The sequence below is a fragment of the Curtobacterium sp. MCLR17_044 genome (assembly GCF_003234435.1).
Lineage (GTDB): Bacteria > Actinomycetota > Actinomycetes > Actinomycetales > Microbacteriaceae > Curtobacterium > Curtobacterium flaccumfaciens.
Genome location: NZ_QKTC01000005.1, coordinates 57,672 through 115,342 on the forward strand (window position 1 = coordinate 57,672; position 57,671 = coordinate 115,342).

Below are 57,671 nucleotides of genomic sequence, written 5' to 3' on the forward strand. Positions count from 1 at the left end.
GGTCTCGTCGCTCCGTGCGATCCCCGGTCTCGACGTCGTCCGCCCGGCCGACGCCAACGAGGTCGCGTACGCGTGGCTCGAGATGCTCAAGCACACCGACCGCCCGGCCGGCATCGCGCTGAGCCGTCAGAACCTCCCCGTGTTCGAGCGTGGCGAGGGTGACGCGTCCGGCGAGGTCTTCGCTTCGGCGAAGAACGTCGCCAAGGGTGCGTACATCCTGGCCGAGGCGCCCAACGGCACCCCGGACGTCATCCTCATCGCGACCGGTTCCGAGGTCCAGATCGCGGTCGAGGCTCGCGAGCAGCTCAAGGCCGAGGGCATCAACGCCCGCGTCGTGAGCGCCCCGTCGATCGAGTGGTTCCGCGCCCAGTCCGAGAACTACCAGGACCAGGTGCTCCCGAAGGACGTCACCGCTCGCGTGTCGGTCGAGGCCGGCATCGCCATGAGCTGGCGCGACATCGTCGGCGACAAGGGCCGCAGCGTCTCGATCGAGCACTTCGGTGCCTCGGCCGACTACCAGACGCTCTTCAAGGAGTTCGGCTTCACGACGGAGCACGTCGTGGCCGCCGCGAAGGAATCGATCGCAGCTTCCTGACCTGCAAGGGCCGGGTCCGGTTTCCGGATCCGGCCCTTCTTCCGGGAGGCCCGGCTCGGTTCCGCCACGGGCCTCCCGTCCCCGAAACCCCGACTCACGGTCCTCACGGACCCGTCGATGAAAGAAGAAGAGAAACACATGGCTGAGAACACCCCCACCGCCGCCCTCTCCGCGGTCGGCGTGAGCATCTGGCTCGACGACCTCTCCCGCGAGCTCCTCGAGACCGGCAAGCTCACCGAGCTCATCGAGCAGAAGAACGTCGTCGGCGTGACGACGAACCCGACGATCTTCGCGTCGGCCCTCGCCAAGGGCGAGCGCTACGACTCGCAGGTCAAGGAGCTCGCCGCTGCGGGCACCGACGTCACCGACGCGATCTTCGCGATCACCACGCAGGACGTCGCGAACGCTTCCGACGTCTTCAAGCCGATCTACGACGAGACCAAGGGCTTCGACGGCCGCGTCTCGATCGAGGTCGAGCCGGGCCTCGCGCACGACACCGCCAAGACCATCGAGCAGGCCAAGTTCCTGTTCGAGAAGGTCGGCAAGGAGAACGTCCTCATCAAGATCCCGGCGACGCTCGAGGGTCTCGAGGCGATCACCGAGGTCATCGGCGCCGGCATCTCCGTCAACGTCACCCTGATCTTCTCGCTCGAGCGCTACCGCGCCGTCATCGACGCGTACCTCGGTGGGCTCGAGAAGGCCAAGGCCGCCGGCCACGACCTCTCCAAGATCCACTCGGTCGCGTCCTTCTTCGTGTCGCGCGTCGACTCCGAGATCGACAAGCGCCTGGACGCCGTCGGCACCGACGAGGCCAAGGCCCTCAAGTCGAAGGCCGGCATCGCCAACGCGCAGCTCGCCTACCAGGTCTGGACCGAGGCGTTCGCCTCCGAGCGTGCCCTCGGCCTGCTCGAGTCCGGCGCCAACACGCAGCGTCCGCTCTGGGCCTCGACCGGTGTCAAGGACCCGTCGCTCCCCGACACGCTCTACGTGACCGAGCTCGCCGCCCCGAACACCGTCAACACGATGCCGGGCAAGACGCTCGACGCCACGTTCGACCACGGTGAGATCCACGGCGACGCCATCGCCGGCACGTTCGACCAGGCGCAGCAGGTCCTCGACCAGCTCGCCGCACAGGGCGTCGACTACGACGAGGTCGTCGCACTGCTCGAGAAGGAGGGCGTGGACAAGTTCAACGTCTCCTGGGGCGAGCTCGTCGACACCGTCAAGGCAGCGCTCGAGGGCGCCAAGTAGTGACGGTTTCCATCGCAGCCAGCGGCGACGCCGCGCGGGCCATCGAACAGGTGGTCCCGCGGCTCGTCGCTGACCTGGTGGCCTCGGGCATCACCGCCCAGGACGCCGATCTGTGGGGAACCACCGCCGAGGCCGAGGCGTCGAAGCGCCTCGGCTGGGTGGAGGCCGTCTCGGTCTCCCGCCCGCTCGTCGCCGAGGTGACCGCGCTGCGCGAGTCGCTCCGTGCCGAAGGGGTCGACCACGTCGTCCTCGCCGGCATGGGCGGCTCGTCCCTCGCACCCGAGGTCATCACGCGCACCGCCGGCGTGCCCCTCACGGTCCTCGACTCGACCGACCCCGCACAGGTCCGCGCGGCCGTGACGACCGACCTCGAGCGCACCGTGCTCGTGGTCTCGTCGAAGTCCGGCTCGACGCTCGAGACCGATTCGCAGCGCCGTGTCTACGAGCAGGCCTTCCGCGACGCCGGCATCGACCCGGCCCGCCGCATCGTCGTCGTCACCGACCCGGGCTCCGCGCTCGAGGCCGCTGCGATCGACGCCGGCTACCGCGTCTTCACCGCCGACCCCACGGTCGGCGGCCGCTACTCCGCGCTCACCGCCTTCGGCCTCGTGCCGTCCGGGCTCGCGGGAGCGGACATCGCCGAGCTCCTCGACGAGGCCGACGCGATCTCCGCGCTGCTCTCGGTCGACCTGGACGAGAACCCCGGGCTCGTGCTCGGTGCGGTCCTCGCCGGCACGGAGCCGCTGCGTGACAAGATCGCCATCGTGCCCGACGGTACGCACATCGTCGGTTTCGGCGACTGGGTCGAACAGCTGATCGCGGAGTCGACCGGCAAGGACGGCCGCGGCCTGCTGCCCGTCGTGCTGCACACGGACTCCCCCGAGGTCACCGCCGGCCTGCCCGACGTCCAGGTCATCCGCCTGGTCGGTTCGCGCGAGGACGAGCGTCACGTGGCCGAGGGAGAGGTCGAGATCACCGGCACGCTCGGTGGCCAGATCCTCGTCTGGGAGTACGCCGTCGCGGTCGCCGGTCGCCTGCTCGGCATCAACCCGTTCGACCAGCCCGACGTCGAGGCCGCCAAGGTCGCGACCCGCGCGCTGCTCGACGACCGCCCCGTTCCTGCCGAGTCGGCGTTCTCCGAGGACGGCATCGCCGTGCACGCGACGCCCGGACTCGCGGTCGGTGCGACGCTCTCGGAAGCCGTGTCGGGCCTCCTGTCCGCACTCGACCCGACCGGCTACGTGTCGGTGCAGGCGTACGTCGACCGCACCACGAACAGCGGCCTCGAGTCGCTGCGCGACGCGATCGCGGCGCGCACGGAGCGCCCCGTCACCTTCGGGTACGGCCCCCGGTTCCTGCACTCGACCGGCCAGTACCACAAGGGCGGCCCCGCCACGGGAGTGTTCCTGCAGATCGTGGCCGACGAAGCGGACGACCTGGCGATCCCGGGTCGGCCGTTCACGTTCGGGCAGCTCCTCCGGGCCCAGGCCGCCGGCGACGCGAGTGTCCTCGCCGAGCACGACCGGCCGGTCCTCACCCTCACCACGTCGGACGTCCACGCCGCCACCGCGGCGATCGCGTCCGCCGTCTCCCACTGACTCGTAAGGAGTTCACCGACTCATGTCACCGGTGGCAATCACCCCGGAGCGCAACCCGCTCCGGCTGCCGACGGATCGTCGACTGAACCGGATCGCGGGACCGAGCACGCTCATCATCTTCGGCGTGACGGGCGACCTGTCACGCAAGAAGCTGATGCCCGCGGTCTACGACCTGGCCAACCGGGGGCTCCTGCCCCCGGGGTTCGCGCTCGTCGGGTTCGCTCGTCGCGACTGGGAGGACCAAGACTTCTCCCAGCTCGTCCACGACGCCGTCAAGGAGCACTCGCGCACCCCGTTCGACGAGGACGTCTGGCGTCAGCTCGAACAGGGCATCCGCTTCGTCCAGGGCTCGTTCGACGACCCCGAGGCGTTCCGCGAGCTCAAGCGCACCGTCGACGACCTCGACGCCGAGCGCGGGACGCTGGGCAACCACGCGTTCTACCTGTCCATCCCGCCGAAGATGTTCCCGGTCGTCACCGAGCAGCTGAAGCTGTCCGGGCTGACCGAGAAGCGCGAGGGCTCCTGGAGCCGCGTGGTCGTCGAGAAGCCGTTCGGTTCCGACCTCCGCACCGCGCGCGAGCTCAACGCGATCGTCGAGAGCGTCTTCGCGCCCGACGACGTGTTCCGCATCGACCACTACCTCGGCAAGGAGACCGTCCAGAACCTGCTGACGCTCCGGTTCGCGAACCAGATGTACGAACCCATCTGGAACTCGAACTACGTCGACCACGTGCAGATCACGATGGCCGAGGACATCGGCGTCGCCGGGCGTGCCGCGTACTACGACGGCATCGGTGCTGCGCGCGACGTCATCCAGAACCACCTGCTGCAGCTCCTCGCGCTCACCGCGATGGAGGAGCCCGTCTCGTTCAAGGCCGCCGACCTGCGTGCCGAGAAGGAGAAGGTGCTCTCCGCCGTCCGTCTGCCCGAGGACCTGTCGACCGCCACCGCCCGCGGGCAGTACGACGGCGGCTGGCAGGGCGGCGAGAAGGTGCTCGGCTTCCTCGAAGAGGCCGGGATGAACCCCGAGTCCGGCACCGAGACCTACGCGGCGATCAAGCTCGACATCGCCACGCGTCGCTGGCAGGGCGTCCCGTTCTACCTGCGCGCCGGCAAGCGTCTGGGTCGTCGTGTGACCGAGATCGCGATCGTGTTCAAGCGCGTCCCCGAGGACGTCTACGGCAACACGCAGTCCCCGCTCGGCCAGAACGCGCTCGTCATCCGTGTCCAGCCGGACGAGGGCGTCACGCTCCGCTTCGGCTCGAAGGTCCCCGGCGTCGGCACCCAGGTGCGCGACGTGACGATGGACTTCGGCTACGGCCACGCGTTCACCGAAGCATCCCCCGAGGCGTACGAGCGACTCATCCTCGACGTGCTCCTCGGTGACCCGCCGCTGTTCCCGCGGCACCAGGAGGTCGAGCTGTCCTGGAAGATCCTCGACCCCATCGAGGAGTTCTGGGCCACGCAGGGCCAGCCCGAGCAGTACCGTCCCGGCACGTGGGGTCCGGCATCCGCCGACGCCCTGCTCGCCCGCGACGGTCGGACCTGGAGGCGTCCGTGAAGATCGACATGCCCGACACCACGGTGTCGAAGATCCAGAAGAAGCTCGTCCGCATCCGCGAGGAGGGCGGCGCCGTCGCCCTCGGCCGTGTGCTGACCCTCATCATCTCGACGGCCCTCGGCCACGAGGAAGAGGCGATCGAGGCGGCCAACGAGGCGTCCCGCGAGCACCCGATGCGCGTGATCATCGTCTCGAAGAACAGCGGTGACACGAAGTCCCCCGGGCGCCTCGACGCGCAGATCCGCGTCGGCAGCGACGCGGGTGCGAGCGAGGTCATCGTCCTCCGTGCGTACGGCGAGACCGCGACCGACGAAGAGAGCCTGGTCACCGGCCTCCTGCTGCCGGACGCACCCGTCGTGGCCTGGTGGCCGCAGACCGCTCCCGAGCAGCCCGCGGCGTCGGCCCTCGGCCGCATCGCGCAGCGACGGATCACCGACGCGGCCGCGCAGAAGGACCCCAACGGCGCGATCGAGGCGCTCGGTGCGTCCTACGTACCGGGCGACACCGACTTCGCGTGGACCCGTCTGACCCTGTGGCGGAACCAGCTCGCCGCGGCGCTCGACCAGCCGCCGTACGAGCCGATCACCGCCGTCGAGGTCTCCGGAGCGTCCGACAGCCCGTCGACGATCCTCCTCGCCGCCTGGCTGCAGCTGCAGCTCCAGGTGCCGGTGTCCGTCGTCACGTCGCCGCGCGCGACGGGGTCGAGCGGCATCCACGGCGTGAAGCTCGTCCGCGAGTCCGGCACCATCGAGCTCGAGCGTTCCCTGGTGGACGTCGCGACGCTCTCGATGCCCGGGCAGCCGACGCACGACCTGTCGCTGCCACGCCGCAACCTGCGCGACTGCCTGGCCGAGGAACTCCGTAGACTCGACCCGGACGTCCTCTTCGGAGACGTCGTCAAGCACGGGGTGCCCCAGCTGCGCGAGACCATCGCCCGCTGATCAACACCCCACACGGTCGGGCCGCCTGTCTGGTGCAGGCGGCCCGACCGGACCGAAGGCGGTCGGACGACCGATCGGCCGCCACGAACACGGGAGTCACGTGACCAACGAACGGCGGGTGCTCGTGCACCCGGACAAGCAGGCCCTCGGCGCTTCGGTCGCCGCACGCTTCATCACCAAGATCATCGACGTGCTCGACGAGCAGGAGCGCGCCGACATCGCGATCAGCGGTGGCTCGGTGTCCTCCCTCGTCCTCGCCGCGATCGGCCAGTCGCCGGCGCGCGAGAGCGTCGACTGGTCGAAGGTGCACGTCTGGTGGGTCGACGAGCGCTGGGTCCCGTCGGACGACGCCGACCGCAACACGATCGGCACGCAGACCGACTTCTTCGACCACGTCGACATCCCCGCGTCGAACATCCACCCGATGCCGGCCTCGGACGGGGGGCTCGACATCGAGGCCGCAGCGACCCAGTACGAGCGCGAGCTGCAGGACGCCGCGCCCGAAGGTGCCGTCGCTCCGCGCTTCGACATCACGCTGCTCGGTGTCGGCCCTGACGGGCACACCGCCTCGCTCTTCCCGGAGTTCCCGCAACTCACGGTCACCGACCGTGCCGTCGTGTCGGTCGACGACTCCCCCAAGCCGCCGCCGCAGCGTCTGACCGTCACCTTCCCGGTGATCAACGCCTCGCAGCGCGTCTGGGTGATCCTCTCCGGTGCCGAGAAGGCCTCGGTCCTCGGGCTGGCCCTCGCGGGTGCGTCGATCGAGGACGTCCCCGTCGGTGGCGTGCAGGGTCGCAAGCGCACCGTCTTCTTCGTGGACCAGGACGCCGCGCGCGACGTCCCCGAGAACCTGATCGCGTCGACGTACTAGACGCGCGTTCCTGACGGACGGGAGGCCCGGTGCCAGCTGGCACCGGGCCTCCCGTCCGTCTGTGGTCGCGCCCACTGCGCCCACTGCGCGCCGCGCCCGAGCCCCTGCGTCGAGCGGGCACGAACTGTCGGCCGCGGGCGCCGCAGGCGACAGAACGTGCCACCACGACGCACCGGACGCGGCGTGTCGTGACCACTCGGCGAACCGCCACTCCGCGCGGCACCTCGGCGCCGAGCGACGCCGAGTGGTCGTGACACCCCGCCGACACGACGACGAGTGGGCACGAACTGTCGGCCGCGGGCGCCGCAGGCGACAGAACGCGCCACCAGCGCGCACCGCACACGGCGTGTCGTGACCCCTCGGCGAACCGGCATTCCGCGCGGCACCCGGACGCGGCACCCCGGTGCCGAACGGCCGCGACTCCGCGCCGGCACGACGCCGAGGGGGCACGAACTGTCGGCCGCGGGCTCCGCACGCGACGGTTCGTACCACCACCGCGCTACGCACGCGGCGTGTCATGACCACTCGGGCGCCCGGCACTCCGCGCGGCACCTCGGGCGCCGACCGGTCGCGACACCCTGCCGGCCCGACGCCGAGTGGTCACGAACTGTCGGCCGCGGCGCCTGCAACCGACGGTTCGCGCCACCACCGCGCACCGCACGCGGCATGTCGTGACCACTCGGCGAGCGAGCCGCCCGTGCCCCGGACACACGAAGGCCCCCGCACCATCGGTGCAGGGGCCTTCGTCAGCGTGTGTGCGCTAGCTCTTCTTCGCCGCGGTGCCGCGACGCTCTCGGAGCTGCTGGAGCGCGTCCTCGAGAAGCTGCGCTGCCTCTTCTTCGGTGCGGCGTTCCTTCACGTACGCGAGGTGGGTCTTGTAGGGCTCCGTCTTGGAGACCACGGGAGGGTTCTCCTTGTCGCGCCCGGCCGGCAGACCGCTCGACGGCGAGTCCACCGTCTCGGGGATCTCCTCGTCGGGCAGGTTCGCGGCGAAGTACCGCACGACCTCGTTGCCCAGGGCGTCCCAGTACGAGATCGCCACGCGCTCTGCCTGGACCCCGCGGTCCTGTTCGCCCATCGGTCCCGCGCCGACGCGAGACCCTCGGATTGCACTGCCTCCGCTTGCCATGGATCAGACCCCCGCCGTGAACTTGTTGATGAGACCGAGCACGATGATGGAGACGATCCAGACCAGACCGAGGATCACCGTGATGCGGTTGAGGTTGCGCTCGGCCACGCCGGACGCACCGAGGTTGCTCGTGACCCCACCGCCGAACATGTCGGAGAGGCCACCACCGCGGCCCTTGTGCAGCAGGATGAGGAGCGTGAGCAGGAGGCTCGTGATTGCGAGCAGGACCTGCAGCACGACGGAGAGTATCGCCACGACGTACCTTTCGTGTCAGTCAGCCGTACCAGTGTACCGGCCGCGCGGAGCACGGCCGGCACCTGGACGGGAGTGGTGCGGACGACTGCCCGCGACGACGCCTGTGGACTACAGCCCGACGTGCTGACGGAACCGGGCGATGGCCGCGAACTCCTGCACGTCGAGCGAAGCGCCACCGACGAGCGCGCCGTCGATGTCGGGCTCGCGGAGGAACCCCGCGATGTTGCCCGACTTGACCGAGCCGCCGTAGAGCACTCGGGTGTCGGCAGCAGCCTGGTCGCCCCAGGCTGCGGCGATGCCACGACGGATGGCCGCGCACTCGTCCTGCGCCTGCTCAGCCGTGGCGGCCTGGCCGGAGCCGATGGCCCAGACGGGCTCGTAGGCCACGACGATGTCGGCTGGCTTGACCGCGTCGAGCACGACGCGGAGCTGCTCGACCGGCACGACACCGGCGCCGCGCTCCTCGCGCTGCTCGCCGGTCTCGCCGACGCACACCACGGGGACGAGGCCGTGCTTGACGGCCGCTGCGGTCTTCGCCGCGACGACCTCGTCGGTCTCACCGTGCAGCGTGCGCCGCTCGGAGTGGCCGACGATGACGTACTGGGCGTCGAGCGCGGCGAGGAACGCGCCGGAGACGTCACCGGTGTAGGCACCGGAGTCGAACTGCGACAGGTCCTGCGCACCGAAGTGGATCGGCAGCTTGTCGGCCGAGATGAGCGTCTGCACGCTCCGCAGGTCGGTGAACGGCGGGAACACCGCGACCTCGACGTCGTCGAAGTCGTGCCGGGCGTCCTTGAGCGTCCACGCGAGCTTCTGCACGGTGGCGATCGCCTGGAGGTGGTCCAGGTTCATCTTCCAGTTGCCCGCGATCAACGGCGTGCGGCTCATGCGGTCCACCCCAGTGCTTCGAGACCGGGCAGCGACTTGCCCTCGAGGAACTCGAGGCTCGCACCGCCACCGGTCGAGATGTGGCCGAACTGGTCGTCCGAGAATCCGAGCGACCGCACGGCGGCAGCGGAGTCGCCACCACCGACGACGCCGAGGCCGTCGACCTCGGTGAGCGCCTGCGCGACGGTCTTCGTGCCGGCGGCGAAGGCCGGGAACTCGAACACGCCCATCGGGCCGTTCCAGAACACGGTCTTCGAACCCGAGACGGCCGAGGCGAACCGCGCAGCGGTCTCCGGGCCGATGTCGAGGCCGATGCCGTCCGTACCGAACGACGAGGACTCGATGGCGTCGGCCGCCACGGTCTCGTGGTCGGCGTCGGCCGCGAAGGCGGAGGCCACCACGACGTCGGTCGGCAGGTCGATGGTGACACCGAGCTCCTTCGCCCGCGAGAGGTACTCGCGGACGACGTCGAGCTGGTCCGCCTCGAGCAGCGACTTCGCGACCCCGTGGCCCTGGGCCGCGAGGAACGTGAAGAGCATGCCGCCACCGATGCAGAGGGTGTCGACCTTCGGCAGGATGTGGTCGATGACACCGAGCTTGTCGCTGACCTTCGACCCGCCGAGCACGACCGTGTACGGCCGCTCCGGGTCCTTGGTCAGGCGCTCGAGCACGCGCAGCTCGGTCTCGATCAACGAACCGGCCGCACTGGGCAGTGCGGACGCGAGCTCGTAGACCGAGGCCTGCTTGCGGTGCACGACACCGAAGCCGTCGGAGACGAAGGCGTCACCGAGGGCGGCGATGCGGTCCGCGAAGGCACCGCGCTCGGCGGCGTCCTTCGAGGTCTCCTCCGGGTTGAAGCGGAGGTTCTCGAGCAGCAGGACGTCGCCGTCCTCGAGGGCCTCGGCCGCGGCGGTCGCTTCGTCGCCGACGGTCTCGCCGACGAACGTGACCTCTTTGCCGAGCAGCTCGGAGAGCCGCTGGGCCACCGGTGCGAGCGAGAACTCGGCCTTGGGCTCCCCGTCGGGGCGGCCCAGGTGCGAGATCACGATGACGCGAGCGCCGGCGTTGACGAGGGTGTTCAACGTGGTCAGCGACGCGCGGACGCGGCCGTCGTCCGTGATCGTGCCGTCCTTGAGCGGGACGTTCAGGTCACAACGGACGACGACGCGCTTGCCGGCGAGGTCGCCGAGGTCCTCGAGGGTGCGGAGGGCCATGTGTTACAGACGCTCGCCGACGTACTCGGTGAGGTCGACGAGGCGGTTCGAGTAGCCCCACTCGTTGTCGTACCACGAGGTGATCTTCACGAGGCCGCCGATGACCTTGGTCAGGCCGGAGTCGTAGATCGAGGAGTGCGGGTCCGTGGTGATGTCGGTCGACACCAGCGGGTCCTCGCTGTAGAGCAGGATGCCCTTGAGGGGGCCTTCTGCGGCCTCCTTGTAGGCGGCGTTGATCTCGTCGACGGTGACCTCGGACTTGGTCTCGAGGGTGAGGTCGGTGATCGAGCCGGTGGGGACCGGGACGCGCAGCGCGAAGCCGTCGAGCTTGCCGGCGAGCTCCGGCATGACCTGGCCGATGGCCTTGGCGGCACCGGTCGAGGTCGGGACGATGTTCAGCGCGGCGGCACGGGCACGACGGGGGTCCTTGTGCGGGCCGTCCTGCAGGTTCTGGTCGGCGGTGTAGGCGTGCACCGTCGTCATCAGGCCACGCTCGATGCCGAACTTGTCGTGGAACACCTTGGCGAGCGGCGCGAGGCTGTTCGTGGTGCAGGACGCGTTCGAGATGATGTGGTGGTTCGCCGCGTCGTACTGGTCCTCGTTCACGCCGAGCACGATGGTGACGTCGTCACCCGAGGCCGGGGCGGAGATGATGACCTTCTTGGCGCCGGCGTCGATGTGCTTCTGCGCATCGGCGGCCTTGGTGAAGAACCCGGTCGACTCGATGACGATGTCGACACCCAGCTCGCCCCAGGGGAGGTTGGCGGGGTCGCGCTCGGCGAGGACCTTGATGGCCTTGCCGTCGACGACGATGTTGTCGCCGTCGAGCTCGACGGAGACGCCGAGACGGCCCGTGATGGAGTCGAACTTCAGCAGGTTGGCGAGCGACGCGTTGTCGGTGAGGTCGTTCACCGCCACGATCTCGAGGTCGGAGCCCTTCGCGAGGGCGGCCCGGAAGAAGTTACGGCCGATGCGGCCGAAGCCGTTGATACCGATCTTGACGGTCAATGGATCTCCTGGTGAGTGTGGAGCGCCCAGGGGGCGCTGCTTTCGGGAGTCGCGCACCCTGGCGGGCCCGCGTGTGGTGGACGATACGCCCCGTAACGTCGCCGTAACGACCCTAGCAGTCGGACACTGCGTGCCCGAGCGGGATGACGGTCCGTCCGGACGGTCGCCGACCAGGCCGGGAACGGGTCCGAGAACGGGCCGGGAAACGGACGGGAGGCGCGGTGCCAGCTGGCACCGCGCCTCCCGTCCGCAGGGTCGACAGACCGCTCTCAGGCCCCTTCGAGCTCCTCGGGAACGCTCGCTTCGGTGCCCGGGATGCCCAGGTCGGAGGCCCGCTTGTCGGCCATCGCCAGCAGGCGACGGATGCGGCCGGCGATGGCGTCCTTGGTCATGGGCGGGTCCGCGTGCTGGCCGAGCTCGTCGAGCGACGCGTCGCGGTGCTGCAGGCGCAGCGTGCCGGCGTACTGCAGGTGGTCGGGGACCTCGTCGCCGAGGATCTCGAGCGCACGCTCGACCCGGGCGCAGGCGGCCACGGCGGCCTGCGCGGAACGGCGGAGGTTCGCGTCGTCGAAGTTGACCAGGCGGTTCGCGGTCGCGCGGACCTCGCGACGCTGGCGCATCTCCTCCCAGTCGGCGGTGGTGCGCGCTGCACCCATGACGGTCAGTATCTGACCGATGGCCTCGCCGTCGCGGATGACGACGCGGTGCACCCCACGGACCTCGCGGCCCTTCGCGGCGACCCCGAGACGCGAGGCGGCACCGACGAGGGCCATCGCGGCCTCGTTGCCGGGGCAGGTGACCTCGAGCGCTGCGGCCCGACCCGGGTCGGTCAGGGTGCCGGAGGCGAGGAAGGCGCCGCGCCAGATGGCGGCGAGGTCCTCACGGTTGCCCGTGGTGAGGCGGTTCGGCAGGCCGCGGACCGGGCGGCGACGGGCGTCCATCAGGCCGGTCTGGCGGGCGAGGGTCTCCCCCGCCTCGAGCACGCGGACCAGGTAGCGGGTCCCGCGGCGGGCGGACGCGGACGAGCCCACCGACGCCTCGCTGCGCACGCCGTAGAGCTCGGCGAGGTCCTTGCGGACCCGGTGCACGATGATCCGGGTGTCGAGCTCGACCTCGACCGCGATGCGGCCCGAGATGACGTGCAGACCACCAGCGAACCGGAGGATCGTGGCCAGTTCGGCGGCGCGGACCGTGTTGCGGTTCACGGCGACCCTGGCCAGTTCGTCCTTGACCTCGGCAGTCAACGGCACAGCATCATTCCTAACGTTCGTTCAGTGGTTCCCGCAGATCCGGCGGCACGGGCGTGGGAGCGGCCGGAGGGACGGTCACTCCCGGCCGAGATCTCGGTTCTTCACACGCACGGCGACGCCAGGCATCCCGCGGAGGAGGTTCGCCAACTCGGCGACGATGGCGACCGAGCGGTGCTTCCCGCCGGTACAGCCGATGGCGATCGTAGCGTGTCTTTTGTTCTCGCGCTGGTACCCCTCGAACACCGGCTCGAGGACGGAGGCGTAGCGATCGACGAACGGACGGGCTCCGGCCTGGGCCAGCACGTAGTCCGAGACCGGCTGGTCCAGCCCGGTGTGGGGCCGCAGTTCCGGGACCCAGTAGGGGTTCGGGAGGAACCGCACGTCGGCCACCATGTCGGCGTCGGCGGGCAGACCGTACTTGAACCCGAAGCTCATCAGCGTGACCTGTACACCCACGAAGTGCTCGTCGGCGAAGTGCTCGATCACGGTGTTCGCGAGCTGGTGGATGTTGAGGTCGGAGGTGTCGATCACCACGTCGGACGCCTCGCGCAGGCCGGCGAGACGCGCTCGTTCGCGGGCGATGCCGTCGAGCAGGGTGTCCTCGCCCTGGAGCGGGTGGGGTCGGCGGACCTGCTCGAAGCGCCGGACCAGCACGGCGTCGGTGGCTTCGAGGAACAGCACCCGGACCCGCGCGGAGGTGCTCGAGCGGACCTGCTCGACCGCGTGCTCGGGGTCGGTGAAGAACCGCCCGCCGCGGACGTCGACCACCGTGGCGATCTTCGGGATCTTCTCTCCCGCGCGGTCGGCCAGTTCGGTCAGCGGGGCCAGCATCTGCGTGGGCAGGTTGTCGACGACGTACCAGCCCAGGTCTTCGAGGGCCTTGCCGACGGTGGACCGCCCGGCCCCGGACATGCCGGTGACGATGAGGATGTCGTGCTGCGACGCGTGGGTGGTCGCGGTGGCGCTGTCGGTCATCTGGGAGTGGGCTCCGTCGTGGCGGCCCGGGCGCGTCGCCCGGGGAGGTCTCGGCTGCCGGACCAGGCTACCGCCCGGTGGCGGCCGGGAGGCGCGGGGTTCGTCACGACGGTCGCTGCGGACCGTCGCTGGTCACCTCGGGGACCTGCACCGGGCCTCCCGGGTGGGTGGCGGTCTGCTGGGTGGCTGCGTTCTCGGTCACGGTGTCCACGATCGCGTCGGCGTCCGGTTCGGGGGCGCTGGACGCGCTCGTCGCCGGCGCGCTCGTCGGCGTCTGCGCCAGCTTCGACACGACCGCGGCGGCGGTCGCCGGGCCGATGCCGTTCACCTCGCCGATGTCCTCGGCCGTGGCTTCACGCAGCCGGGCGACCGAGCCGAAGTGCTTCAGCAGGGCGTTGACGCGGCTCGGGCCGAGACCGGGGATCTCGGACAACCGCGACCGGACGTCGCGCTTCCGCTTGCTGCGCTGGTGGGTGATCGCGAACCGGTGCGCCTCGTCGCGGATGCGCTGGATGAGGAAGAGCGCCTCGGAGTTGCGGGGCAGGATGACCGGGAAGTCGTCGTCGGGGAGCCAGAGCTCCTCGAGCCGCTTGGCGATGCCGACCAGGGCAATGTCGTGCACGCCGGCTTCGTCCATCGCGCGCTTCGCGGCCTGCACCTGGGGCTGGCCGCCGTCGACGATGAGCAGCTGCGGGCGGTACGCGAACCGTTTCGTCGGCTTCGACCCCTCGACGACCTCGTCGGTCGTGACGTCGGGGACGTCCGGCAGCTCGGCGTCCTCGTCCAGCCGCGCCAGGCGCCGCGAGAGCACCTGGTACATGCTGTCGGTGTCGTCGGTGGTCTCGGCGATCGAGTACCGGCGGTACTGGTCCTTGCGCGGCAGACCGTCCTCGAACACCACCATCGACGCGACGACGTTCGTGCCCTGCAGGTGCGAGATGTCGTAGCACTCCATGCGGAGCGGCGCCTCGGTCATGCCGAGGGCGTCCTGGATGTCGGCCAGTGCCGCGGCCCGGGTGGTGTAGTCGGCTGAACGCTTGGTCTTGTAGAGCATGAGCGCCTGCCCGGCGTTCTGCGCGGCCGTCCGGGCGAGACCGGCGCGATCGCCGCGCTGTGCAGTACTGAGCTTCGTGCCGCGCCCGTTCCGGCGCTTGCTGAGCCACTCCTGGAGCGCGTCGGCGTCCTCCGGCAGCTCGGGGACGACGACCTCGCGCGGGGGCTCGTCGGTGACGTAGACGCCCTGCACGATCTGCTCGACGAGGTCGCCCGTGGCGATGTCGAGCTCCTTGTCGACCACCCAGCCGCGGACACCGCGGATGCGGCCACCACGGACGGAGAACAGCTGCACGGCCGCGGCGAGCTCGTCCTCCGCGATGCCGAACAGGTCGAGGTCGACCGAGTCGCGGAGCACCACGGCGGACTTCTCGAGCACGGCCTCGAGCGCCTCGACCTGGTCGCGGTACTTCGCGGCCTGCTCGTACTGCATCGCGTCGGCCGAGGCCCCCATGCGCTGCCGGAGCTCGGTGATGACCCGGCGGTCGTAGGAGTTCATGAAGCGCACGAACTCCTCGACGAGCGCGCGGTGCTCCTCGATCGTGACCTTCTGCGAGCACGGGCCACCGCACTTGCCGATCTGGCCCGGGAAGCACGGACGGCCCGTCTGCATCGCCTTCTTGTACGACGAGTCCGAACAGGTGCGGATCGGGAACACCTTGATCATCAGGTCGATGGTGTCGTGCACCGCCCAGATCTTCGGGTACGGACCGAAGTACTTCGCGCCCTTGATCTTGCGGTTGCGCGTCACCATCACCCGCGGCGCTTCGTCACCCAGGGTGACCGCCATGTACGGGTACGACTTGTCGTCGCGGAACTTGACGTTGAACGGCGGGTCGAACTCCTTGATCCAGGTGTACTCCAGCTGGAGCGCCTCGATCTCGGAGCCGACCGTCGTCCACTCGACGCTGCGTGCCGTCAGGACCATGCGCCGCGTGCGCTCGTGCAGCGTCGGCAGCGGCGCGAAGTAGTTGCTCAGCCGGGCGCGGAGGTTCTTCGCCTTGCCGACGTAGAGCACCCGACCGGCTTCGTCACGCCATCGGTAGACGCCCGGGTCGGTCGGGATCTCCCCCGCCTTCGGACGCCACGGGACGGTGTCCGCCACCTACCGAGCACCCGCCTTCTGCTTGCTCGCGCCCTGCTGCTTGCCGCCCTGCTGCTTCTGGGTGGCCTGCCGTGCGCCGACGGCCTGCTGCTTGCCGACCCGGGCGTCCTGGGCGTCGAAGATCTCGCGCAGGAAGACACCGGTGTGGCTCTCCGGCACGGTCGCCACGTGCTCCGGGGTGCCCGTCGCCAGGACCGTGCCACCACCGGAACCACCCTCGGGTCCCATGTCGATCAGCCAGTCGGCGGACTTGATGACGTCGAGGTTGTGCTCGATCGTGATGACGGTGTTGCCCTTGTCGACCAGGCTCTGCAGCACGAGGAGCAGCTTGCGGACGTCCTCGAAGTGCAGACCGGTCGTCGGCTCGTCGAGCACGTAGACCGTGCGGCCGTTCGAGCGACGCTGCAGCTCGGTGGCGAGCTTGACGCGCTGCGCCTCGCCGCCGGAGAGCGTGGTCGCGCTCTGGCCGAGGCGCACGTAGCCGAGGCCCACGTCGACCAGGGTCGCCATGTAGCGGTGGATCGCCGAGATCGGCTCGAAGAACTCGGCCGCCTCGCTGATCGGCATGTCGAGGACCTCGGAGATGTTCTTGCCCTTGTAGTGCACCTGGAGCGTCTCGCGGTTGTAGCGCGCACCACCGCAGACCTCGCACGCGACGTAGACGTCGGGCAGGAAGTTCATCTCGATCTTGATCGTGCCGTCGCCCGCGCAGTTCTCGCAGCGGCCGCCCTTGACGTTGAAGCTGAAGCGGCCCGGCTGGTAGCCGCGGGTCTTCGCCTCTTGCGTCTCGGCGAACAGCTGGCGGATGCGGTCGAACACGCCCGTGTAGGTCGCCGGGTTCGAGCGCGGGGTGCGACCGATCGGCGCCTGGTCGACGTGCACGACCTTGTCGAGCTGGTCGAGGCCCTTCACCCGGGTGTGCTTGCCCGCGATGTGTCGGGCACCGTTGAGCTGGTTGGCGAGCACCTTGTACAGGATGTCGTTCACCAGCGTCGACTTGCCGGAGCCGCTGACGCCCGTCACCGCGGTGAACACACCGAGCGGGAAGTCCGCGTCGATCGACTTGAGGTTGTTCGCCCGGGCGCCCTGCACGGTGATGGCCCGCTTCAGGTTGACCTTGCGACGCTCGGCCGGCACCTCGATCGCGCGTCGGCCGGCGAGGTAGTCACCGGTGATCGACTCGCGGTTCTCGATGATGCCCTCGTACGAACCGGAGTGCACGACGTTGCCGCCGTTCACACCGGCACCGGGGCCGATGTCGACGACCCAGTCGGCCGTGCGGATCGTGTCCTCGTCGTGTTCGACGACGATGAGTGTGTTGCCGAGGTCCTTGAGCTTGACCAGGGTGTCGATGAGTCGACGGTTGTCGCGCTGGTGCAGGCCGATGCTCGGCTCGTCGAGCACGTACAGCACGCCCGTCAGCCCGGAGCCGATCTGCGTCGCCAGGCGGATGCGCTGCGCCTCGCCGCCGGAGAGGCCGCCGGCACCACGTGCCAGCGTGAGGTAGTTCAGGCCGACCTCGAGCAGGAACTCGAGGCGTGCGCGGATCTCGCGGAGGACCGCGGCGGCGATGTGCGCTTCACGGTCGGTCAGCGTCAGCTCGTCCATGAACGAGTACGCGTTGTCGAGCGACATGTCGGTGACGTCCGCGATGCTGCGGTCGTTGACCGTCACCGCGAGCACCTCGGGCTTGAGGCGGGTTCCCTCGCACACCGGGCACGGGACCTCGCGCAGGTACCCCTGGAAGCGCTGCCGCTGCGAGTCCGACTCGGCCTCGGCGAACTTGCGCTCGATGTAGGGCATGACGCCTTCGAACCCGCTCGTGTACCGCATCTCGCGGCCGAAGCGGTTGCGCCAGGAGACCGACACCTGGAAGTCCTTGCCGGTCAGGATCGACGCCTGCACCGCGGGGTCGAGCTGGCTCCACGGGGTGTCGAGCGAGAAGCCGAGCTCCTTGCCGAGGCCGCCGAGCAGCTTCTCGAAGTAGGAGTACAGCCCGCTCGTCCCGGTCCAGGGCAGCAGGACGCCGTCCCGCAACGAGGCCTCGGGGTCGCCGAGCACCAGGTCGGGGTCGACCGACATGCGGGTGCCGAGGCCGGAGCACTCGGGGCAGGCACCGAACGGCGCGTTGAACGAGAACGTGCGCGGCTCGATCTCGGTGAGCGCGAGCGGGTGGTTGTTCGGGCACGAGAGGTTCTCGGAGTAGTTCCGGACCGCTCCGGGCCCCTCGTGGTCCACCAGGTCGATGCCGACGGTGCCGTCGGTCAGGCGCAGGGCGGTCTCGAGCGAGTCGGTGAGACGACCGAGGATGTCGTCGCTCGCCACCAGGCGGTCGACGATGACCGAGATGTCGTGCTTGACCTGCTTCTTGAGCTTGGGCGGGTCGCTGAGCTGGATGCGCTCCCCGTCCACGATCGCGCGGGCGTAGCCGGACGCCGCGAGCTCCTGGAAGAGGTCGACGAACTCGCCCTTCTTCTTCGAGATCACGGGTGCGAGGACCTGGAAGCGGGTGCCGGTCTCGAACTGCATGAGCTGGTCGGCGATCTGCTGCACGGTCTGCTTGCTGATCACCTCGCCACACGTCGGGCAGTGCGGGACCCCGATGCGCGCCCAGAGCAGACGCATGTAGTCGTAGACCTCGGTGATCGTGCCGACCGTCGACCGCGGGTTGCGGTTGGTCGACTTCTGGTCGATCGACACCGCCGGCGAGAGCCCCTCGATGAAGTCGACGTCGGGGCGGTCGACCTGGCCGAGGAACTGGCGCGCGTAGGCGGACAGCGATTCGACGTACCGGCGCTGCCCCTCGGCGAAGATCGTGTCGAACGCCAGCGAGGACTTGCCCGAGCCGGACAGGCCGGTGAACACGACGAGCGAGTCGCGCGGGATCTCGAGGTCGACGTCACGGAGGTTGTGCACGCGCGCGCCGCGCACGCTGAGCGTGGAGGTGCTGTGCGGAGCGGTCCCGCCGGGGAGGTGGAGGTCAGCGGGCTCGCCGAAGGCGTTCCGGCCCGACGTCGAGGTACCGGGGTCAGAGGTGATGGTCATCGTCGTCGATTCTACGAAGCGGCACCGACATTCGGCCGGGATGGAGGGTCAGACGAGTGCGTCGAGAGCGAACGCGACGCCGGACGCACGCTCGCTCGCCGCCCAGAGCTGCGCTGCGACGGTGCGGTCCTGCGCCCGAGGTTCGGCCGCGACCACCGTGGCCGGGCCCCGGAGCTGCATCCAGCCCGCCGGGCCCCAGTACTCCCCCGAGCGCACGTCCGCACCGACGGCCGCGTGCACGAGCGGCTGGGCGCCGACGTCCTTGCCCTGGGCGACGATGCGCTGCGCCGGGCGGATCCACTCGGGTTCGGCTCTGGTCGGGCTGACGTCGGGACGGCCCGGCGACAGGCGGTCGAGCGACAGGCCGGGGTGCGCGACGACGCTCGACACGGATGAGCCCGAGTCGGCCAGTCGCTCGGCGAGCTCGAAGCCGAACAGCATCACGGCGAGCTTGCTCCTGGCGTACTGGCGGTGGCTCGAGTACCGACCGACGCCGAGCGGATCGGTCGCGTCGAGCTGGGCGAATCGGTGGGCGATCGACCCGAGGTGCACGACCCGGCCGGCTCGTCGTTCGAGCAGGGGCAGGACCCGGGCGGTCCACGCGAAGTGCCCGAGGTGGTTCGTACCGATCTGCAGTTCGGTGCCCTGTGCCGTGCTCCCCCGCGTCGACGCCCCGACGACCCCGGCGTTGTTCACGACCGCGTCGACGCCGTCGGGTTCCAGCGCGGCGAGTTCGTCGGCAGCGGCACTGACCGAGTCGAGGTCGGCGAGGTCGAGGTGGACGTGGGCGAGCGAGGCCCCGTCGACGTGCCGACGGATGCTGCGCTCGGCGGCGTCCGCCCGGCCGCGGTCGCGCGTCGCCAGCACCACACGGTGCCCCGCCGAGGCGAGCTGCTCGGCGGCGTGGTAGCCGAGCCCGGCGCTCGCACCGGTGACGACGACCGTGCGGGCGCCGTCAGCTGACATGTCCGGCCGACTCCATCTGGCGCAGGGCCTTCTTCAGGTCCTGCACCTCGTCGCGCAGTCGCGCCGCGAGCTCGAACTTCAGCTCCGCCGCAGCCTGCAGCATCTGGTCGTTCAGGTCGGCGATGGTGGCACCGAGCTGCGTCGCACCCTCGCCCGCGATGCCGCCGCGCTTGAGGTTCGGCGTGGGCGACCGACGGCCGTCGGTGCCGGGGCGACCCTGCAGGAGCGCCTTTGTGTCGTCGTTCTCGCGCTGCAGGACCTCGGTGATGTCCGCGATCTTCTTGCGCAGCGGCTGGGGGTCGATGCCGCGCTCCAGGTTGTAGGCGACCTGCTTCTCACGACGGCGATCCGTCTCCTCGATCGCGGTCTTCATCGAGTCGGTCATCTTGTCGGCGTACATGAGCACCTGGCCCGACACGTTGCGGGCAGCACGACCGATCGTCTGGATGAGCGACGTCGACGAGCGGAGGAAGCCTTCCTTGTCGGCGTCGAGGATCGCGACGAGCGACACCTCGGGCAGGTCGAGGCCCTCGCGCAGCAGGTTGATGCCGACGAGCACGTCGTAGACGCCCTGCCGCAGCTCGGTCAGCAGCTCGACGCGCTTCAGGGTGTCGACGTCGGAGTGCAGGTAGCGGACGCGCACACCGGCGTTCCCGAGGAAGTCGGTGAGTTCCTCCGCCATGCGCTTGGTCAGCGTGGTGACGAGGACGCGCTCGTCCTTCTCGACCCGCAGCTTGATCTCCTCGAGCAGGTCGTCGATCTGGCCGTCGCTCGGCTTGACCACGATCTCGGGGTCGATCAGGCCGGTCGGGCGGATGATCTGCTCGACCACGCTGTCGGTGACCCCGAGCTCGTAGCGCCCCGGGGTGGCCGACAGGTAGACCTTCTGCCCGACGCGCTCGAGGAACTCCTCCCACTTCAGCGGGCGGTTGTCCATCGCGCTCGGCAGGCGGAACCCGTGCTCGACGAGGGTGCGCTTGCGCGAGGCGTCACCCTCGTACATCGCGCCGATCTGCGGCACGGTGACGTGCGACTCGTCGATGACGATGAGGAAGTCGTCGGGGAAGTAGTCGATGAGGCAGTGCGGCGCTTCGCCCGGACCACGGCCGTCCATGTGCCGCGAGTAGTTCTCGATGCCCGAGCAGAACCCGATCTGCTCCATCATCTCGATGTCGAACGTGGTGCGCATCCGGAGGCGCTGGGCCTCGAGCAGCTTGCCCTGGCCCTCGAGCTCGGCGAGCCGTTCCGCGAGTTCTTCCTTGATGGAGGCGATCGCGCGGTGCATCACGTCGGTGTCCGCGACGTAGTGCGAGGCCGGGAAGATCGACACCGCGGGCAGGTCGTCGATGACGTTGCCGGTGAGCGGGTGCAGCGAGGAGAGCGCTTCGATCTCGTCACCGAACATCTCGATGCGGATCGCGTGCTCTTCGTACATCGGGATGATCTCGATGGTGTCGCCGCGCACCCGGAACGTGCCCCGGGCGAAGTCGACGTCGTTGCGCTGGTACTGCATGGCGACGAACTTGCGCACGAGCTGGTCGCGGGAGATCGTCTGGCCCACGTGGAGCGCGACCGATGCGTTCATGTACTGCTCGGGGGTGCCGAGACCGTAGATGCAGGAGACGGTGGACACCACCACGGTGTCGCGACGGCTGAGCAGCGAGTTCGTCGTGGAGTGCCGGAGTCGTTCGACCTCGGCGTTGACGGAGGAGTCCTTCTCGATGAAGGTGTCCGTCTGCGGGACGTACGCCTCGGGCTGGTAGTAGTCGTAGTACGAGACGAAGTACTCGACCGCGTTGTTCGGCATCAGGCTGCGGAACTCGTTGGCGAGCTGGGCCGCGAGCGTCTTGTTGTGCGCGAGCACGAGTGTCGGCCGCTGCACCTGCTCGATGAGCCACGCGGTCGTCGCCGACTTGCCGGTACCGGTCGCACCCAGCAGCACGACGTCGGTCTCACCGGCGTTGATCCGCCCGGCGAGTTCCGCGATGGCCGCGGGCTGGTCGCCACTCGGCGAGTACTCGCTGATGACCTCGAACGGACGCACCGCTCGGGTCGGTTCGATCGCAACACCCATGGGGACAACGGTAGTCGGCACCCCTGACACCGAGGACCGCTGCTCGCCCTCGGCGTACTGTCCGCTGCAAGCAGGCTCCAAGTCGACTGATGGTCAACGGGCATACCGTCCGATCCGTTCAGTCACCCGACTCCTTCCCACTCCCCCGAAGAGGCCTCATGACCACGGCGACCCCGGCCGCACCGATCAAGGGCACCCCGTTCCGCGGACGCATCCGCGGACGCGTGCTCGTCCTGCTCTGCTGCATGTACGCGATCTCGTACATCGACCGGACGAACATCTCGACGGCGCTGCCGCACATCACCGAGGAGTTCGGGTTCAACGAGGCGACCGCCGGTCTCATCGTCTCCGCGTTCTCGTTGCCGTACGCCCTGCTGCAGGTGTTCGGCGGCACGATCAGCGAGAAGTTCGGCCCGCGCCGGGCGCTCTTCGTCATCACGGTGATCTGGGGCGTCGCGACGCTCTGGACCGGGTTCGCGGTCGGCTTCTGGACCCTCTTCGCCGCGCGGGCCCTGCTCGGGCTGAGCGAGGCCGCCGCGTTCCCGACCGCCACGCAGGCGATGAGCCGGTGGATCCCCCGCGACCGGAACGGCTTCGCCCAGGGCGTGGTGCACTCCGCGGCACGGCTCGGCAACGCGCTGGCCCCGCTCATCGTCGCGTGGGTGATCGGGGCGACGGGCAGCTGGCGTTGGGCGTTCTTCGCCACTGCGTTGCTGTCCCTGGCGTGGGCCGTCGTCTGGTTCGTCTGGTTCCGCGACAAGCCCGAGTCCGCGAAGGGCATCACGCAGGTCGAGCTCGCCGAGCTCCCGCCGGTCGAGACCCGCGCGACCCGTCCCCCGGTGCCGTGGCGGCAGCTGGCGAAGCAGATCCTGCCGGTCACCTTCGTCGACTTCGGGTACGGCTGGACCCTCTGGGTGTTCCTCACCTGGCTCCCGACGTTCCTCAGCTCCACCTACGGCCTGGAGATCGGCGACTTCGCCCTGTTCACCACCCTCATCCTGCTGGCCGGTGTCGTCGGGGACACCGTCGGCGGGATGCTCAGCGACCGCATCATCCACCGCGGCGGGAACACCCGGAACGCCCGCCGGACCATCCTGGTGATCGGGCTCGGCGGCTCGCTCCTCTGCCTCATCCCGCTCGTGATCGGGCAGGGCCTGCTCGTCGCGACGATCTCGCTGGCCCTGTCGTTCTTCTTCCTCGAGCTCTGCAACGCCAACCTCTGGGCGATCCCGATGGACGTGGCGCCGCAGTGGTCCGGCACGGCCTCGGGCTTCATGAACACCGGGTTCGGCATCGCCGGTGTCGTCTCGCCCATCGTGTTCGGTCTGCTCATCGACGCCTCGGGGTGGCAGGTGCCCTTCGCGCTCTCCTGCGTCCTGCTCGGAGCCGCGGCCGTCGTCGCGTGGTTCATGAAGCCCCAGCGGCTGACGTCCACCGACGGCGTGCTCGAGATCGGCACCCCGAAGGCCGAGCAGCGCTCGGCCTGACGGCCGGCAGCCGGTGCGCGGACCGTGCACCGGCCCTGGTGGTCCGCACGCGACGGCCGGGAGGCGCGGGTCGGGCCCGCCACGTGCCTCCCGGCCGTCGCGCCACGTGTCCACCGCCCCGCACGGCTGGTGCGAGCGTGCGGGCGAGCGCTCAGCGCGCGGCGCGGCGCCCGACGTCGTCGGTCTCGCCGACGAGGGCGTCGTCCGGCTCCACCGGTTCCGGCGACCGCTGCGGCACCGCCGCGCCTGCGGACCGACGCACCCGCGCCGCTCGCGACGCCCGTGAAGACAACGACGGCCGCCCGGTCAGCGGCACGCTGAGGGGCGTCCACCGGAACAGCTCGGTCACCGCGACGGACAGCACCAGCACGAGCACGTAGGTGACGAGCGTGAGCCACGGTCGTGGCACGACGGCCTCGAGCCAGCTGTCGCCGTAGAGCAGGATCCAGATGACGAACGGGTGGCTCAGGAAGATGCCGAACGAGCGATCGGACGCGTAGTCGACGAACCGGGCGGTCCGGCTCCCGGGGCGCCGTCGATCCGCCCAGGCCGCGCCGATCGCCAGGAACCCGACGAACACCGCGGTGCTCCAGACCACCTGGACCGGCTGCAGCGGCGTCCCCGCGGCGTAGAGGGACTGCCCGAGGCCGACCTGCAGCGCCCACACACCGAGGGTGAGCCCACCGACGCCGGCGAACGCCCACAGGACCGAACGGCGGTGGACCCGGATGAACCGCAGGAACGCATCCGCGTGGTCGGCGGCGATCGCCCCCGAGACGATGAAGAAGACGTACGAGAAGAAGAACTGCTTCTGGTACCCCTGCATCCACGCGTCGCTCGCCGGGAAGTACTTGTACCCGGCGAACACCACCAGCTGGACCAGGAACGCCACGACCAGCACGGTCACGTGGTGCCCACGGGTCCGGCGCACCAGCCAGACGATCACCGGCAGGAGCAGGTACACCTGCATCGTCACGAGCAGGAAGTACAGGTGGTACCACGAGGTGCCGGTGACGATGCCCTCGGCCGCGGTGCGCACCAGGTCGGGGACGTCGCCACGGCGGGTGGGACTCAGCAGCCACGCCGCCGCGACGTAGACGAACGACCACGCCAGGTAGGGCACGCCCACGAGCAGGAACCGCTTCGGCCAGAACTGCGCCATCGGCCTCGGGCGCAAGGTGTAGCTGTACACGAGCACGAACGCGGTCAGCGAGAAGAAGACCAGCCGGGTGAAGTGCAGCAGGGCGAGCAGCGCGTTCAGCCCGACGTCGTCGGTGGCGGCGGTGTGGCTCGTGGTGTGCACCCCGATCACGCACGCGAACGTGAGGATGCGGAGCACGTCGACCTCGTACAGGTGCCGGGGCTTGCCCTCGGCCGTCCGCGTCGGCGTCTGCACCCCCGGCTCGTCGCCGGTCGATGCCGGGGACACGCGTGATGGTCCGTTCACGATGGTCGGGCCATGGTCCGGACCTTCGCGCGCTGCACCTTGCCGGTGGGTGCACGCGGCAGGTCGGGCACGACGATGACCTCGACCGGTCGGCGGAACCGGGTCAGTTGTGCCTCGGCCCGGGCAACGAGATCGGCCACGAGGGCTGCGCGGTCGACGGGTTCGTCGGGCTGCGGGATCACGTAGGCGATCGGGACGGCACCGAGCACGTCGTCGGGGCGGCCGACGACGACCGCCTCGAGCACGCGGGGGTCGCCGAGCAGGACGTCCTCGACCTCGGACGGGTAGACCTTCTCGCCACCGCGGTTGATGACGTCGTCGGAGCGTCCGGCCAGTGACACCCAGCCGTCGGTGCTGACGGACCCGACGTCACCGGTGTGGAGCCAGCCATCGGCGTCGAACCGCTCGGGCGCGCGGCCACCCAGGTATCCCCGGACGATCCCCTCGCCCCGCACCCACAGCGCACCGATCTCGCCGGCGGGCAGCACCGAGCCGTCCTCGCCGCGGACCTGCACCTCGGACCCGACCGGCACCCCGACGGTGCCGGGCCGGGCGGGTTCGTCGAGCGGCGTCGCCGTGATCTGCGAGGCGCCTTCGGTCATGCCCCAGCTCACGACGAGCGGCACGTCTCCGAGGGCGGCGCGCACCGGATCGGGCAGCGGCGCCGACGCGCTGCGCACGAACCGCAGGCCCGGCGGGAACCCGAGCGGCCCGGTCTTCGCCAGCACGGCCAGGACGGCCGGGACGGCGTTCAGCCAGGTGATCCGTCGTTCCGCGAGCAGGTCCCAGAACCCGGTCCGACGGAAGCGCCGGTCGAGCACGAGGGTCGCGCCGGCGACGAGCGTCGCGAGCAGTCCGACCACCTCGGCGTTGACGTGGAACAGCGGCAAGGAGTTGAACCCGCGGTCGTCCGGCACGAGCCGGTTGTGCCGTGCGACGGCCCGGGCGACGAACAGCAGCTGCGTCTCGGGCAGCTCGACGCCCTTCGGCGTGCCGGTCGAACCGGAGGTGAACAGCACGACGGACCCCTGGCCCGGCGCGTGCGGGCTGTCGGCGGGCAGGTCGCCGTCACGGACGGCGGTCGGGAGGAACGTGGCCGGGTCGATCCCGCTCGCCGGTGCCCCGGGGACGGTCCCGTCCACCGCGCGGTCCGACACGACGATGGACGCGCCGCCGATCAGGTCGGCGAGACGGCCGGGCTCGGTGGCCGGCTGGCCGGTGTCGACGGGGATCGCCCGGCGACCGGAGGCGACGGCGCTCAGGTGCACGACCGCGAACGCGAGCGGGTCACCCACGTCGACCAGGACGGCACCCGACGGGGCGATGCCGATCGCGTCGAAGGTCCGCGACCAGGCGGTCACCGCGTCGTCGAGCGCGCGGTAGGTGAGGACGCGCCCCGAGCGGGCGTCCTCGAGGAAGTGGCGCACGCCCCCGTCGGCCGCACGGGCCCGGATGAGCGAGCGCAGGTCGGGTTCATCACGAACGGGCTGCACGCAGGAAGGCTATTGCGCGACGCTATGAGCGGTCAGAGGGAACAGCGGGATCTGTGGAGAACCGGTGCAGCATCCACTGCCACAGCGGGAGCATCCGGGGGACGCCGTCACGGGTGAGCGGCGTCGAGTCCTTGATGATCAGGGAGTGCGCCTTGCCCTCGCCGCCGAGGTCGGTGAGGATCGCGTGCGGGTCCGCTCCGGCGAGTGGCGGTGCGGTGTCCGTCTCGAACGGCCCGGACACACCGCTCAGCCCGAGGACGTCCCACGAACCGGTGATGCGGGGGCCGAACGTGTCACGGACGTCGTCGATGGCGTACATCCGGTCCACCGGTGTCCGGCCCGGGCGGTCCATCCACGCTGCGTGCGCCGGTCCGCGGGACTCCACGGGTGACGAGAACATCAGCGCGCCGTGGACACTGCGGATGTGCGCGATGTACGCCGCCTCTCCGCCGCCCTGCGAGTGCCCGGCCACGACGATGTCGTTCCAGACGATGCGGTCGTCGCCCTGGACGAACCGCCCCCAGCCGCCGTCGGGGTCGTGGTCGTCGAGGTACGCGACGGCGTCCCGGAAGCGCGAGACGATCGACCCGGCCGGACTCACCGCACTGAACGCCGAGGGCCGCGTGCCGTCGAAGCGGTTCCGCTGCACCATGCCGTAGCAGCGTGCGTTCGCCTCACACGTGCCGGACAGGGTGCGGCCCAGGTTCCAGTAGTCGAGGCCGAGCACGTGGTAGCCGTCGGCCAGAGCTGCTCCGAGGAACCGCTGGTACTCCGCGGGACGGGATCGGGTCGCCGGCAGGAACAGCAGGAGCGGACCGTCAGCCGAGGTGCGTGCGGCGAAGTCGTCGCGGTTAGGGGTGAGCCGCTCACCGTTCACCGTTCCGAGCCGGAACCGGTGGAACTCCCCCGCTGGCCCGTGTTCGTCACCCGACGGCCGTTCGTGCACCGCGACGCGACCGTTGTCCGCCACTCGCTGGGCACCGAGGACGTTCGCGGCGACGAGCGACGCGCCCCCGATCGCCACGAGGACGATCGCGGCGAGGACGAGCAGCAGGCGGTGGCTCATGGAGTGATCCGCGCCCACACCTCGTCAGCGGAGCGGATCGTCTGCTCGAGCGTCCCGGTGGCGTCGACGACGTGGTCGGCGAGGGCGAGACGGTCGGCATCGCTCGCCTGGGCGGCGACGCGGCGCTCGGCCTCGTCACGGGGCATGCCGCGGTGCTCGACGAGCCGTTCGATGCGCTGCGCCGCGGGGGCGTCGACCACCACGACGGCGTCGAACCGGAGCGGACGCGAGCCGCGGGCCTCGGCGAGCAACGGCACGTCGTAGACCACCACGGCGTCGGGGTCGGCGGCCTCGGCGGCGTCGAACGCCTGCTGCGCGAGCCGCCAGACCTCGGGGTGCGTGATGGCTTCGAGGTCCTTCCGCGCCGCGGGGTCCGCGAACACGATCGACCCGAGCGCCGGCCGGTCAAGCGAACCGTCGGCAGCGATCACCGACGGACCGAACCGCTCGGCGACCTGCGCCAGGCCCGGGCTGCCCGGTGCCACGGCGTCCCGAGCCAGTCGGTCAGCGTCGACGACGACGGCCCCGTGCTCGGCCCAGCGCCGGGAGACGGTCGACTTGCCCGCGGCGATGCCGCCCGTGAGTCCGATGATGTGCACGGCAACAGGGTAACGACCCCGATGCCCGGAAACGCCGGAAGCCCGGCACCCTGTCAGGGGTGCCGGGCTTCCGGTCGGGACGAACCGCTCGATCAGTTGTTGGTCGAGCTGAGCTTCTCGCGGAGTGCAGCGAGCGACGCGTCGTCGGCCAGGGGGCTCGCGCCACCCGTCTCGCCGGCGAACGACGAGGTCGACGACGACGAGGAAGCCGTGGCCGGGAGGTCGAAGCCACCCTGCGCCTCGTCGGCGATGGTCTTCGCGACCTGCGCCTTGTGGGCTTCCCAACGACCCTGGGCGGCCGCGTACTGGCCCTCCCACTCGGTGCGCTGCGTGTCGTAGCCCTCGAGCCACTCGTTGGTCTCCGGGTCGAAGCCCTCGGGGTACTTGTAGTCACCCTTGTCGTCGTACTCGGTCGGCATGCCGTAGAGCGCCGGGTCGAACTCGTCGCTCTCCGGGTCGACGCCCTCGTTCGCCTGCTTGAGGCTGAGCGAGATGCGGCGACGGTCGAGGTCGATGTCGATGATCTTGACGAAGACCTCGTCGTTGACCGAGACGACCTGCTCGGCGAGCTCGACGTGCTTGTTCGAGAGCTCCGAGATGTGCACGAGGCCCTCGATGCCGTCGGCAACGCGGACGAAGGCACCGAACGGGACGAGCTTCGTGACCTTGCCCGGTGCGATCTGACCGATCGCGTGGGTGCGGGCGAAGACCTGCCACGGGTCCTCCTGCGTCGCCTTGAGCGAGAGCGACACGCGCTCGCGGTCCAGGTCGACCTCGAGGATCTCGACGGTGACTTCCTGACCGACCTCGACGACCTCGCTGGCGTGCTCGATGTGCTTCCAGCTGAGCTCGGAGACGTGGACGAGACCGTCGACGCCGCCGAGGTCCACGAACGCACCGAAGTTGACGATCGAGGACACGATGCCCTTGCGGACCTGGCCCTTGTGGAGGTTGTTGAGGAACGTCGTCCGGGACTCGGACTGCGTCTGCTCGAGGAGCGCACGGCGCGACAGGACCACGTTGTTGCGGTTCTTGTCGAGCTCGAGGATCTTCGCCTCGATCTCCTGGCCGAGGTACGGCGTCAGGTCGCGGACACGACGGAGCTCGATGAGCGAGGCGGGGAGGAAGCCACGGAGGCCGATGTCGACGATGAGACCGCCCTTGACGACCTCGATGACCGTTCCGGTCACGACGCCGTCGGACTCCTTGATCTTCTCGACGTCGCCCCACGCACGCTCGTACTGCGCGCGCTTCTTCGACAGGATGAGGCGGCCTTCCTTGTCCTCCTTCTGGAGAACCAGGGCCTCGACCTCGTCGCCGACCTCGACGACCTCGTTGGGGTCGACGTCGTGCTTGATCGAGAGCTCGCGCGAGGGGATGACGCCCTCGGTCTTGTAACCGACGTCGAGGAGGACCTCGTCGCGGTCGATCTTCACGACGGTGCCGGAGATGAGATCACCGTCGTTGAAGAACTTCAGGGTCTTCTCGACCTCGGCCAGGAAGTCATCAGCCGAACCGATGTCGTTGATGGCGACCTGCTTAGGAGCCTTGGTCGTAGTGGTTGTCATGTAGAGATTGCTCCGAACGGACATGAGTCGGGCCATGGCGTGCGGGGACTCGGCCCCCGTGGTGCACCGCCGTGGCGATTGATTGAGTGGCGCGGATTGCGCCGCACAAGTCTAACCGCACCGGCGGAGGCCCCACAACCGGGCGTGTCGACGGCGCGTCACCCGACCAGGGCGGTCCGCAGGGTGTCGAGGCCGATGCTGCCGAGCGAGAGCGCACGGTGGTGGAACGCCTTCAGGTCGAAGTCGGCTCCCTCGCGGGCGGCGACCTCGTCGCGGATGGACTCCCAGACGCGCTGACCCACCTTGTACGAGGGGGCCTGCCCCGGCCACCCGAAGTACCGGGCGACCTCGAACCGGACGAACGCCGGGTCCATGTTCACGTTCTGCCCCATGAAGTCGAGCGCGTACTCCCACGTCCAGCCGCCGCCGTCGGGGTTCGTCTTCTGCAGGTGCACGCCGATGTCGAGCACGATGCGGGCCGCACGCATGCGCTGCCCGTCGAGCATGCCGAGGCGGTCACCGTCGTCGTCGAGGAACCCGAGCTGCTCCATCAGCCGTTCGGCGTACAGCGCCCAGCCCTCGACGTGCCCGGAGGACCCGGAGAGCTGCCGGCGCCACGTGTTCAGCTCGCCGCGGTTGTAGACGCCCTGGCTGATCTGCAGGTGGTGTCCGGGGACACCCTCGTGGTATACCGTCGTCTTCTCGCGCCAGGTGCCGAACTCGGTGACGCCCTCGGGCACGGACCACCACATGCGGCCGGCACGGGAGAAGTCGTCGGAGGGGCCGCTGTAGTAGATGCCGCCCTCCTGGGTGGGGGCGATCCGGCACTCCAGGCGACGGATCGGGTCCGGGATGTCGAAGTACGTCCCGGCCATCGCGGCGATCGACGCGTCGCTCGTCTCCTGCATCCACCGCTGCAGCGCGTCGGTGCCGTGCAGGATCCGGGACGGGTCGGTGTCGAGCACCTCGATCGCCCGGGCGACGCTCGCACCGGACTCGATGCGGTCGGCGATGCGCTCCTGCTCGTCCCGCATCCGCGCGAGTTCCTCGAGGCCCCACTCGTACGTCTCGTCGAGGTCGACGACCGCGCCGAGGAACCGGCGCGAGTGCAGCTCGTAGGCCTCGCGACCGACGGCGTCGACGGGGGTGGCGAGCGGCAGCAGCTCGTGCTCCAGGAACTGTCCGAACGAGCGGTAGGCCGCCGCGGCGACCTCGGCACCGCGGTGCAGGTCGGCTCGGAGCGTCTCCGGCACGGGGCCGTCGCCCTCGAACGCCGCGGAGTCGGCCAGCTGACGGAACATCCCGCCGTCGGCGCCGGTTCGCGCCGCCTGCTCGGCGATGAGCGCGACCTGGCGCTTCGCCGGGGTAACGTCCTCGCGGGTGCCCTCGAGCAGGGTCTCGCGGATGCCCTCGAGCGCATCCGGCAGCGCCTGCAGCCGACTCGCGATGTCCTGCCAGTCACCCTCGGTCGCGGTCGGCATCAGGTCGATGATCTCCCGCACCGACTGCGCCGGGCTCGCGATGACGTTGAGGTCGCGGAGGTGCAGCTTGCGCTCGTACGACTCCTGCACCAGGTCCAGCTCGGCGCCGAGGTCGGCCTTCGTCACCTGGTCCACCGAGTCGACGGCGGGAGCGGCGTCGAGCGCACGCTTCGCACCGCGCGCGGCCTCGGCCATCGCGGCGGCGCCGGCGGGCGAGGTGTCGCCGTACTCCCCCGTGCGCCCCGGGACGCCGATGTACGTGGCGGTCGTCGGGTCGAGGTCGACGAGGGTGGTGACCCAGTCCTCGGCGACGCGGTCAACGGCGGACGGCTGGCGGACAGGACGCTCTTCGCTCATGCCCCGACCCTACCGACACGCGGGTCGGCAGGAATCCCGAGCCGCCCGGGTCAGTGGGCGGCGCTCTCCCAGTTCGGCCCCACACCGACCGAGACGTCGAGCGGGACGCTCAGCTCGGCGGCGCTGCCCATCCGGGTGCGGAGGATCTCCTCGACACGCTCCTGCTCCCCGGGCGCGACCTCGAGGATGAGCTCGTCGTGCACCTGGAGCAGCAGGTGCGACTGCAGCTCGCCGTCGCGCAGGTCGTCGGCGACCCCGAGCATCGCGATCTTGATGATGTCGGCGGCCGAACCCTGGATCGGGGCGTTCAGCGCGGCGCGTTCGGCGTTCTCGCGCAGGACCCGGTTCGGGCTCTTCAGGTCGGGGAACGGGCGACGGCGACCGAAGATCGTCTCGGTGTAGCCGTCCCCGCGCGCCTGCTCGACGACGTTGCGCAGGTAGTCGCGCACCGCACCGAAGCGGGCGAAGTACTCGGTCATCAGGGTGCGGGCCTCGGACTGCTCGATGCGCAGCTGCTTCGACAGACCGAAGGCGCTCAACCCGTAGGCCAGGCCGTAGGACATCGCCTTGACCTTGGTGCGCATCTCGTTGGAGACCTCGGACGGGTCGACGCCGAACACCCGCGCGCCGACGAAGCGGTGCAGGTCCTCGCCCTCGTTGAAGGCCTGGATCAGCCCCGGGTCGCCGGAGAGGTGCGCCATGATCCGCATCTCGATCTGCGAGTAGTCGGCGGTGACGAGCGTCGTGTACGGCTCAGCGACCGCGAACGCCGACCGGATCCGGCGACCGACGGCCGTCTTCACCGGGATGTTCTGCAGGTTCGGGTCGGTCGACGAGACCCGGCCGGTGCTCGTACCGGTCTGCTCGTACCGGGTGTGGATGCGACCGTCGACCACGGCGGCGTCGAGCGTGTCGACGATCTGCCGGAGCTTCGTGGCGTCGCGGTGCTGCAGCAGGAGCCCGAGGAACGGGTGCGGGTGCTGTTCCTGCAGGTCGGCCAGGCTCGCGGCGTCGGTCGAGAACCCGGTCTTGGTCTTGCGGGTCTTCGGCATCGCGAGCTCGGTGAACAGGACCTCCTGCAGCTGCTTCGGCGATCCGAGGTTGACCTCGTGCCCGATCTCGGCGAAGGCCTGCTGCGCGAGTTCGGCGGCGCGCTCCCCGAGCTCCTTCGACAGGCCGGTCAGCACGGGGCGGTCGATGCCGACGCCGATGGTCTCCATGCCGGCCAGTACCGACACGAGCGGCAGCTCGATGTCGTCGAGGACCTGCAGCGAGGACGCGTCGATCCGGGCGCGCAGGGCCGTGGTGACGCGGAGCACGAACCACGCGTGCACCCCGACGTTGACGGGGTCGGTCTCGGGGACCAGCTGGTTCGGGTCTGCCGTCGGCAGTTCTTCGCCGAGCTCCTGGTAGACGAGGTCGGACAGTGGCTGTCCCTGCTTGCCGGGCTGCGCGAGCCACCCCATGATCCGGGCGTCGCCGGCGATGCCGTTCACGACGAAGCCGGCCGTGCCGAGCGCCTTGATCGCGGCCTTGGCATCGTGGAAGTGCTTCGGGGCGTCGGAGGCGAACCAGGCCGAGAGCTGCTCGTAGTCCTTCGCGCCGCTGCCGCCCGGCACCAGCACGGCGTCGTCGTGGGTCGCGATGCCGATGGCGCTGAGGCGTCCGTCGATGACCTCGACCGCGACGCCGTAGCCGTTCGCCGCCTCGGTCGCGTTGCGGCGCTCGAGCCAGTATCCGAGCTCTTCGTCGATCAGCGTCTTGACGGGCGGCGGGGTCGGCGCGCCGTCGGTGACGGTGCCCTCGGCCGCGGGCTCAGCGGGGTCGCCCGACCCGGCCACCTTGAAGACGCGGTCGAGGAGCGTGCGGAACTGCAGCTTGGCGAAGAGCTCGCGCACCGCGGTCTCGTCGACCGGGCGGAGTGCGACGTCGGCGGGACCGACGGGCAGCTCGACGTCGGTGACCAGGCGGTTGAGCCGGCGGTTCCGGATCGCCCGGTCCTGCTGCTCGCGCAGGTTGTTGCCGACGACGCCCTTGATCTCGTCGGCGTGCTCGAGGACGCCGTCGAGCGACCCGTACTGAGTGACCCACTTGACCGCGGTCTTCTCGCCGACCTTGTCGATGCCGATCAGGTTGTCGCTGGTCTCGCCGACGAGTGCGGCGATGTCGGGGTACTGGTGGGGCTCGATGCCGTAGCGCTCGTAGACCTTGTCGCGGTCGTAGCGGGTGAGTTCGGAGACACCGCGGACGGACGGGTAGAGCAGCGTGACGTCGTCGTTGACGAGCTGGATCGAGTCGCGGTCGCCGGAGACCACGTAGACCCTGAAGCCCTGGTCGGCACCCTGCTTGGAGAGGGTCGCGAGGATGTCGTCGGCCTCGTAGTCCTCTTTCGTGACGGTGGTGATGCCCATCGCCTCGAGCGCCTGCTGCAGGAGCGGGATCTGGCCCTTGAACTCGGCCGGGGTCTCGGAGCGGGTGCCCTTGTACTCGGCGTACTCACGCGTTCGGAACGAGAACCGGGAGATGTCGAACGCCACCGCCAGGTGGGTGGGCTTCTCGCGCTGCAGGAGCATCAGCAGCATCGAGATGAAGCCGTGGATCGCGTTGGTGTGCTGCCCCTCGCGGTTCACGAAGCTGTCGACCGGCAGCGCGTAGAAGGCCCGGAAGGCGAGCGAGTGGCCGTCGATGACCATGAGGGTAGGCTTTGCGGAGTCCGACACCCGGACAGCCTACCGACGCCCGCTGACACGGAAGGTCGACGCAGACCGTGACCGACGACACCACATCGACCACGATCGATCCCCGCATCGACGAACGCGGCATGGGCGAGCTGGCCGAGAAGATGGGCATGGTCATCACCGAGCTCTCGGCCGAGCGCACGGTCGGTTCGATCCCCGTCGAGGGCAACCGCCAGCCGGTCGGCCTGCTGCACGGCGGCGCCTACGTCGTCCTCGCGGAGAGCCTCGGTTCGATGGCCGCGAACGTGCACGCCGGGCCCGGCCGCTACGCCGTCGGCATCGAGCTCAGCGCCTCGCACTCCCGCAGCGCCACGAGCGGCATCGTCACGGGCACGTGCACCGCCATCCACCTGGGCGGCACGCTCACCACCCACGAGATCGTCCTGACCGACGACCAGGGTCGTCGCTGCTCCACCGTGCGGATCACGAACATGATCCGCGAGCGACGCTGACCGACGGACCCACGACTCAGTCCTCCGGCGGCCGCTGCAGCAGCAGGCGGGCGTCGCCGAACCCGAGCCGCCGGTAGAGCCGTTCGCCGTCCACGCTCGAGTGCACCGACGTCCGCTCCACGCCGAGCTCGTCGGCGAGCTCGAGCAGCGCCGTCACGAGGCGTCCGGCGACGCCGGAACCGCGCAGCTCCGGGTGCACGTAGACCGTCTGCAGCTCAGCGGCGAACCGGTCACCGTCGACGTGCGGCGCCGGCGGTCGCGGGTGGACCGCCAGCCACGCCATGCCGAGCACCACGCCGTCCCGCTCGGCGACCACGCACCGGTGCGACTCCCGGTGACGGGCGGCGAAGTCCGTCATCGCCCTGCGGTACTCCCCCGGCGTCTGCACCGGTGAGCGGCCGTCCTCGTCGACGCTCCACCGCCACCGCAGGTCCGCCACCGCCGGCATGTCGTCAGGCCGGGAAGCCCGGATCACCACGTCGTCCATGGCTCCAGCCTGCCAGGTGGTCGCGGCACACGCCCCGCCCCCGGACGCAGGAACGCCGCCGACCCCAGGGGGTCCGGCGGCGTTCCGTGAGCGACGGTGGTGCGCTGGACTACTTCTTGGCGCTGAGCTGCTCGATGATCGCCTTGGCGACGTCGTGCATGGTCAGGCGGCGGTCCATCGAGGCCTTCTGGATCCAGCGGAACGCCTCGGGCTCGGTGAGGCCCATCTTCTCGTTCAGCAGGCCCTTGGCACGGTCGACGAGCTTGCGGGTCTCGAAGCGCTCGACGAGGTCGGCGACCTCGGCTTCGAGCGTGATGATCTGCTGGTACCGCGAGAGGGCGATCTCGATCGCGGGGAGCAGGTCGTTCGGGGTGAAGGGCTTGACCACGTAGGCCAGCGCACCGGCCTCGGTGGCACGCTCGACGAGGTCCTTCTGGCTGAACGCGGTCAGCAGGACGACGGGTGCGATGTGGTTCTTGGACAGCTTCTCGGCTGCGGAGATGCCGTCGAGCTGGGGCATCTTGACGTCCATCACGACGAGGTCGGGGCGGAGGTCGGTCGCGAGCTGGACGGCGGTCTCACCGTCACCGGCCTCACCGACCACGTCGAACCCGTTGTCGCGGAGGATCTCCACGATGTCGAGGCGGATGAGCGACTCGTCCTCGGCGACGACGACGCGACGGGGTGCTGGTGCTGTTGCTTCTGTGTCACTCACGGACGAAAGCCTACTAGACGACGGAAGTGCCGTATCCCAGACCACGCAGATCGATGCTCGGTACGAGTGGCGGGACGCGGGTCCGAACTGCCCCGCACGCCGTGAGCGATTTCGTACGAGTGGCGGGACTTGAACCCGCACGCCGTGAGGCAGAGCATTTTGAGTGCCCCGTGTCTGCCGATTCCACCACACTCGCGAGGACTCCAGGCTAGCAGGACGCGCGCACCACCCCGGTCGCCGCCGGGAGCGACAACTCGAACACGGCGCCGCCCAGGGTGCCGTCCTCGCCGTACCGCAGCCCGCCGCCGTGCGCCTCGGCGATGCCCCGCGCGATGGGGAGCCCGAGCCCCGCTCCGCCCGAGCGGGCGTCCCGTGCGGCCTCGAGCCGGACCAACCGGTCGAACACCCGCTCACGGTGTTCCACGGGGATCCCCGGCCCGTCGTCCTCGACCCGCACCACGGGGCCGGGTCCGCGGTCGTCGAGGCTGACGGCGACCCGTCCCGTCGCACCGCCCGCACGTGCCGCGTTGTCGACGAGGTTGCCGAGGACCTGGGCGATCCGCTCGGCGTCGACGTCGGCCTCCACCGGGTGCGCGGGCACGACGACGTCGAGCTCGAGGGTGGGCAGCCGGAGCCGGAGCCGGTCTCCCTCGGCCGCCAGGAACGCCCCGAGGTCGACCACCCGACGGTCGAGTTCGATCCCGCGGTCGAGCCGGGCCATCGTGAGCATGTCCTCGATGAGCCGAGCTGCCCGGTCGGCCTGCCGGACGACGTGCACGGCCAGCACCTCGCGGGTCCGGTCGTCACCGGCGCCACCCCGCACCAGGGTGTCGGCGGCCGCGCGGACCCCTGCGACGGGTGTCCGCAGTTCGTGCGCGGCGTCGGAGAGGAACGACCGGACGCGGGCCTCTGCGGCGACGGCGTCACGCTCGGCGCCCTCGACCGCGTCGAGCATCTCGTCCAGGGCGACGGCCACGCGACCGATCTCGGTGTCGCGGCGCGAGGGTCGGAGCCGCTGCCCACGGTCACCGCCGGCGATCGACCGCGCGGTCGTCGCCATCTGGTCGAGCGGTCGCAGGGACCGTCGGACGACCAGGACGACGCCGAGGACGGCGATGCCGAGGAACGCCGCCGAGGCACCGCCCATCACCCAGCCGAGCTGCACGAGCGTGTCCTGGACGTCACGGGTGCCGGCGGTGAGGGTGATCCGGGTGCCGTCGTCGAGCCGGCTCACCAGGGTGAGGACACCGTCGTCCTCGCGAACCGACGACGACGTGATCGTGGCGCCGTCTTCGGCGGGCGCCGGCGTGGCCGGATCGGTGGGTGTCCGTCCGACGCCCCCGCTGCCCCGCGGGACCGTCACGGGGAGGGAACCGGGGTCGAGCGGACCGGCGCGGAGCTGGTCCGGGGTCGGTCCGGCCTCGACGGCGTCCCCGTCCGGCTGGACGATCCGGACCGAGAGTCCCTGCGCGGAGAGCCGGTCGGCCAGATCCTCGGCGTCGACGGTGCCGACGAGCGCCGCAGCGGCCGACGCACGGTCACGCAGGCGGTCCTCGGCCTGGGCGCGGAGCCGGACGCCGAGCAGCCCCTCGACCGCGATCGTCAGCCCGGCGAGCAGGACGGCGAGCAGGACCACGATGGCGACGACGGTCCGCAGCCGCAGCGAGGTGGTCCGCAGGCGCCCGGCCTCAGCCCTCACGCTGCGGTCCGCTCGTCGCTGAGCCGGTACCCGATGCCCCGGACGGTGTGCACGAGGCGTGGTCCGTGCGCCTCCATCTTCCGCCGGAGGGCGCTGAGGTGGACCTCGACGACGTTCGCCGCGACGTCGTCGTACCCCCACACCTGGGTGGTGATCTGTCCCTTGGACACCGTCCGGCCCCGGCTCTCGGCCAGGAAGCGCAGCAGGCGGAACTCCGTCGCGGTGAGGTCGAGCAGCACCCCGGCGCGGCGGGCGGTGGCGGCGTCCGGGTCGAGCACGAGGTCGCCCACCTCGACGACCGAGGGGATCCGGCCACGCCGTCGGAGCACCGCGGTCACGCGGGCGACCAGTTCGGCCATCGCGAACGGCTTCACCACGTAGTCGTCGGCCCCCTCGGCGAAACCGCGCAACCGCTCGTCGAGTTCGTCCCGCGCGGTCATCATGACGACGGCGGCGTCCGTGGCGGAACGCACCCGTCCGGCGAGCACGATGCCGCTCGGTCCGGGCAGCATCCAGTCGAGCAGGACGAGGTCGGGGGCGCTGCGTCGCAGGTCGTCGACGAGGTCCCGTCCGTCCGCGGCCTCGGCGACGAGGAAGCCCTCGGCGCGGAGTGTGGTCGCGACCGCGGTGCGGATGGAGTCGTCGTCGTCGACGACCAGGATTCGGGCGGGAGCAGGCACGGCGGACACCGTACGGCGCTCCGACGGCCACCGAGCATGGAGGACGCTGGAGAACCCCTGTGCTTCAGGCATGCTTCAGATTCGGACTCGAGCGTCGTCTGCAGCGGCGGATCACCCGGATCCGCTCGGACAGACGAACGGTGACCACCATGCACGACGAACGAGACGACTCGACCACCACTCCCACCCGGCGACGCGGGGCGCTCCTGCGACGGGTCGGCATCGGCACGGCCGCGGCCGCGGTCCTGGTGCTCGGCGGGTTCGGCATCGCCACGGCGAACGCAGCCACGACCACCCCGGCGCAGGGCACCCCGACCGGCGCACCGACCGGTGCGACCACGCCGGCCCCGGCTCCGGCCGACGGCGACACCGCGACGGTGCCCGCACCGCCCGAGGGCGGGCCCGCGACGGCGCCCGGCTGCACGGCGCTCCCGGACGCCGGTGCGCACGCGACCGTCCCCGCCCCGCCGAAGGGCGCCGACGGGAAGGCGCCGACCCCGCCGAAGGAGGGTGCGAAGCCCACGGCGCCGACCCCGCCGGAGGACAGCGCGACGGGGAAGGCCACGGCACCAGCCCCGGCAGCTCCCGACGCGACCACGACCCCTGCGCCGGCCTCCGGTTCCTGATACCGAGCCGGGGAGCGCGCGCCGTCAGCGATCCCGATCGCGCGGGGCGCGCCTCCCGGCCTGGTCGTCCCGAGCGTCTCCGGAACCCTCGAGCGCCTCGATCGCCGCCACGAGACCGGCCCGTCGCGGCGACCGCCGCGGCAGCACCGCGAGCAGCGCGCGCAGCACGAGCGCGTCGGTCGCACCGTCCGGGGTGCGCGCCCACGCGAGCAGGGCGTCGACGCCGCCGTCGGCGACGACCGACTCGCGGAACCGCAGCCGCACCAGGTCACGGACCGCGTCGACGCCGGGTGCGGCGGAGCCCGGCAGGACCGGTCCGGCGTACCGGTCGACGGCCTGGAGGCGCGCCCCGCGTTCGAGCGCGGACAGCACGCCGTCGACGTCGGTCCGGACCCCGGTCACCCGGTACGGCCGCGACGTCACGGTCACGTCCGGCGCGTGCTGCGCGAGGACGCGGCGCAGCCGGACGACCTCGGCACGCAGGGTGACGATTGCGCCCGGGTCACCGTAGACGGCGGCGGCGAGGTCGGTCGCTGCGAGGCCCGCGGGGTGCGCGGCGAGCACGACGAGCAGTTCGGAGTGCCGGGCGGACAGCTCGACCCGGCGGTCGGCGATCCGGAGCACGGCGGTGTCGGTCCCGAGCACGGTCAGCTCGGCCGACGGTACGCGGGGTGTCCGCGCCCGTGGTCGGACCGCGGCGAGGGCGAGCTGGGCCTCGGCTGCGGCGACCGTGGCGGCGAGCAGCGACAGCGTGTGCCGCTCGACGGCGCGGTCGTCGCCCGTCAGGTCGAGCACGCCGACGGTCGCACCGCTCGCGTCGTGCACCGGGACCGCCGTGCACGAGAACGGCTTGACGGCGTTCGCGTAGTGCTCGTCGGAGCGGATCTGCACCGGACGGTCGAGGCGCAGTGCCGTGCCGGGCGCGCTGGTGCCGACGCGGTCCTCCGACCAGTCGGCCCCGGGGACGAAGCCCATGTCCTCGGCGGCGCGACGGGTGGAGCGGGCGCCATCGACCCAGACGAGACGGCCCGCGGCGTCCGCGACGGCGACGACGCACCCGGCCGAGCGGGAGTCGTCGAGCAGCAGCCGGCGGACCACCGGCAGCAGGGTTGCGAGGGGGCCGTCGTGCTGGACGGCGTCGAGTTCGTCGTCGCCGAGGGCGAGGACGGGGGTCGCGTCGGGATCGACCCGGGCGGACCGCTGCCACGACGCGGCGACGAGCGGGCGGAGCCGACCGGGTGCGCGCATGCGTCCTCCGATCGACCCCACCCGCCGCTCCGTCGCGACGCGTGCGGTCAGCCTACGTCCGGGCCACCCGCGGGACCAGGCCGAGATCGGCGAGCTCGGCGTCGTCGAACATCCGCGACCGGGTGAGGAACCGCTTGCCCTCCGGGACCTCGACCGAGAACCCGCCGCCCCGACCGTCGACGACGTCGATCGTCAGGTGCGTGTACTTCCAGTACTCGAACTGCGACACCGACATGTAGACCTCGACCGGCTCGAGGCCGTCCACCTGCAACGCGCCGAGCAGGACGTCCCCCGGACCGGTCCGGAACATGCCGACGGGGTAGCACATCGGACTCGAGCCGTCGCAGCAGCCGCCGGACTGGTGGAACATCAGCGGGCCGTGCCGGGCGGTGAGGGTCCGCAGGAGCTCCCCCGCCGCCGGCGTCACCGCGACGCGTGCGGTGTCGGGCATCAGAAGAAGCCCATCGGTCCGTCGGCGTAGGAGACGAGCAGGTTCTTCGTCTGCTGGTAGTGGTCGAGCATCATCTTGTGGTTCTCGCGCCCGATGCCGGACTGCTTGTAGCCGCCGAAGGCCGCACCCGCCGGGTACTGGTGGTACGTGTTCGACCACACGCGCCCGGCCTGGATGTCCCGTCCGGCGCGGTACAGGGTCGTGACGTCACGGCTCCACACCCCGGCACCGAGCCCGTACAGGGTGTCGTTGGCCGTGGCGATCGCGTCGTCGTAGCCACTGAAGGACGTCAGCGCGAGCACGGGCCCGAAGATCTCCTCCTGGAAGATCCGCATCGAGTTGTCGCCCTCGAACACCGTCGGCGTGACGTAGTAGCCACCGGAGAGTTCGCCGCCCAGGTCGGCGCGCTCGCCACCGGTCAAGAGCTTCGCGCCCTCCTGCTTGCCGATGTCGATGTAGCTCAGGATCTTCTCGAGCTGGTCGTTGGACGCCTGGGCACCGATCATCGTCGACAGGTCGAGCGGATGGCCCTGCTTGACGGCACGGACACGTTCCAGGCCGTCGGCGACGAACCCGTCGTAGATCTCCTTCGCCACGAGTGCCCGGGACGGACACGTGCAGACCTCGCCCTGGTTCAGGTTGAAGAACGTGAAGCCCTCGAGCGCCTTGTCGTAGAAGGAGTCCTTCTCGGCCGCCACGTCCGGGAAGAACACGTTCGGGCTCTTGCCGCCGAGCTCGAGCGTCACCGGGATGAGGCTCTGCGAGGCGTACTGCATGATCAGCCGCCCGGTCGTGGTCTCCCCCGTGAAGGCGATCTTCCGGATGTCCGGGTGCTGCGCGAGCGGTGCGCCGACCTCGATGCCGAAGCCGTTGACCACGTTGAGCACCCCGGCGGGCAGCAGGTCGCGGATGAGCTCGACGAGCACGTGGATGGACGCCGGGGTCTGCTCGGCGGGCTTCAGCACGACGCAGTTGCCGGCGGCGAGGGCCGGTGCGAGCTTCCACACCGCCATCAGGATCGGGAAGTTCCAGGGGATGATCTGCCCGACCACGCCGAGCGGCTCGTGGAAGTGGTAGGCCACGGTGTCGTGGTCGATCTCGCCGGCGGAGCCCTCCTGTGCGCGGATCGCTCCGGCGAAGTACCGGAAGTGGTCGATCGCGAGCGGGATGTCGGCGCCGAGGGTCTCGCGGATCGGCTTGCCGTTCTCCCACGTCTCGGCGACGGCGAGCATCTCGAGGTGCTCCTCCATGCGGTCCGCGATCTTGTTGAGGATGACGGCACGTTCAGCCGCGCTCGTCCGTCCCCAGGCCGGGAACGCCTTCCATCCGGCGGCGACGGCCCGGTCGACGTCCGTGGAGTCACCGCGGGCCACCTCGGTGAACACCTTGCCCGTGACGGGCGTGGGGTTCTCGAAGTACTGCCCGCTGGCGGACGGCACGTACTCGCCGCCGATGAAGTGGTCGTACCGGGATCGGTACTCGACCAGGGAGCCGGGCTCGCCGGGTGCGGCGTAGCTGGTGGGCGAGGGTGCGATGGTCATGGTGGTGCCCTTTCGACGACGCTGTCGGGGCGCACGGGTCGCGCGCCTGCTCCGCACGGTACGACCGCGGGGGTTGCAGGTCGTTGCACGGCCCGCGGCTCCGACGGGTAGCGTGCTGGACACCAGCGCTGGCGATCAGGGAGGAGCGCTCGTGGATTCTCGTGCCGTCAGGACGTTCCGGGTGTTCGTCGTCGTCACCGCCGTCGTCGCCATCGCACTGGGCATCGTGGCCATCGTCTGGCCCCGCCCGTCACTCGTGCTCGTGGCGCTGCTGTTCGGCGTGTACCTCGTCGTGGCCGGGGCACTGCGCGTCTTCGCCGCGGTGCGGGGGCACGGCACCCGTCCGGTGTGGCGGTGGACGTCCGGCATCGTCGGCGGCCTGGTCGCGGTCGCGGGGCTCGTGACCCTGCTCGACCCGGCGATCCCGCTCGTCGTCTACGCGGTGCTCGCCGGTGTCGGGTTCGTGTTCGAGGGGACCGTGTCGATCGTCGGTGGGTTCCTCGGGCACCCAGGATCGTCGCGCGTGCCGACGCTCGTGAGCGGGGTGCTGTCGATCCTCGGCGGCGTGGCCGTGCTCGTCGCCCCGGGGCTCGCGCTCGCGGTGTTCATGGTGTTCGCCGGCATCGCGCTCATCGTCGTCGGCGCCGCTGCGCTGCTGCTCCTGCCGCCGCGGGCCGCCGTCCGCCGCTAGGCCGACCCGGTGCCGAAGAGCAGCCCGAGCGCGTAGGTGACGATCGCCGCACCGAACCCGATGGCGAGCTGCCGGAAGGCGCGCTTGCCCGGCGAGGCCCCGCTGAGCACGCCGACGACGGCGCCGGTGCCGAGCAGGGCGATGCCCACCAGCCCGCCGGCCACCGCGATCGCCGGCCACCCCTGCATGCCGAACAGGAACGGCAGCACCGGGATGATCGCGCCCGAGGCGAAGAAGCAGAAGCTCGACACCGCGGCGCTCAGCCCGGTACCGACCGCCTCGTGGTCGTCCGTGACCGCGGTCGAACCGGTCGCGGGCCGCCGCTCACCGATGCCGGAGAGCACCTGCGCGGCGTGCTCGGTCGCCTCGGCCTCGGACATCCCGCGCGCGCGGTAGACCAGGGCGAGCTCGTTCGCATCGACGTCGAGGTCCGACACGGCCTTGCCGGCCTCGGGGTGCGGCGCGGACGCCTCGAGCAGCTCGCGCTGCGACCGGACGGAGACGTACTCCCCCGCCCCCATGGACAACGCGCCGGCGAGCAGGCCGGCGATGCCGCTCAGCAGCACGAAGTGCCGGTCGGCCCCAGAGGCACTGATGCCGATGATGAGCGCCAGGTTGGACACCAGACCGTCGTTCGCGCCGAACACCGCCGCCCGGAACGTGCCGGACAGCCGCATCCGGCCCCGGTTCGCGAGCCCGCGCACGACCTCGCCGTGGATCCGCTCATCGGCGGCCATCCGCGCGGTCGCGTCCGAGTCGTCGGCGTACGGCGACCGGTCCTCGGCGCGCTGCATGAGCGCGAGGACGAAGACCGACCCGAACCGCTTGGCCAGCACGGCGAGCACCCGGGTGCGCAGGCTCCCCCGCTGGGGCCGTCCGACGTCGTCGCCGAGCAGGTCGAGCCAGTGGTCGGCGTGCCGTCCCTCGGCCTCGGCCAGCGCGGCGAGGATCTCGCGCTCCTCGCCGGAACGGCGGGCAGCGAGGTTGCGGTACACGGCCGCCTCGGCACGTTCGTCGGCCAGGTAGCGACGCCAGCGGCGGACGTCGGCGCGCGGCGCCGGGGTGTCGGATCGGAGGCTCACAGCGACCATCCTGCCGCCTGCGGCCGACGTCCGGTCACCACCAGGGCCGTGGAGACGCGGCAGGGCGCGGACTGGAAGCGGTCGGCGCTGCTCCCGCCGGGCCTCCAGTCCGCGCCCTGGTGGCGACGGATCCCTCGGATCAGTCCCGGACGTAGGCCGGGGCGGCCTCGGCGTGGGCGTCGCCCACCCGGTGCACGCGCAGGTCGTTCGTCGAGCCCTCGATGCCGGGAGGGGACCCCGCCGTCACGATGACGCGGTCGCCGGGGGCGGCCAGGCCGTTCTCGAGGAGGACGTCGTCCACCTGCGAGAAGAGCTCGTCGGTGTGGGTCTTCCGCTCCACCAGGAACGAACGGACACCCCAGGTGAGGGCCATCCGGCGGCGCGTGGCCTCGTTCGGGGTGAAGGCGATGATCGGCAGACCGTGGCGCAGGCGCGACATGCGGCGGGCCGAGTCGCCGGACTCGGTGAAGACGCAGAGGTACGACGCCTCGGTGAACTCGGCGATCTCGACGGCGGCGAGGGTGATCGCACCGCCGAGCGTGCGCGGCTTGGTGCCGAGCGGCGCGATGCGCTCGAGACCGTGGTCCTCGGTGGACTCGACGATGCGGGCCATGGTGCGGACGGTCTGCACCGGGTACTCACCGACGCTCGTCTCACCGGACAGCATGACCGCGTCGGCACCGTCGAGGACGGCGTTCGCGACGTCGGACGTCTCGGCGCGCGTGGGGATCGGCGACGAGATCATCGACTCGAGCATCTGCGTCGCGACGATGACCGGCTTGGCCATGCGTCGGGACAGCTCGACGGCGCGCTTCTGCACGATCGGGACGGCCTCGAGCGGGAGCTCGACGCCGAGGTCACCGCGGGCGACCATGATGCTGTCGAAGGCGTCGATGATCTCCTCGAGCGCGTCGACGGCCTGGGGCTTCTCGACCTTGGCGATGACCGGCAGGCGCTTGCCTTCTTCGTCCATGATCTCGTGGGCACGCACGACGTCGCTCGCGTTGCGCACGAACGACAGCGCGATGAGGTCGGCGCCCTGACGGATCGCCCAGCGCAGGTCGGCTTCGTCCTTCTCGCTCAGCGCGGGGACGTTGACGGCGACACCGGGCAGGTTGATGCCCTTGTTGTTGGACACCGTGCCGGGGACGACCACCTCGGTGCGGACCCGCACGCCGTCGGTGTCGAGGACACGGAGGCGGACACGGCCGTCGTCGATGAGCAGCGGGTCGCCGGGCTTGACGTCCTGCGGCAGGCCCTTGAACGTCGTGCCGCAGATCTCCTTCGAGCCGGGGACGTCCTCGGTCGTGATGGTGAAGATGTCACCGACCGCCAGGTCGTGCGGGCCGTCGGCGAACCGAGCCAGACGGATCTTCGGACCCTGCAGGTCGACGAGGATCGCGACGGGCTTGCCGAGTTCTTCGGCGGCACGACGGACGTTGACGTAGTTGGCCTCGTGGACGCTGTAGTCACCGTGGCTGAGGTTGAGGCGGGCGACGTCGACGCCCGCTTCGATGATCTCCTTGACGGTCTCGTAGTCCGACGTTGCCGGTCCGAGCGTCGAAACGATCTTTGCGCGTCTCAATGGATTCCTTCGTGGTGGTGGATGGAGCTTGGGTTTCCGCGCTGTGGGGCCGCGCGGAACGAAGCGAGGCCACCAGCACCCTACCGAGTGCTGGTGGCCTCACGCTCACGGGAGCGTGAGCATCTGGTGGAGACGGTCCGCCGTCTGGCGGCGGTCCGACATCTGGTGCGCGTCCGACATCAGACGGAGATCGCCCGGTCGGTCGCCTTGACCGGTGCCGGCAGGATCGTGGAGCCCTCGAGGTACTCGTCGACCTGTGCGGCCGCGGCGCGGCCCTCGGCGATCGCCCACACGATGAGCGACTGCCCGCGACCCGCGTCGCCGGCGACGAACACGCCGGCTTCGTTGGTCGCGTAGTCGGCACGGCGGTCGAGCGCCCCGGAACCCGTGGTCGGCAGACCGAGCTGCGGCTCGATCGTGTCCGCCTCGGGGCCGGTGAAGCCCATCGCGATGAGGACGAGGTCGGCCGGGATCTCCCGCTCGCTGCCCGCCTTCGGGACCCGCCGGCCGTCGAGGTACTCGGTCTCGGCGACCCGCAGTGCGCGGACCTCGCCGGCGTCGTTCGACAGGAACTCGACGGTGGAGGCGAGGAAGTGCCGCTCGCCGCCCTCTTCGTGCGCGCTCGTGATCTCGAACACGGTCGGGAACATCGGCCACGGCTGGTCGGACGGACGCTCGAGCGGCGGCTGCTTGCCGATCGCCAGGTTCGTCACGCTCAACGCGCCCTGGCGGTGAGCGGTGCCGATGCAGTCCGCGCCGGTGTCGCCGCCGCCGATGACGACGACGTGCTTTCCCTCTGCCGTGATCTGGTTGTCGACCGTCGTGCCCGCGTTCGCCTTGTTCTGCTGGACCAGGTAGTCCATGGCGAAGTGCACGCCCTCGAGGTCGCGCCCCGGGATAGGCAGGTCGCGCGGCACCGTGGCACCGGTGGCGACGACGACCGCGTCGTAGCGCGACTTCAGGTCGTCCCAGGTGATGTCCTTGCCGATCTCGACCCCGGCACGGAACCGGGTGCCCTCGGCCTGCATCTGCGCGAGGCGCGCGTCGATCTGGCGCTTCTCCATCTTGAAGTCCGGGATGCCGTAGCGGAGCAGGCCGCCGATGCGGTCGTCCCGCTCGTAGACGGCGACCGTGTGGCCGGCACGCGTGAGCTGCTGCGCGGCGGCGAGCCCGGCGGGACCGGAGCCCACGACGGCGACGGTCTTGCCCGTCAGGCGCTCCGGCGGGTGCGGGGTGACCCAGCCGTTCTGGAACGCCTGGTCGATGATCGAGACCTCGACCTGCTTGATCGTCACCGGGGGCTGGTTGATGCCGAGCACGCACGACGACTCGCACGGTGCCGGGCAGAGCCGACCCGTGAACTCCGGGAAGTTGTTCGTCTCGTGCAGGCGCTCGATCGCCTGGCGGCCCTCACCGCGCCAGGTCAGGTCGTTCCACTCCGGGATCAGGTTGCCGAGCGGGCAGCCCTGGTGGCAGAACGGCACGCCGCAGTCCATGCAGCGGCCGGCCTGGCGCTTCAGGACACCGGACTCCTGCTGCTCGTAGACCTCTTTCCAGTCCATGAGCCGCACGGGCACGGGTCGCCGGGGCGGGAGTTCGCGTTCCTGGACCTTCAGGAATCCCTTGGGGTCAGCCACCGGTCACCTCCGAGGTCGTGTCGGGCACTGCCTGTTCCGGACGTGCGTGACGCTCAGCCACCGGTCACCTCCATGATCCTGTTCCAAACGATGTCACCGTCGGGGTCGAGCCCCTCGTCGACGGCTTGTCTGCGCGTCTCGAGCACCGCCGCGTAGTCGCGGGGCAGCACCTTGACGAAGTCGCTCAGGTCTCCGGACGCCAGCAGGTCGGACGCGAGCGTCGAACCCGTCTCGTCGGCGTGCCGGGTGAGCAGGTCGGTGACGATCTCGACGTCGGCGCTGTCGAGCGCCTCGAGTCGGAGTTCGCCGGACGCCAGTGCGTCGGTGTTGACGTGTTCCTGGCGCAGGCCTCGGACGTACGCCGTCCCACCGGACATGCCGGCGCCGAGGTTCCGGCCGGTCTCGCCGAGGATGAGCGCGAGCCCGCCCGTCATGTACTCGAGCGCGTGGTCGCCCACGCCCTCGACGACGGCCGTGGCACCGGAGTTCCGCACCAGGAAGCGCTCGCCCACGATGCCGCGGATGAACATGCTGCCCTGGGTGGCGCCGTACCCGATGACGTTGCCGGCGATGACGTTCTCGGCCGGGTCGAAGCCCGAGCCGGCGTCGGGCCGGACGACGATCTGGCCGCCGGAGAGCCCCTTGCCGACGTAGTCGTTGCTGTCGCCGATGAGCCGCAGCGTGATGCCCGCCGGCAGGAACGCGCCGAGCGACTGCCCGGCGGAACCGCGCAGCGTCACGTCGATCGATCCGTTCGGCAGGCCGTGCTCGCCGTGCCGCAGGGTCACCTGGTGGCCGAGCATGGTGCCGACGGCGCGCTCGGTGTTGCGGATGGGCAGGTCGAGCGCGATCGAACCGCCGTGGTCGAGCACGTCCGCGGTCTGCTGAATGAGCTGCACGTCGAAGTGCTGGTCCAGTTCGTGGTCCTGCTCGCGGTGGTGGCGGCGCGGTTCGGCGTCGTCGAAGTGCGGTCCCTTGAGCACCGGCGCGAGGTCGAGGCCCGACGCCTTCCAGTGCTCGACGGCACGGTCGACGTCGAGCGCGTCGGTCTGCCCGATGGCCTCGTCGAGGCTGCGGAAGCCGAGCTCGGCGAGGAGCTCGCGGACCTCTTGTGCGATGAACTCGAAGAAGTTCACGACGAACTCGGGCTTGCCGGAGAACCGCTTGCGGAGCTCGGGGTTCTGCGTGGCGACGCCGACCGGGCAGGTGTCCAGGTGGCAGACGCGCATCAGGATGCAGCCCTCGACCACGAGCGGGGCGGTCGCGAAGCCGTACTCCTCGGCCCCGAGCAACGCGGCCACGACCACGTCGCGTCCGGTCTTCATCTGCCCGTCCACCTGCACGACGACGCGGTCACGCATGCCGTTCAGCATGAGCGTCTGCTGGGTCTCGGCCAGGCCGATCTCCCACGGGGTGCCGGCGTGCTTGAGCGAGTTGAGCGGGCTCGCGCCGGTACCGCCGTCGTGGCCGGACACGAGCACGACGTCGGCCAGGGCCTTCGTCACGCCGGCCGCGACCGCACCGATGCCGGACTGGCTCACGAGCTTCACGTGGACGCGGGCGGCCGGGTTGGCGCGCTTGACGTCGAAGATCAGCTGCTTGAGGTCCTCGATGGAGTAGATGTCGTGGTGCGGCGGCGGCGAGATGAGGCCGACGCCCGCGGTGGCGTGCCGGGTGCGGGCCACCCACGGGTAGACCTTGGCCGGGGGCAGCTGACCGCCCTCGCCGGGCTTCGCGCCCTGCGCCATCTTGAGCTGGATGTCGGTGGCGTGCGTGAGGTACATGCTCGTCACGCCGAACCGGCCGGAGGCGACTTGCTTGATCGCGCTGCGGCGCTCGGGGTCGAGCAGGCGGTCGACGTCCTCGCCGCCCTCACCCGTGTTCGAACGGCCACCGAGTCGGTTCATCGCGATGGCGAGCGTCTCGTGAGCTTCCTTCGAGATGGACCCGTAGGACATCGCACCGGTGTTGAACCGCTTGACGATCGTCTCGATCGACTCGACCTCGTCTAGCGCGATGGGCTTCCGAGCGCCCTGCTTGAACCGGAACAGCCCGCGGAGCGTCATGAGCTGCTCGGACTGGTCGTCCACGGCGCTCGAGTACTCGCGGAAGATGTCGTAGCGGCGGGCACGGGTGGCGTGCTGCAGGCGGAACACCGTGTCCGGGTTGAACAGGTGCGGCGGGCCCTGACGGCGCCACTGGTACTCGCCACCGATCTGCAGTCGCTCGTGCGAGAGCACGGCGCCGTCCTGCGGGTACGCCTGGGCGTGCCGCTCGGCGTTCTCCTTGGCGATGACGTCGATGTCGACGCCGCCCAGGATCGACGAGGTGCCCGTGAAGTACTTGTCGACGAACTCCTGGCTGAGCCCGACGGCCTCGAACGCCTGCGCACCGGCGTAGCTGGACACCGTGGAGATGCCCATCTTCGACATGATCTTCAGTACGCCCTTGCCGAGCGCCTTGATGACGTTCTTGACGGCCTGCTCTGGGGTGATCCCGGGGATCATGCCGGCGCGGACCAGGTTCTCGCAGGTCTCCATCGCCAGGTACGGGTTGATCGCCGAGGCGCCGTACCCGATGAGGGTCGCCACGTGGTGGACCTCGCGCACGTCGCCGGCCTCGACGATCAGCCCGACCTTCATGCGCTGCTCGGTGCGGATCAGGTGGTGGTGGACCGCGGCGAGGAGCAGGAGGCTCGGCACCGGTGCCTGCTCGGAGTTGCCGTCGCGGTCGGACAGCACGATGAACTGCTTGCCGGACTCGATCGCGGCGTCGACCTCGTCGCACACGGCGGCGATGCGCTTCTGCATCGCCTTCTTGCCGGCGTCGACGCGGTACAGGCCCTTGATCGTGACGGTCAGGTGGCGACCCGACTCGGTCTCGAAGTGCTGGACCTTGGCGAGCTGGTCGTTGTCGATCACGGGGAAGTCGAGCGTGATCTGCTTCGCGTGCTCGGGACCGGCGGAGAGCAGGTTGCGCTCCGGACCGAGTCCCATCCCCATCGAGGTGATGACCTGCTCGCGGATCGAGTCGAGCGGCGGGTTGGTGACCTGCGCGAACTGCTGCGTGAAGTAGTCGAAGAGCAGGCGCGGACGCTCCGACAGCACGGCGATCGGGGTGTCCGAACCCATCGCGCCGAGGGGTTCGGCACCCGCTGCCGCCATCGGGCGCAGCAGGATCCGGACTTCTTCCTCGGTGTACCCGAACGCACGCTGACGACGGGTGACCGACGCCGGGGTGTGCACGATGTGCTCGCGCTCCGGCAGGTCGTTGAGGTTGATGCGTCCGGCTTCGAGCCAGTCGCCCCACGGACCGGAGGCGGCGAGCTCGCGCTTGACCTCGTCGTCCTCGATGATGCGGCCGGCCTCGGTGTCCACCAGGAACATCCGGCCCGGACGCAGGCGGCCCTTGCGCACGACCTTGGCGGCCGGCACGTCGATGACCCCGGTCTCGGAGCCCATCACGATGAGGCCGTCGTCGGTGACCAGGAAGCGTCCGGGGCGCAGGCCGTTGCGGTCGAGGGTGGCGCCGACGAGCGAGCCGTCGGTGAAGGTGATCGCGGCGGGGCCGTCCCACGGCTCCATGAGCATCGAGTGGTACTCGTAGAACGCGCGGAGGTCCGGGTCCATGCCGACCTGGTTCTCCCACGCCTCTGGAACCATCATCGACACGGCGTGCGGCAGGGTCCGGCCGGTCAGGGTCAGCAGCTCGAGGACCTCGTCGAACGAGGCCGAGTCGCTCGCCCCCGGGCTCACGATGGGCAGCAGCGGGGCCATGTCGCCGAGCAGTTCGCTCTCGAGCTGCGACTGGCGGGCGCGCATCCAGTTCCGGTTGCCGCGCACGGTGTTGATCTCACCGTTGTGGGCGATCGTCCGGAACGGCTGCGCGAGCGGCCATGACGGGAACGTGTTGGTGGAGTAGCGCGAGTGCACGATCGCGAGCTTCGACGCGAAGCGCTCGTCGCTGAGGTCCGGGTAGAACGGCTCGAGCTGGAGCGTCGTGACCATGCCCTTGTAGACCATGGTGCGGCTCGACAGCGACATGAAGTACAGGTCGTTGTCGTGCTCGGCGCGCTTGCGGAGGCGGAAGGCCTGACGGTCCAGCGCGATGCCGCTCCACGAGGCACCGTGCACGTCGTGCCGGATGGAGGCGACGAAGAGCTGCTCGAACGCCGGCATCGCGGCACGGGCGAGCGTGCCGAGGACCTCCGGACGCACCGGGACCTCGCGCCACCCGAGGACCTTCAGGCCCTCTTCGCGGGCGAGTCGCTCGACGGCGCCCTTCACCGCGTGGCGGGCGTCGTCGTCCAGGGGCAGGTAGGCGGTGCCGACGGCGTACTCCCCCGCTGCCGGCAGCTCGAACGGCACGACGGCCCGCAGGAACTCGTCGGGCACCTGGCACAGGATGCCCGCGCCGTCACCGGTGCCCGCGTCGGACCCCACGGCACCGCGGTGCTCGAGGTTCCGGAGCGCACCGAGGGCCGCGTCGACGATGTCGTGCCCGGGCGTGCCGCGCAGGGTCGCGACCATCGCGAGACCGCAGGCGTCCTTCTCGTTCGCCGGGTCGTACATGCCCGTCGCGTCCGGGATCGCGGAGAAGCGGCGGTGCGGCGGCACGAGGCTCGTCGGTGCCGAGGGCTGGGTTGGCTGGAGCGCCATGGGGAACCGTCCTCACGAGGAAGTGGAACAGGGACAGCGGTGGCCCGGTGGTGCGTTCCGCCCGAGCGGGCGGGACTGGTGCCCGTGCCCGCCGTCAGTGAGTTGCCCTGCCGGCCGGCGAGGTTGCTGGGCCCCGCTTGTGGCGGGGACCGTCTGGTGCTGCTGCTGCTGCTGGTGTGCTGCACGTGACCGGTGGTCGTCGGGAGCGGGTGCTCCCACCACGGGATCAGCGAGTGGTCGTGACCGGTTCGTCGCTCGTGACGCCGTCTGCTGCGTCGTCATCGTGCTCCGAGAAGGTGTCCTCGGAGTCTACAACGGAGGTCGGACGGGGCCCGCGACCCGGCAGGTACGGGCTCGGCTCCTTGCCGGTGTGGCGACGGCTCTGCACCACGAAGATCAGGATGCCGATCACGACCGCGGCGAGGGCCACCCACACGTTGGTGCGGACGCCGAATAAGGTCTCGCTCGTGTCGACGCGGATGGACTCGAGCACCGAGCGTCCGGCGCCGTACCAGATCAGGTACAGGCCGAGGACCTTGCCCCACTGCAGCGTGAACTTGCGCGCCAGGAAGAGGATGACGACCACACCGAGGACGTTCCAGATGATCTCGTACAGGAAGGTCGGGTGGAACAGCGTGCCCTCGGGCAGGCCCTTCGGGAACGCGGCGTTGCTCGAGTCGATCTCGAGGCCCCAGGGCAGGCTCGTCGGCATGCCGAAGAGCTCCTGGTTGAAGTAGTTGCCCAGGCGACCGAAGGCCTGTGCGAGCAGGACGCCCGGCACGACCGCGTCGATGAACGACGTGAACCGCAGGCCCACCTGACGGCAGCCGATCCACGCACCGACCGACCCGAGGATGAGCGCCCCGAAGATGGCGAGCCCGCCCTCCCAGATGTACAGGAAGGACAGCGGGTCGATGCCGGGGCCGAAGTAGTCGGACACGTGGGTGAACACGTGGAAGAGACGACCGCCGATGATGCCGGCGGGCACGGCCCAGATCGCGATGTCGATGATGATCCAGCGCTCGACGCCACGGGCGTTGAGTCGTCGGTTCGCCAGGACGACCGCGGCCACGATCCCGATCAGGATGCAGATCGCGTACGCGTGGATGCGGAAGTCGAGGGGCAGCGACCAGCCGAACGCGTCGCGCAGCCAGGCGGTCAGGTCGAAGTACTGCCAGGCGGTGCTCGGGCTCGGGATGCTCAGGAGGGGCATGGAGGTGCTGTCGCCTTTCGGAACTGACGGGGCGCGGTCGACGTGGCGTCGGCCTCGCTCACTGTAGCGCGGCTCGCGGGCCGGACAGGAACTGGACTAGCGGCGGCGGGCGCCGGTGGCGAGGTCGGCGGCACGGTCCGCCACACCCTGCACACCGAGGTCGGCCAGCGCACGGACGAACGCCGACCCGACGATGGCACCGTCGGCGTACTCGAGGACCTCACCGACCTGCTCGGCCGTCGAGATCCCGAGACCGACGCAGGTGCGCTCGACCCCGGCGTCGCGCAGACGCGACACCACCGTGCGTGCGGCGACGTCGACGCCGACCCGGGCACCGGTCACACCCATCGTCGAGACGGCGTACACGAACCCACGGCTGGCCTCGACCGCCTGGCGCATGCGCTCGTCCGACGAGGACGGTGCGGCGAGGAAGACCCGGTCGAGCCCGGTCCGCTCGGAGGCCTCGGTCCACGCGGAGGCCTCGTCGGGGATGAGGTCGGGCGTGATGAGGCCGGCTGCACCGGCGGCGACGAGGTCGTCGGCGAAGCGGTCCACGCCGTAGCGCAGCACCGGGTTCCAGTAGGTCATGACGAGGACCGGCACGTCGGCCCGTTCAGTGATCTGCTGCACGGCGTCGAAGACCTGTGCGACCCGGAAGCCGTTCGCCAGGCTCTCCTCGGCTGCCCGCTGGATCACGGGCCCGTCCATCACGGGGTCGGAGTACGGCAGACCGAACTCGATGACGTCCACCCCGTTCTCGGCGAGGGCGACGGCGGCGTCGACGCTGGTCTGCAGGTTCGGGTACCCGGCGGGCAGGTAGCCGACGACGGCTCCGGCGCGCTCGGCGTTGGCGGCGTCGATCGTCTGGGCGACGGTCTTGTTCGTGGTCACAGCTGCACCGCGTTCTCGTCGAGGATGCCGAAGTAGCGACTGGCGGACGCGACGTCCTTGTCACCGCGGCCGGACAGGTTCACGAGCACGACGCCCTCGGGGCCGAGCTCCTTGCCGAGCTTCATCGCACCGGCGAGGGCGTGGGACGACTCGATCGCCGGGATGATGCCCTCGGTCTGGCTCAGCAGGCGGAACGCCTCCATGGCCTCGGTGTCGGTGATCGGCTGGTACTTCGCGCGGCCGATCGACGCCAGGTACGCGTGCTCCGGTCCGACGCTCGGGTAGTCGAGTCCGGCGGAGATGCTGTGGCTCTCGATCGTCTGGCCGTCCTCGTCCTGCATCAGGTACGACTTCGCGCCCTGCAGGACGCCCTCGCGACCGAGCGTGATGCTCGCCGCGTGCCGACCGGTCTCGACGCCGTCGCCCCCGGCCTCGAAGCCGTGCAGTGCGACGGACTCGTCGTCGAGGAACGCCTCGAAGATGCCCATCGCGTTCGAGCCGCCGCCGACGCACGCTGCGACGGCGTCCGGCAGACGACCGACGCGGTCGAGGACCTGCTGGCGCGCTTCCTCGCCGATGACCTTGTGGAACTCGCGCACCATCTCGGGGAACGGGTGCGGACCGGCGACCGTGCCGAGCAGGTAGTGCGTCGACTCGACGTTGGCCACCCAGTCGCGCAGGGCGTCGTTGATGGCGTCCTTCAGGGTGCGCGAACCGGTCTCGACCGGGATCACCTCGGCACCGAGCAGGCGCATCCGGGCCACGTTGAGGGCCTGTCGCTCGGTGTCCACGGCGCCCATGTAGACGACGCACTCCATGCCGAACAGGGCTGCGGCGGTCGCGGTGGCGACGCCGTGCTGGCCGGCACCGGTCTCCGCGATCAGGCGGGTCTTGCCGAGCCGACGGGCGACGAGTGCCTGGCCGAGGACGTTGTTGATCTTGTGGGACCCGGTGTGGTTCAGGTCCTCGCGCTTCAGGATGACCCGGGCGCCACCGGCGTGCTTCGCGAAGCGCGGCACCTCGGTGATGATCGAAGGGCGCCCGGTGTAGTCGCGCTGCAGCTCGTCGAGCTCCGCACGGAACGCCGGGTCCGCCCAGGCCTGGCGGAAGGCGGCCTCGAGCTCGTCGAGCGCGAGGACGAGGGACTCGGGGACGAAGCGTCCGCCGAAGTCACCGAAGTAGGGGCCGTGCAGGTCGCGGAGTGAGGTCACGATGTGTCTCCCGGGACGAGTCCGACGCGGCCGGTCGGCCGCGTCGGACGGGTGGAACGTGCGGCCGCGGTCGGCGGCCTCGATACGTGGGCGGAGCCGGTCAGGCCCGGTCGGCGGCGTCGACGAACGACGCCAGGGTCGCGGCGGGGTCGTCACCCGTCACGAGCGCTTCGCCGACCAGCACGACGTCGGCGCCCGCCGCACGGTAGTGCGCGACGTCGGCCGGACCGGAGACCGCGGACTCGGCGACCCGCACGACCCCGTCGGGGATGCGGTCGGCGAGCGACCCGAACAGGTCGCGGTCGAGCGAGAAGTCGGTGAGGTCCCGCGCGTTGACGCCGAGGATGCGGGCACCGGCGTCGAGGCCACGCGTGACCTCGTCACCGGAGTGCGCCTCGACCAGCACGCGCATGCCGAGTTCTTCGGCCAGGGTGTGCAGCTCGACAAGACGGGCCTGCTCGAGCGCCGCCACGATGAGCAGCACGACGTCGGCTCCGGACGCCCGGGCCTCGATCACCTGGTACGGGTCGGCGATGAAGTCCTTGCGCAGCACGGGCACCCCGACGCGGGCCTTCACGGCTTCGAGGTCGGCGAGGCTGCCGAGGAACTTGCGGCCCTCGGTCAGGACGCTGATCGTCGAGGCCCCGCCACGCTCGTAGTCGGCGGCGAGGGCCGCCGGGTCGGCGATCGCGGCCATCGACCCGCGGGACGGGCTGGCGCGCTTGACCTCGGCGATGATCTTCACCCGGTCACCCGGGCTGAGGAACGCGAGGGCGTCGAGCGGCGACGCCACCCGGTCGAGGTCGCGTTCGACGTCCGAGTACGGACGGTCGACACGACGGGCGGCGGCGTCCTCGAGCGCGCCCGCGACGAGGGTCTCGAGCACGTTCGGCATCGGGAGACCCCTACTCGCCTTGGTGCTTGGGGACGAACTTCGGACCGTCGACGCCGTAGCCGGCCTTCTTCATCACGCCACCGACGATGAGGCCGATGAGGACGACGCCAGCGGAGGCCCAGACGCCCCACGGCTGGTCGAACCAGAAGAACAGCGTGCCTGCCGCGAATCCGATCAGCATGATCACGACGGCGGTCCAGGCGGCCGGCGAGTGGCCTTCGCCGAGTTCTGCGGGCTCAGTGTTGCTCACGGTGCTCCTCGTTCTGCTCCGGCGTCGTCGGTCGAGCGACGCCCTGTCGATCCTACCGTGTCGTCACTCGGCGCCCCCGCGCCCGCGCCGTCGGCGGTGGTCGGGTCCACGCCCGCGCTCAGGTCGTCCCAGTCGACGACCGCGTCGCGCTGGACGGGAGCTGCTGCACGTGCTGCTGCGGCGGCTCCGGCGGTGGCGGCACCGTACTTCCGGCTCGGGCCGGGCCAGGCGCGCTGGACCACGATGACGACCACGCCGAGCAGCACGGCGAGCACGCCGCCCGCGATCCCGACGGCGGGCCACGGGCTCACGGACACGCTCGACACGACACCACGGACGGCAGCGAGGTCACTGACCCCGGCGACCTCGCCGACGGCACCGCGTGCAGCGGCGATCGGGTCGCCGAGGGCGGTGATGCCGCTGACGACCACGCCGAGGCCGAGCAGGATCTCGACGGCGGCGAGCACGATGCGCAGCACCCGTCCCGCGATGGTCATCGCCAGGAAGAGCGCGAGGCTCGCGATCGCCAGCGCGGTGTACTGCGGCACGACCGCCGCCCCGTCGGCCGCGACCGTCGAGGTGACGGCGGCACCCGCGTGCAGGCGGACGGTGAACCAGGTCTGGGTCCAGGCGAGCATGATGATGCCGGCGACCAGCAGCCCGGCGACGACGACGATCGGACGCGAGCGCTTCACGAGCGGACCTCGCGCATCCGGTTGGCCGTGGCGACGGCACGCAGCGGAGCGGCGGCCTTGTTGACCGCCTCGACGTGCTCGGTCTCCGGGTCGGAGTCCGCCACGAGTCCTGCCCCGGCCTGCACGCGGGCCACGCCGTCCTTGATCAGGGCGGTCCGGATCGCGATCGCCAGGTCGGCGTCACCCGCGAAGTCGAAGTACCCGACGACACCGGCGTACGCACCGCGCTTCGCCGGTTCGAGCTCGTCGATGATCTCGAGCGCACGCGGCTTCGGCGCGCCCGAGAGCGTGCCGGCCGGGAACGTCGCGCGGAACACGTCGATCGCCGAGGCGTCGGGGCGCACCCGCCCCTCGACGCTCGACACCAGGTGCATGATGTGGCTGAACCGCTCGACGGTCATGAACTCGGTGACGCTGACGGTGCCGGGCTCGCACACCTTCTGCAGGTCGTTGCGTGCGAGGTCGACGAGCATCAGGTGCTCGGCGCGCTCCTTCGGGTCGCCGAGCAGGTCCTCGCCGAGGTGGACGTCCGCTTCCGGGGTGGCACCGCGCGGGCGGGACCCGGCGATCGGGTGCGTGATGGCGCGGTCGCCCTGCACCTTGACCAGCGCCTCTGGCGATGCGCCGACGATCCAGAACCGCTCGTCGGCGGTGTCCGCGAGGGCGAGGAAGTACATGTACGGACTCGGGTTCAGCGTCCGGAGCACCCGGTAGACGTCGAGCGGGTCGGCCGTGACCTCGTGGTCGAACCGCTGCGAGATGACGACCTGGAACACGTCACCGTCGCGGATGAAGCCCTTCGAGCGCTCGACGGCCGCCATGTAGTCGGCCGGACTCGTGCGGTGGGCGGGGGTCGGCTCGGCGATCTCGAAGGCCTCGGCCACGGTCGCGACGCTCGGCTGCACCAGGTCGCCCTGCATGCGGTCGAGTCGCTGCTGCGCGTCCGCCC

The 57,671-nt window shown here is 70.6% G+C and carries 46 protein-coding genes and 1 tRNA gene (2 of these 47 cut by a window edge); 10 read left to right on the forward strand and 37 right to left on the reverse strand.

Annotated features, from left to right (window positions below):
• The 6 genes from tkt to pgl form a co-directional block, all read left to right on the forward strand.
• On the forward strand, positions 1–595 hold the final stretch of the coding sequence (tkt, locus tag DEJ04_RS04670) for a transketolase (RefSeq protein ID WP_111046387.1). 1,499 nt of this gene lie to the left of the window's left edge; 595 of the gene's 2,094 nt are visible here — the last part of the coding sequence; its start codon lies off the left edge, out of view; the stop codon is at positions 593–595.
• 138 nt (positions 596–733) lie between these two features.
• Positions 734–1,846: a transaldolase gene (tal, locus tag DEJ04_RS04675; protein ID WP_071403753.1), complete on the forward strand. Its 1,113-nt coding sequence runs from the start codon at positions 734–736 to the stop codon at positions 1,844–1,846.
• The gene (locus tag DEJ04_RS04680) at positions 1,846–3,444 is read left to right on the forward strand and encodes a glucose-6-phosphate isomerase (RefSeq protein ID WP_111046388.1); all 1,599 of its coding nucleotides are present in this window, start codon (positions 1,846–1,848) and stop codon (positions 3,442–3,444) included. The genes tal and DEJ04_RS04680 overlap by 1 nt, the downstream gene beginning before the upstream one ends.
• Positions 3,445–3,466: 22 nt before the next feature.
• Positions 3,467–5,005: a glucose-6-phosphate dehydrogenase gene (zwf, locus tag DEJ04_RS04685; RefSeq protein WP_111029280.1), complete on the forward strand. Its 1,539-nt coding sequence runs from the start codon at positions 3,467–3,469 to the stop codon at positions 5,003–5,005.
• Positions 5,002–5,946, forward strand: coding sequence for a glucose-6-phosphate dehydrogenase assembly protein OpcA (locus DEJ04_RS04690; RefSeq protein ID WP_027465684.1), 945 nt, complete (start codon positions 5,002–5,004; stop codon positions 5,944–5,946). Before zwf ends, DEJ04_RS04690 begins: the two co-directional genes overlap by 4 nt.
• 100 nt (positions 5,947–6,046) lie before the next feature.
• The gene (gene pgl, locus DEJ04_RS04695) at positions 6,047–6,817 is read left to right on the forward strand and encodes a 6-phosphogluconolactonase (RefSeq protein WP_110864544.1); all 771 of its coding nucleotides are present in this window, start codon (positions 6,047–6,049) and stop codon (positions 6,815–6,817) included.
• A 760-nt stretch (positions 6,818–7,577) separates the two neighbouring features.
• Here pgl and DEJ04_RS04700 read toward each other — a convergent pair.
• The 11 genes from DEJ04_RS04700 to uvrB all read right to left on the reverse strand — a co-directional run bounded on the left by DEJ04_RS04700 (position 7,578) and on the right by uvrB (position 21,767).
• Positions 7,578–7,946 (reverse strand): RNA polymerase-binding protein RbpA, encoded by a 369-nt coding sequence (locus tag DEJ04_RS04700; protein WP_110862753.1) that lies wholly within the window; start codon positions 7,944–7,946, stop codon positions 7,578–7,580.
• Positions 7,947–7,949: 3 nt separating this feature from the next.
• On the reverse strand, positions 7,950–8,201 hold the full coding sequence (gene secG, locus DEJ04_RS04705; RefSeq protein WP_017887256.1) for a preprotein translocase subunit SecG: 252 nt from the start codon (positions 8,199–8,201) through the stop codon (positions 7,950–7,952).
• A 108-nt stretch (positions 8,202–8,309) separates the two neighbouring features.
• Entirely contained in the window at positions 8,310–9,089 is a 780-nt protein-coding gene (tpiA, locus tag DEJ04_RS04710; protein ID WP_111031855.1) for a triose-phosphate isomerase, read from the reverse strand.
• Positions 9,086–10,303, reverse strand: a complete 1,218-nt coding sequence (locus tag DEJ04_RS04715) for a phosphoglycerate kinase (protein WP_111046389.1) — start codon at positions 10,301–10,303, stop codon at positions 9,086–9,088. The genes tpiA and DEJ04_RS04715 overlap by 4 nt, the downstream gene beginning before the upstream one ends.
• 3 nt (positions 10,304–10,306) lie before the next feature.
• A complete protein-coding gene (gap, locus tag DEJ04_RS04720; RefSeq protein ID WP_017887253.1) occupies positions 10,307–11,311 on the reverse strand; it encodes a type I glyceraldehyde-3-phosphate dehydrogenase in 1,005 nt (334 codons plus the stop codon).
• Between the two features lie 269 nt (positions 11,312–11,580).
• Positions 11,581–12,561, reverse strand: coding sequence for a DNA-binding protein WhiA (gene whiA / locus DEJ04_RS04725; protein WP_111046390.1), 981 nt, complete (start codon positions 12,559–12,561; stop codon positions 11,581–11,583).
• Between the two features lie 75 nt (positions 12,562–12,636).
• Positions 12,637–13,536 (reverse strand): RNase adapter RapZ, encoded by a 900-nt coding sequence (gene rapZ / locus DEJ04_RS04730; protein WP_027465691.1) that lies wholly within the window; start codon positions 13,534–13,536, stop codon positions 12,637–12,639.
• Positions 13,537–13,639: 103 nt separating this feature from the next.
• On the reverse strand, positions 13,640–15,694 hold the full coding sequence (uvrC, locus tag DEJ04_RS04735) for an excinuclease ABC subunit UvrC (protein WP_111046391.1): 2,055 nt from the start codon (positions 15,692–15,694) through the stop codon (positions 13,640–13,642).
• A complete protein-coding gene (gene uvrA, locus DEJ04_RS04740; protein ID WP_258371312.1) occupies positions 15,695–18,739 on the reverse strand; it encodes an excinuclease ABC subunit UvrA in 3,045 nt (1,014 codons plus the stop codon).
• 48 nt (positions 18,740–18,787) lie between these two features.
• Positions 18,788–19,705 carry an SDR family NAD(P)-dependent oxidoreductase gene (locus DEJ04_RS04745; RefSeq protein WP_111046392.1) on the reverse strand — a complete coding sequence of 306 codons (918 nt, stop codon included), beginning with the start codon at positions 19,703–19,705 and terminating at the stop codon, positions 18,788–18,790.
• Positions 19,695–21,767, reverse strand: a complete 2,073-nt coding sequence (gene uvrB, locus DEJ04_RS04750; protein WP_111046438.1) for an excinuclease ABC subunit UvrB — start codon at positions 21,765–21,767, stop codon at positions 19,695–19,697. Before uvrB ends, DEJ04_RS04745 begins: the two co-directional genes overlap by 11 nt.
• A gap of 170 nt (positions 21,768–21,937) precedes the next feature.
• On the opposite strand from uvrB, the gene DEJ04_RS04755 reads away from it, so the two are divergent.
• Complete coding sequence (locus DEJ04_RS04755; protein ID WP_111046393.1) at positions 21,938–23,266, forward strand: MFS transporter; 1,329 nt, start codon at positions 21,938–21,940, stop codon at positions 23,264–23,266.
• 151 nt (positions 23,267–23,417) lie between these two features.
• Here the strand turns inward: DEJ04_RS04755 and DEJ04_RS04760 are convergent, their stop codons facing one another.
• The 7 genes from DEJ04_RS04760 to polA all read right to left on the reverse strand — a co-directional run bounded on the left by DEJ04_RS04760 (position 23,418) and on the right by polA (position 33,997).
• A complete protein-coding gene (locus DEJ04_RS04760) occupies positions 23,418–24,662 on the reverse strand; it encodes an acyltransferase (protein WP_181437734.1) in 1,245 nt (414 codons plus the stop codon).
• A 47-nt stretch (positions 24,663–24,709) separates the two neighbouring features.
• The gene (locus tag DEJ04_RS04765; RefSeq protein WP_111046395.1) at positions 24,710–26,206 is read right to left on the reverse strand and encodes an AMP-binding protein; all 1,497 of its coding nucleotides are present in this window, start codon (positions 26,204–26,206) and stop codon (positions 24,710–24,712) included.
• A gap of 22 nt (positions 26,207–26,228) precedes the next feature.
• Entirely contained in the window at positions 26,229–27,272 is a 1,044-nt protein-coding gene (locus DEJ04_RS04770; RefSeq protein ID WP_111046396.1) for a hypothetical protein, read from the reverse strand.
• The gene (coaE, locus tag DEJ04_RS04775) at positions 27,269–27,871 is read right to left on the reverse strand and encodes a dephospho-CoA kinase (RefSeq protein ID WP_111046397.1); all 603 of its coding nucleotides are present in this window, start codon (positions 27,869–27,871) and stop codon (positions 27,269–27,271) included. Before coaE ends, DEJ04_RS04770 begins: the two co-directional genes overlap by 4 nt.
• A 92-nt stretch (positions 27,872–27,963) precedes the next feature.
• Positions 27,964–29,439, reverse strand: a complete 1,476-nt coding sequence (gene rpsA / locus DEJ04_RS04780) for a 30S ribosomal protein S1 (protein WP_071403741.1) — start codon at positions 29,437–29,439, stop codon at positions 27,964–27,966.
• Between the two features lie 158 nt (positions 29,440–29,597).
• Entirely contained in the window at positions 29,598–31,277 is a 1,680-nt protein-coding gene (locus DEJ04_RS04785; protein ID WP_111046398.1) for a DUF885 domain-containing protein, read from the reverse strand.
• 50 nt (positions 31,278–31,327) lie between these two features.
• Entirely contained in the window at positions 31,328–33,997 is a 2,670-nt protein-coding gene (polA, locus tag DEJ04_RS04790; RefSeq protein ID WP_111046399.1) for a DNA polymerase I, read from the reverse strand.
• A gap of 101 nt (positions 33,998–34,098) precedes the next feature.
• On the opposite strand from polA, the gene DEJ04_RS04795 reads away from it, so the two are divergent.
• On the forward strand, positions 34,099–34,467 hold the full coding sequence (locus DEJ04_RS04795; protein WP_111046439.1) for a PaaI family thioesterase: 369 nt from the start codon (positions 34,099–34,101) through the stop codon (positions 34,465–34,467).
• 16 nt (positions 34,468–34,483) lie between these two features.
• Here DEJ04_RS04795 and DEJ04_RS04800 read toward each other — a convergent pair whose 3' ends face one another.
• The 5 genes from DEJ04_RS04800 to DEJ04_RS04820 form a co-directional block, all read right to left on the reverse strand.
• Entirely contained in the window at positions 34,484–34,954 is a 471-nt protein-coding gene (locus DEJ04_RS04800) for a GNAT family N-acetyltransferase (RefSeq protein ID WP_111039091.1), read from the reverse strand.
• Between the two features lie 109 nt (positions 34,955–35,063).
• A complete protein-coding gene (locus tag DEJ04_RS04805; RefSeq protein ID WP_017887240.1) occupies positions 35,064–35,669 on the reverse strand; it encodes an ANTAR domain-containing response regulator in 606 nt (201 codons plus the stop codon).
• 114 nt (positions 35,670–35,783) lie between these two features.
• A tRNA-Leu gene (locus tag DEJ04_RS04810) sits at positions 35,784–35,865 on the reverse strand.
• Between the two features lie 12 nt (positions 35,866–35,877).
• On the reverse strand, positions 35,878–37,368 hold the full coding sequence (locus DEJ04_RS04815; protein ID WP_111046400.1) for a cell wall metabolism sensor histidine kinase WalK: 1,491 nt from the start codon (positions 37,366–37,368) through the stop codon (positions 35,878–35,880).
• Entirely contained in the window at positions 37,365–38,048 is a 684-nt protein-coding gene (locus DEJ04_RS04820; protein ID WP_258371313.1) for a response regulator, read from the reverse strand. Before DEJ04_RS04820 ends, DEJ04_RS04815 begins: the two co-directional genes overlap by 4 nt.
• A gap of 149 nt (positions 38,049–38,197) precedes the next feature.
• Between DEJ04_RS04820 and DEJ04_RS04825 the strand changes: the two genes are divergently transcribed.
• Entirely contained in the window at positions 38,198–38,674 is a 477-nt protein-coding gene (locus DEJ04_RS04825; RefSeq protein WP_146245022.1) for a hypothetical protein, read from the forward strand.
• Positions 38,675–38,698: 24 nt separating this feature from the next.
• Here DEJ04_RS04825 and DEJ04_RS04830 read toward each other — a convergent pair whose 3' ends face one another.
• Genes DEJ04_RS04830 through DEJ04_RS04840 form a run of 3 tightly spaced genes read right to left on the reverse strand, consistent with a single transcriptional unit; the run spans position 38,699 to position 41,914 of the window.
• Positions 38,699–39,922, reverse strand: a complete 1,224-nt coding sequence (locus DEJ04_RS04830) for a helix-turn-helix domain-containing protein (protein ID WP_111046403.1) — start codon at positions 39,920–39,922, stop codon at positions 38,699–38,701.
• Between the two features lie 52 nt (positions 39,923–39,974).
• A complete protein-coding gene (locus DEJ04_RS04835; protein WP_111039089.1) occupies positions 39,975–40,373 on the reverse strand; it encodes a DUF779 domain-containing protein in 399 nt (132 codons plus the stop codon).
• Positions 40,373–41,914 (reverse strand): aldehyde dehydrogenase family protein, encoded by a 1,542-nt coding sequence (locus DEJ04_RS04840; protein ID WP_071403735.1) that lies wholly within the window; start codon positions 41,912–41,914, stop codon positions 40,373–40,375. The genes DEJ04_RS04835 and DEJ04_RS04840 overlap by 1 nt, the downstream gene beginning before the upstream one ends.
• Positions 41,915–42,065: 151 nt before the next feature.
• Here DEJ04_RS04840 and DEJ04_RS04845 point away from each other — a divergent pair, with 151 nt between their 5' ends.
• Positions 42,066–42,605, forward strand: a complete 540-nt coding sequence (locus DEJ04_RS04845) for an HdeD family acid-resistance protein (protein WP_181437735.1) — start codon at positions 42,066–42,068, stop codon at positions 42,603–42,605.
• On the opposite strand, the gene DEJ04_RS04850 is transcribed toward DEJ04_RS04845, so the two are convergent.
• The 11 genes from DEJ04_RS04850 to DEJ04_RS04900 form a co-directional block, all read right to left on the reverse strand.
• Positions 42,602–43,696 carry a VIT1/CCC1 transporter family protein gene (locus DEJ04_RS04850; protein WP_111046404.1) on the reverse strand — a complete coding sequence of 365 codons (1,095 nt, stop codon included), beginning with the start codon at positions 43,694–43,696 and terminating at the stop codon, positions 42,602–42,604. The genes DEJ04_RS04845 and DEJ04_RS04850 overlap by 4 nt on opposite strands.
• 130 nt (positions 43,697–43,826) lie before the next feature.
• The gene (gene pyk, locus DEJ04_RS04855) at positions 43,827–45,272 is read right to left on the reverse strand and encodes a pyruvate kinase (protein ID WP_017887208.1); all 1,446 of its coding nucleotides are present in this window, start codon (positions 45,270–45,272) and stop codon (positions 43,827–43,829) included.
• A gap of 179 nt (positions 45,273–45,451) precedes the next feature.
• A complete protein-coding gene (locus DEJ04_RS04860) occupies positions 45,452–46,909 on the reverse strand; it encodes a glutamate synthase subunit beta (protein WP_110864561.1) in 1,458 nt (485 codons plus the stop codon).
• A 53-nt stretch (positions 46,910–46,962) separates the two neighbouring features.
• Entirely contained in the window at positions 46,963–51,567 is a 4,605-nt protein-coding gene (gene gltB, locus DEJ04_RS04865; protein WP_375334723.1) for a glutamate synthase large subunit, read from the reverse strand.
• Between the two features lie 226 nt (positions 51,568–51,793).
• Positions 51,794–52,780, reverse strand: a complete 987-nt coding sequence (gene lgt / locus DEJ04_RS04870; protein WP_181437736.1) for a prolipoprotein diacylglyceryl transferase — start codon at positions 52,778–52,780, stop codon at positions 51,794–51,796.
• A gap of 96 nt (positions 52,781–52,876) precedes the next feature.
• On the reverse strand, positions 52,877–53,671 hold the full coding sequence (gene trpA, locus DEJ04_RS04875; RefSeq protein WP_071403730.1) for a tryptophan synthase subunit alpha: 795 nt from the start codon (positions 53,669–53,671) through the stop codon (positions 52,877–52,879).
• Entirely contained in the window at positions 53,668–54,882 is a 1,215-nt protein-coding gene (gene trpB, locus DEJ04_RS04880) for a tryptophan synthase subunit beta (RefSeq protein WP_071244754.1), read from the reverse strand. Before trpB ends, trpA begins: the two co-directional genes overlap by 4 nt.
• Positions 54,883–54,982: 100 nt before the next feature.
• A complete protein-coding gene (gene trpC, locus DEJ04_RS04885; protein WP_111039113.1) occupies positions 54,983–55,768 on the reverse strand; it encodes an indole-3-glycerol phosphate synthase TrpC in 786 nt (261 codons plus the stop codon).
• A 19-nt stretch (positions 55,769–55,787) separates the two neighbouring features.
• Positions 55,788–56,027, reverse strand: coding sequence for an HGxxPAAW family protein (locus tag DEJ04_RS18350; protein WP_181437737.1), 240 nt, complete (start codon positions 56,025–56,027; stop codon positions 55,788–55,790).
• Positions 56,024–56,722 (reverse strand): Trp biosynthesis-associated membrane protein, encoded by a 699-nt coding sequence (locus tag DEJ04_RS04895; protein ID WP_111046405.1) that lies wholly within the window; start codon positions 56,720–56,722, stop codon positions 56,024–56,026. The genes DEJ04_RS18350 and DEJ04_RS04895 overlap by 4 nt, the downstream gene beginning before the upstream one ends.
• A protein-coding gene (locus DEJ04_RS04900; protein ID WP_111046406.1) for an anthranilate synthase component I crosses the window boundary here: on the reverse strand, positions 56,719–57,671 show its 3' portion. Its footprint extends 592 nt past the window's final position; 953 of the gene's 1,545 nt are visible here — the last part of the coding sequence; its start codon lies beyond the right edge, outside the window — the gene reads right to left on this strand; the stop codon is at positions 56,719–56,721. Before DEJ04_RS04900 ends, DEJ04_RS04895 begins: the two co-directional genes overlap by 4 nt.

Excerpts from the sequence above, each read along its gene's own strand:
- tal (WP_071403753.1), top strand. The coding sequence starts at position 734 with ATGGCTGAGAACACCCCCACCGCCGCCCTCTCCGCGGTCGGCGTGAGC.
- zwf (WP_111029280.1), top strand. The coding sequence starts at position 3,467 with ATGTCACCGGTGGCAATCACCCCGGAGCGCAACCCGCTCCGGCTGCCG.
- DEJ04_RS04700 (WP_110862753.1), bottom strand. The coding sequence starts at position 7,946 with ATGGCAAGCGGAGGCAGTGCAATCCGAGGGTCTCGCGTCGGCGCGGGA.
- tpiA (WP_111031855.1), bottom strand. The coding sequence starts at position 9,089 with ATGAGCCGCACGCCGTTGATCGCGGGCAACTGGAAGATGAACCTGGAC.
- DEJ04_RS04715 (WP_111046389.1), bottom strand. The coding sequence starts at position 10,303 with ATGGCCCTCCGCACCCTCGAGGACCTCGGCGACCTCGCCGGCAAGCGC.
- rapZ (WP_027465691.1), bottom strand. The coding sequence starts at position 13,536 with ATGACCGACAGCGCCACCGCGACCACCCACGCGTCGCAGCACGACATC.
- uvrA (WP_258371312.1), bottom strand. The coding sequence starts at position 18,739 with ATGACCATCACCTCTGACCCCGGTACCTCGACGTCGGGCCGGAACGCC.
- DEJ04_RS04745 (WP_111046392.1), bottom strand. The coding sequence starts at position 19,705 with ATGTCAGCTGACGGCGCCCGCACGGTCGTCGTCACCGGTGCGAGCGCC.
- DEJ04_RS04755 (WP_111046393.1), top strand. The coding sequence starts at position 21,938 with ATGACCACGGCGACCCCGGCCGCACCGATCAAGGGCACCCCGTTCCGC.
- DEJ04_RS04770 (WP_111046396.1), bottom strand. The coding sequence starts at position 27,272 with ATGAGCCACCGCCTGCTGCTCGTCCTCGCCGCGATCGTCCTCGTGGCG.
- rpsA (WP_071403741.1), bottom strand. The coding sequence starts at position 29,439 with ATGACAACCACTACGACCAAGGCTCCTAAGCAGGTCGCCATCAACGAC.
- DEJ04_RS04785 (WP_111046398.1), bottom strand. The coding sequence starts at position 31,277 with ATGAGCGAAGAGCGTCCTGTCCGCCAGCCGTCCGCCGTTGACCGCGTC.
- DEJ04_RS04795 (WP_111046439.1), top strand. The coding sequence starts at position 34,099 with ATGGGCGAGCTGGCCGAGAAGATGGGCATGGTCATCACCGAGCTCTCG.
- DEJ04_RS04800 (WP_111039091.1), bottom strand. The coding sequence starts at position 34,954 with ATGGACGACGTGGTGATCCGGGCTTCCCGGCCTGACGACATGCCGGCG.
- DEJ04_RS04825 (WP_146245022.1), top strand. The coding sequence starts at position 38,198 with ATGCACGACGAACGAGACGACTCGACCACCACTCCCACCCGGCGACGC.
- DEJ04_RS04830 (WP_111046403.1), bottom strand. The coding sequence starts at position 39,922 with ATGCGCGCACCCGGTCGGCTCCGCCCGCTCGTCGCCGCGTCGTGGCAG.
- DEJ04_RS04835 (WP_111039089.1), bottom strand. The coding sequence starts at position 40,373 with ATGCCCGACACCGCACGCGTCGCGGTGACGCCGGCGGCGGGGGAGCTC.
- DEJ04_RS04840 (WP_071403735.1), bottom strand. The coding sequence starts at position 41,914 with ATGACCATCGCACCCTCGCCCACCAGCTACGCCGCACCCGGCGAGCCC.
- DEJ04_RS04850 (WP_111046404.1), bottom strand. The coding sequence starts at position 43,696 with ATGGTCGCTGTGAGCCTCCGATCCGACACCCCGGCGCCGCGCGCCGAC.
- gltB (WP_375334723.1), bottom strand. The coding sequence starts at position 51,567 with ATGGCGCTCCAGCCAACCCAGCCCTCGGCACCGACGAGCCTCGTGCCG.
- lgt (WP_181437736.1), bottom strand. The coding sequence starts at position 52,780 with ATGCCCCTCCTGAGCATCCCGAGCCCGAGCACCGCCTGGCAGTACTTC.